This window comes from Caulobacter sp. FG7, assembly GCF_057808875.1.
Window position 1 is genome coordinate 54,129 of sequence record NZ_JBMDIW010000007.1, and the last position, 57,671, is coordinate 111,799.

General features: G+C 68.5%; 43 protein-coding genes (2 of these 43 cut by a window edge). 17 read left to right on the top strand and 26 right to left on the bottom strand.

Annotated features, from left to right (window positions below):
• On the bottom strand, positions 1-842 hold the 5' portion of the coding sequence (gene rfbD / locus ACODR1_RS07575) for a dTDP-4-dehydrorhamnose reductase (protein ID WP_488879903.1). 37 nt of this gene lie to the left of the window's left edge; the window shows 842 of its 879 coding nt (coding positions 1-842); it begins with the start codon at positions 840-842; its stop codon lies beyond the left edge, outside the window.
• Positions 839-1,393, bottom strand: coding sequence for a D-glycero-alpha-D-manno-heptose-1,7-bisphosphate 7-phosphatase (locus tag ACODR1_RS07580; RefSeq protein ID WP_488879904.1), 555 nt, complete (start codon positions 1,391-1,393; stop codon positions 839-841). Before ACODR1_RS07580 ends, rfbD (ACODR1_RS07575) begins: the two co-directional genes overlap by 4 nt.
• 96 nt (positions 1,394-1,489) lie before the next feature.
• On the opposite strand from ACODR1_RS07580, the gene ACODR1_RS07585 reads away from it, so the two are divergent.
• Positions 1,490-2,644 carry an AGE family epimerase/isomerase gene (locus ACODR1_RS07585; RefSeq protein ID WP_488879905.1) on the top strand — a complete coding sequence of 385 codons (1,155 nt, stop codon included), beginning with the start codon at positions 1,490-1,492 and terminating at the stop codon, positions 2,642-2,644.
• Here the strand turns inward: ACODR1_RS07585 and ACODR1_RS07590 are convergent.
• Complete coding sequence (locus ACODR1_RS07590; protein ID WP_488879906.1) at positions 2,628-3,956, bottom strand: mannose-1-phosphate guanylyltransferase/mannose-6-phosphate isomerase; 1,329 nt, start codon at positions 3,954-3,956, stop codon at positions 2,628-2,630. The genes ACODR1_RS07585 and ACODR1_RS07590 overlap by 17 nt on opposite strands.
• Positions 3,957-4,036: 80 nt before the next feature.
• Positions 4,037-6,064, bottom strand: coding sequence for an NAD(+) synthase (locus ACODR1_RS07595; protein ID WP_488879907.1), 2,028 nt, complete (start codon positions 6,062-6,064; stop codon positions 4,037-4,039).
• 199 nt (positions 6,065-6,263) lie between these two features.
• Here ACODR1_RS07595 and tkt point away from each other — a divergent pair, with 199 nt between their 5' ends.
• Both tkt and ACODR1_RS07605 read left to right on the top strand, forming a co-directional pair.
• A complete protein-coding gene (gene tkt / locus ACODR1_RS07600; protein WP_488879908.1) occupies positions 6,264-8,228 on the top strand; it encodes a transketolase in 1,965 nt (654 codons plus the stop codon).
• Between the two features lie 14 nt (positions 8,229-8,242).
• Positions 8,243-10,396, top strand: a complete 2,154-nt coding sequence (locus tag ACODR1_RS07605; protein ID WP_488879909.1) for a glycosyltransferase family 2 protein — start codon at positions 8,243-8,245, stop codon at positions 10,394-10,396.
• Here ACODR1_RS07605 and ACODR1_RS07610 read toward each other — a convergent pair.
• The 4 genes from ACODR1_RS07610 to rfbB all read right to left on the bottom strand — a co-directional run bounded on the left by ACODR1_RS07610 (position 10,393) and on the right by rfbB (position 15,566).
• Entirely contained in the window at positions 10,393-12,783 is a 2,391-nt protein-coding gene (locus ACODR1_RS07610; RefSeq protein WP_488879910.1) for a glycosyltransferase, read from the bottom strand. The two genes, ACODR1_RS07605 and ACODR1_RS07610, sit on opposite strands and share 4 nt — an antisense overlap.
• On the bottom strand, positions 12,780-13,409 hold the full coding sequence (locus ACODR1_RS07615; protein ID WP_488879911.1) for a class I SAM-dependent methyltransferase: 630 nt from the start codon (positions 13,407-13,409) through the stop codon (positions 12,780-12,782). Before ACODR1_RS07615 ends, ACODR1_RS07610 begins: the two co-directional genes overlap by 4 nt.
• A gap of 196 nt (positions 13,410-13,605) precedes the next feature.
• Complete coding sequence (gene rfbA, locus ACODR1_RS07620; protein ID WP_488879912.1) at positions 13,606-14,481, bottom strand: glucose-1-phosphate thymidylyltransferase RfbA; 876 nt, start codon at positions 14,479-14,481, stop codon at positions 13,606-13,608.
• A gap of 32 nt (positions 14,482-14,513) precedes the next feature.
• Positions 14,514-15,566: a dTDP-glucose 4,6-dehydratase gene (rfbB, locus tag ACODR1_RS07625; RefSeq protein ID WP_488879913.1), complete on the bottom strand. Its 1,053-nt coding sequence runs from the start codon at positions 15,564-15,566 to the stop codon at positions 14,514-14,516.
• Positions 15,567-16,112: 546 nt separating this feature from the next.
• Here rfbB and ACODR1_RS07630 point away from each other — a divergent pair.
• The 6 genes from ACODR1_RS07630 (at position 16,113) to ACODR1_RS07655 (ending at position 22,504) form a co-directional block, all read left to right on the top strand.
• Positions 16,113-16,556 (top strand): ABC transporter permease, encoded by a 444-nt coding sequence (locus tag ACODR1_RS07630; RefSeq protein ID WP_488879914.1) that lies wholly within the window; start codon positions 16,113-16,115, stop codon positions 16,554-16,556.
• A gap of 2 nt (positions 16,557-16,558) precedes the next feature.
• Positions 16,559-17,311, top strand: a complete 753-nt coding sequence (locus ACODR1_RS07635; protein WP_488879915.1) for an ABC transporter ATP-binding protein — start codon at positions 16,559-16,561, stop codon at positions 17,309-17,311.
• 60 nt (positions 17,312-17,371) lie between these two features.
• Positions 17,372-18,337, top strand: coding sequence for an NAD-dependent epimerase/dehydratase family protein (locus ACODR1_RS07640; RefSeq protein WP_488879916.1), 966 nt, complete (start codon positions 17,372-17,374; stop codon positions 18,335-18,337).
• A 3-nt stretch (positions 18,338-18,340) separates the two neighbouring features.
• Positions 18,341-20,224: an HAD-IIIA family hydrolase gene (locus tag ACODR1_RS07645; protein ID WP_488879917.1), complete on the top strand. Its 1,884-nt coding sequence runs from the start codon at positions 18,341-18,343 to the stop codon at positions 20,222-20,224.
• Between the two features lie 45 nt (positions 20,225-20,269).
• Positions 20,270-21,241 (top strand): GHMP family kinase ATP-binding protein, encoded by a 972-nt coding sequence (locus ACODR1_RS07650; RefSeq protein ID WP_488879918.1) that lies wholly within the window; start codon positions 20,270-20,272, stop codon positions 21,239-21,241.
• Positions 21,242-21,322: 81 nt separating this feature from the next.
• Entirely contained in the window at positions 21,323-22,504 is a 1,182-nt protein-coding gene (locus ACODR1_RS07655; RefSeq protein ID WP_488879919.1) for a hypothetical protein, read from the top strand.
• Here ACODR1_RS07655 and rfbD (ACODR1_RS07660) read toward each other — a convergent pair.
• The 5 genes from rfbD (ACODR1_RS07660) to ACODR1_RS07680 all read right to left on the bottom strand — a co-directional run bounded on the left by rfbD (ACODR1_RS07660) (position 22,501) and on the right by ACODR1_RS07680 (position 28,161).
• Positions 22,501-23,406: a dTDP-4-dehydrorhamnose reductase gene (rfbD, locus tag ACODR1_RS07660; protein WP_488879920.1), complete on the bottom strand. Its 906-nt coding sequence runs from the start codon at positions 23,404-23,406 to the stop codon at positions 22,501-22,503. The genes ACODR1_RS07655 and rfbD (ACODR1_RS07660) overlap by 4 nt on opposite strands.
• A 226-nt stretch (positions 23,407-23,632) precedes the next feature.
• Complete coding sequence (locus ACODR1_RS07665) at positions 23,633-24,382, bottom strand: CatB-related O-acetyltransferase (RefSeq protein WP_488879921.1); 750 nt, start codon at positions 24,380-24,382, stop codon at positions 23,633-23,635.
• A 124-nt stretch (positions 24,383-24,506) separates the two neighbouring features.
• A complete protein-coding gene (locus tag ACODR1_RS07670) occupies positions 24,507-26,741 on the bottom strand; it encodes a glycosyltransferase family 4 protein (protein ID WP_488879922.1) in 2,235 nt (744 codons plus the stop codon).
• Positions 26,742-26,764: 23 nt separating this feature from the next.
• Complete coding sequence (locus ACODR1_RS07675; RefSeq protein WP_488879923.1) at positions 26,765-27,640, bottom strand: NAD-dependent epimerase/dehydratase family protein; 876 nt, start codon at positions 27,638-27,640, stop codon at positions 26,765-26,767.
• 11 nt (positions 27,641-27,651) lie between these two features.
• Positions 27,652-28,161: a hypothetical protein gene (locus tag ACODR1_RS07680; protein WP_488879924.1), complete on the bottom strand. Its 510-nt coding sequence runs from the start codon at positions 28,159-28,161 to the stop codon at positions 27,652-27,654.
• Positions 28,162-28,578: 417 nt separating this feature from the next.
• On the opposite strand from ACODR1_RS07680, the gene ACODR1_RS07685 reads away from it, so the two are divergent.
• Both ACODR1_RS07685 and ACODR1_RS07690 read left to right on the top strand, forming a co-directional pair.
• Positions 28,579-29,202, top strand: a complete 624-nt coding sequence (locus tag ACODR1_RS07685; RefSeq protein WP_488879925.1) for a D-sedoheptulose-7-phosphate isomerase — start codon at positions 28,579-28,581, stop codon at positions 29,200-29,202.
• A gap of 72 nt (positions 29,203-29,274) precedes the next feature.
• Positions 29,275-30,477 carry a threonine ammonia-lyase gene (locus tag ACODR1_RS07690; RefSeq protein ID WP_488879926.1) on the top strand — a complete coding sequence of 401 codons (1,203 nt, stop codon included), beginning with the start codon at positions 29,275-29,277 and terminating at the stop codon, positions 30,475-30,477.
• Positions 30,478-30,651: 174 nt separating this feature from the next.
• Here ACODR1_RS07690 and galU read toward each other — a convergent pair whose 3' ends face one another.
• Entirely contained in the window at positions 30,652-31,521 is an 870-nt protein-coding gene (gene galU, locus ACODR1_RS07695; RefSeq protein WP_488879927.1) for a UTP--glucose-1-phosphate uridylyltransferase GalU, read from the bottom strand.
• A 172-nt stretch (positions 31,522-31,693) separates the two neighbouring features.
• Here galU and bamJ point away from each other — a divergent pair, with 172 nt between their 5' ends.
• Both bamJ and ACODR1_RS07705 read left to right on the top strand, forming a co-directional pair.
• Positions 31,694-32,215 carry a BamJ family beta-barrel-assembly machinery protein gene (bamJ, locus tag ACODR1_RS07700; protein ID WP_488879928.1) on the top strand — a complete coding sequence of 174 codons (522 nt, stop codon included), beginning with the start codon at positions 31,694-31,696 and terminating at the stop codon, positions 32,213-32,215.
• 144 nt (positions 32,216-32,359) lie between these two features.
• Positions 32,360-34,495: a TonB-dependent receptor domain-containing protein gene (locus tag ACODR1_RS07705; RefSeq protein WP_488879929.1), complete on the top strand. Its 2,136-nt coding sequence runs from the start codon at positions 32,360-32,362 to the stop codon at positions 34,493-34,495.
• 126 nt (positions 34,496-34,621) lie between these two features.
• Here ACODR1_RS07705 and purU read toward each other — a convergent pair whose 3' ends face one another.
• Positions 34,622-35,464 (bottom strand): formyltetrahydrofolate deformylase, encoded by an 843-nt coding sequence (purU, locus tag ACODR1_RS07710; RefSeq protein WP_488879930.1) that lies wholly within the window; start codon positions 35,462-35,464, stop codon positions 34,622-34,624.
• A gap of 158 nt (positions 35,465-35,622) precedes the next feature.
• Between purU and argE the strand changes: the two genes are divergently transcribed.
• Positions 35,623-36,801 (top strand): acetylornithine deacetylase, encoded by a 1,179-nt coding sequence (gene argE, locus ACODR1_RS07715; protein WP_488879931.1) that lies wholly within the window; start codon positions 35,623-35,625, stop codon positions 36,799-36,801.
• On the opposite strand, the gene ACODR1_RS07720 is transcribed toward argE, so the two are convergent.
• On the bottom strand, positions 36,764-37,807 hold the full coding sequence (locus tag ACODR1_RS07720) for a glycosyltransferase family 2 protein (protein ID WP_488879932.1): 1,044 nt from the start codon (positions 37,805-37,807) through the stop codon (positions 36,764-36,766). The two genes, argE and ACODR1_RS07720, sit on opposite strands and share 38 nt — an antisense overlap.
• Before the next feature lie 32 nt (positions 37,808-37,839).
• Between ACODR1_RS07720 and rfbC the strand changes: the two genes are divergently transcribed.
• Positions 37,840-38,406 carry a dTDP-4-dehydrorhamnose 3,5-epimerase gene (rfbC, locus tag ACODR1_RS07725; RefSeq protein WP_488879933.1) on the top strand — a complete coding sequence of 189 codons (567 nt, stop codon included), beginning with the start codon at positions 37,840-37,842 and terminating at the stop codon, positions 38,404-38,406.
• Here the strand turns inward: rfbC and queG are convergent.
• The 6 genes from queG to ACODR1_RS07755 form a co-directional block, all read right to left on the bottom strand.
• Complete coding sequence (gene queG / locus ACODR1_RS07730; protein WP_488879934.1) at positions 38,394-39,464, bottom strand: tRNA epoxyqueuosine(34) reductase QueG; 1,071 nt, start codon at positions 39,462-39,464, stop codon at positions 38,394-38,396. The two genes, rfbC and queG, sit on opposite strands and share 13 nt — an antisense overlap.
• Positions 39,445-40,131: an FtsZ-binding protein FzlA gene (gene fzlA / locus ACODR1_RS07735; protein WP_488879935.1), complete on the bottom strand. Its 687-nt coding sequence runs from the start codon at positions 40,129-40,131 to the stop codon at positions 39,445-39,447. The genes queG and fzlA overlap by 20 nt, the downstream gene beginning before the upstream one ends.
• 217 nt (positions 40,132-40,348) lie before the next feature.
• Positions 40,349-41,800 (bottom strand): D-glycero-beta-D-manno-heptose-7-phosphate kinase, encoded by a 1,452-nt coding sequence (rfaE1, locus tag ACODR1_RS07740; protein ID WP_488879936.1) that lies wholly within the window; start codon positions 41,798-41,800, stop codon positions 40,349-40,351.
• 196 nt (positions 41,801-41,996) lie between these two features.
• Complete coding sequence (locus tag ACODR1_RS07745; RefSeq protein ID WP_488879937.1) at positions 41,997-42,893, bottom strand: cation diffusion facilitator family transporter; 897 nt, start codon at positions 42,891-42,893, stop codon at positions 41,997-41,999.
• 38 nt (positions 42,894-42,931) lie between these two features.
• Positions 42,932-45,793 (bottom strand): TonB-dependent receptor domain-containing protein, encoded by a 2,862-nt coding sequence (locus ACODR1_RS07750; protein ID WP_488879938.1) that lies wholly within the window; start codon positions 45,791-45,793, stop codon positions 42,932-42,934.
• A gap of 171 nt (positions 45,794-45,964) precedes the next feature.
• Complete coding sequence (locus ACODR1_RS07755; RefSeq protein WP_488879939.1) at positions 45,965-47,059, bottom strand: citrate synthase/methylcitrate synthase; 1,095 nt, start codon at positions 47,057-47,059, stop codon at positions 45,965-45,967.
• A gap of 107 nt (positions 47,060-47,166) precedes the next feature.
• On the opposite strand from ACODR1_RS07755, the gene ACODR1_RS07760 reads away from it, so the two are divergent.
• Positions 47,167-48,273 (top strand): citrate synthase, encoded by a 1,107-nt coding sequence (locus ACODR1_RS07760; protein WP_488879940.1) that lies wholly within the window; start codon positions 47,167-47,169, stop codon positions 48,271-48,273.
• A gap of 116 nt (positions 48,274-48,389) precedes the next feature.
• On the opposite strand, the gene ACODR1_RS07765 is transcribed toward ACODR1_RS07760, so the two are convergent.
• From ACODR1_RS07765 to ACODR1_RS07775, 3 genes are all read right to left on the bottom strand, one after another.
• Positions 48,390-49,421 carry a nucleoside hydrolase gene (locus ACODR1_RS07765; protein WP_488879941.1) on the bottom strand — a complete coding sequence of 344 codons (1,032 nt, stop codon included), beginning with the start codon at positions 49,419-49,421 and terminating at the stop codon, positions 48,390-48,392.
• 190 nt (positions 49,422-49,611) lie between these two features.
• Complete coding sequence (gltB, locus tag ACODR1_RS07770; protein WP_488879942.1) at positions 49,612-54,135, bottom strand: glutamate synthase large subunit; 4,524 nt, start codon at positions 54,133-54,135, stop codon at positions 49,612-49,614.
• Positions 54,136-54,154: 19 nt separating this feature from the next.
• A complete protein-coding gene (locus ACODR1_RS07775; RefSeq protein WP_488879943.1) occupies positions 54,155-55,603 on the bottom strand; it encodes an NAD(P)-dependent oxidoreductase in 1,449 nt (482 codons plus the stop codon).
• A gap of 245 nt (positions 55,604-55,848) precedes the next feature.
• Here ACODR1_RS07775 and ACODR1_RS07780 point away from each other — a divergent pair, with 245 nt between their 5' ends.
• Entirely contained in the window at positions 55,849-56,649 is an 801-nt protein-coding gene (locus ACODR1_RS07780) for an undecaprenyl-diphosphate phosphatase (RefSeq protein ID WP_101720585.1), read from the top strand.
• Between the two features lie 186 nt (positions 56,650-56,835).
• Here the strand turns inward: ACODR1_RS07780 and ACODR1_RS07785 are convergent, their stop codons facing one another.
• Positions 56,836-57,671: the 3' portion of a complex I NDUFA9 subunit family protein gene (locus ACODR1_RS07785; protein ID WP_488879944.1), read on the bottom strand. 136 nt of this gene lie beyond the right edge of the window; 836 of the gene's 972 nt are visible here — the last part of the coding sequence; its start codon lies beyond the right edge, outside the window; it ends in the stop codon at positions 56,836-56,838.

The window sequence follows — 57,671 nt, forward strand, 5'->3', positions numbered from 1 at the left end:
GCCACGGCCGGCGCCCAGGGCTCGGACCGCCAGCCGAACACCGCCGTAACCTTGCCGCTGTCCAGCGCGCCGTTCAGGGGGCGCGCCGCCGGTTCGGGGAAATCCGCCTTGGCGACCGGCAGTAAGCGGGCGCGTGTGCGCGGGTCGCGGGCCAGGGCGGCGAGCGCCATGTCGTGGCGGGACGTCGCCTGGCCGTTATTGAAGTGGAAGAGGCCGAAGGCTGGATCCCCGCCCGCGGCGGTTGTCCAGCGGGGCGCGGCGCGCAGGACGAACTCGGCCAGGGCGGTCGCGTCGGTCGGGCAGCCGTACTGGTCGGCGACCAGGCGCAGCTCCTCGCGCGTCCGGCCGAGCTGCAGCATGGTCCGCAGGAAGTTGCGGCCGTAGGCCGAAAACACCCAGGAGACCCTCAGGACCACGCCCTTCTCCCAGGCCAGAACGGCCGTCTCGCCGTCACGCTTGGTGCGGCCGTAGACCGAGAGCGGGTTGGGCGGATCTTCTTCGCGATACGGGCGATCCAGCGTTCCGTCGAACACGCAGTCGGTGGACAGGTGAACCAGGGGCAGGCCGCGGACGGCGCAGGCGCGGGCCATGGAGGCCGGTCCCAGGGCGTTGGCGGCCCTCGCCGCTTCCGGCTCGGCCTCGGCCTTGTCGACCAGGGTGAAGCCGGCGCAGTTGAGGACGAGGTCGCAATCGGTCGCGGCGATCGCCCGCTCGACAACCGCCTGGTCGGCGAGATCGACGTCCTGTCGGGAGAGGGCCTGCAGCGCCGCGCGTCCGTCGGCGGCGGCGATCATCGCCTGGGCCACCTGGCCGGTCGCGCCGAATTGCAGGATGCGGATCACGCCGCCGTCCCGCTCACCTGGGGTTCGGGGAAGCGCGGCCCCAGCCGCTCGCGCAGGAAGGCCAGGAGGTCGCCGCCCGCGAACAGAAAGCCTTCGACGCCGGCGCGACGGGCCGCTTCCATGTCGCTTTTCTTGTCGCCGACCATGACGCAGGCTTCCGGGGGCAGTCCGCTCTCGGCCAGTCCCCGCAGGATCATGCCGGGGTTGGGCTTGCGATCGGGATGGTCGTCGTGGCGATAGGCTTCGACCTCGGCGTTCTCCAGAAACGGGCAGTGGTAGAAGGCGGCGATCTCGCCGCCCAGCACGGCCAGTTCGCGCTGCATGTGGGCGTGCAGCGCGTGGACCGCATCCTCGCCGAAATACCCCCGCGCGACGCCCGACTGGTTGGTGACCACGATCGAGCGCACGCCGGCCGCGGTGAGGGCCGCGACGGCCTCGCGGGCGCCCGTCACCCATTCCAGTTCGGCCGGATCGTGGACATAGCCGTGGTCGACGTTCAGCACGCCGTCGCGGTCGAAGAAGACGGCTTTCAGTGGCGCGATATCGGACATGGTCCATGCCATTAGGGGAAGGGCGGACCTGTCACAAGCCGAGGGTTGCGTGGCGGTCGCCGGCCGCTAGAAACGCTGGAACTCTTGGAGAACCGCATGACCGTCCCCGCCCGCCTCGCCAGCCTCCGCGATCGTCTCAAGGCCTGGGCGCTGCAGGACGCCTTCCCCCTCTGGTGGACGGTCGGGGCGGATCGGGTCAACGGCGGCTTCTTCGAGAAGATCGCGCAGGACGGCTCGCCGGTGGAGGCGCCGCGCCGGGCGCGGGTGCAGCCGCGGCAGATCTACGCCTACGCCGCCGCCGGGCTCCTAGGCTGGGACGGGCCATGGCGCGAGGCCCTAGCCCACGGGCTGGATTTCTACCTCGCCCACTATCGCCGGCCCGACGGCTTCTTCCGCACCCTGGTGGCCTCGGACGGTGCGCCGCTGGACGACAAGGTCGATCTCTACGACCAGGCCTTCGGGCTGTTCGGCCTGGCTCTGGCCAGCCAGGCCCTGCCCGAGCGCGAGGACCTGCCGCGCATCGCGCTGGAACTGCGCGCCGCCCTGCACGCCGTGCTCAAGCACCCGGTCGCGGGGTTCGAGGAAAGCGCGCCTCCGACCACGCCGCTGTTGTCCAATCCGCACATGCACATGTTCGAGGCCAGCTTGGCCTGGGTGGAGGCCGGCGGCGACGCCGGTTGGCGGGCGATGGCCGACGAGATCGCCGAACTGGCGCTGGCCAAGTTCATCGATCCGGCGAGCGGCGGCCTGCGCGAATACTATGACGGCGACTGGAACCCGGCGCCGGGCGTCGCGGGCCGGATCGTCGAGCCGGGCCACCAGTTCGAATGGGCTTGGCTGCTGCTGCGCTGGGGCGCTCTGGCCGGTCGCGAGGACGCCAAGGCCGCCGCGCTGCGGATGATCGAGATCGGCAAGGGGCCGGGTGTCGACCCGGCGCGCGGCGTGGCGATCTTCGCCCTGCTCGACGACATGAGCGTGCACGACGACGTCGCCCGTCTCTGGGCCCAGACCGAATGGATCAAGGCCGGCGTGCTGGCGGCGGACGTGACGGGTGAGGCCGCCTATGCGGAAACGGCCGCCGACGGCGCCGTGGCGCTGCTGAAGTATTTCGACGTGCCCGTGCCCGGTCTCTGGCGCGACAAGCTGCAGGCCGATGGGACGTTCGTCGACGAGGCGGCCCCGGCCAGCTCGTTCTACCACATCGTCTGCGCGATCCTGGAGCTGGACAGGTACGTCACGAAAAGATCGTGACGAGCACGGTCGAGGGTTCGAGGGCCGTCGCGGACTGATCCTCGGCCAGGGCGGCGAAGTCGCCTGGGACGAGGTCGACGCCGTCGGACCGCAGCAGGCCCTGCAGCACCTGGATGCGCGCGCCGGGCAGGTCGACCTCGGCCTTGGGGGCCAGCCGCCACATCTCGACGCTGACACGGGCCGACTTGCTCAGCACCCGGCGCTCGACGCCGGCCGTCTCGGACACCGGGTGGCGCTGTGCCAGGTCGCGGCCGTTGGCCTTCAGGCGATCGACCAGGGTCTTCACGGCCTGGGCGTCGTCGCGGCGGCAGACCAGGACGGCGTCCGGTTCGGCGACGATCATCAGGTCGGAGACGCCGATCGCGCCGACGAAGGGACCGGTGGAGCGGGCCAGCACGCCCCGGGTGTCGACCAGGGTGACGTCGCCCTGAGCGGCGTTGCCGTGACCGTCCTGGGGCGAGGCGCCCCAGATGGCGTCCCAGGCGCCCAGATCCGACCAGCTGAAGGCGGCGGGGACCACGGCCGCGAGGCTCGTGCGTTCCATGACCGCGTAGTCGAGGGATTTCTTGGGCGCGGACGCGAAGCTGGCGGCGTCCAGTCGGAGGCAGGGCTCGTCGGCTCCGGCTCTTTCAGCCTTGGCCACGGCGTCGCGTGCGGCCCGCGCGATGCTGGGTTCGAAGGCCTCCAGCTCGGCCAGCATGGTCGAGGCCTTGAAGGCGAAGTTGCCGCTGTTCCAGAGATAGCCCTGGCTGACATAGGTCTTGGCCAGGTCCAGGTCGGGCTTCTCGACGAAGGCGGCGACCTTGAACACCCCCTCGGCGTCGAGAGCCGCGCCTGGGCGGATGTAACCGAAGCCGGTGGCCGGACCGGTCGGCCGGACCCCGAAGGTGACGATCAGGCCCTTGCCCGCCGCCTGGGCCGCCAGCCGCGCGGCGTCCTTGAACAGCTCGACCTCGCCGACATGATGGTCGGCGGCCAGCATCAGGGCGACGGCGTCCGGGTCCAGCGCCTCGACATAGGCCGCGGCGGCGGCCACGGCGGGGGCGGAGTCGCGCGCCTCGGGCTCGACCAGGATGACCACCGGCGTCTCGATCTCGCGGGCCTGCTCGCGCACGAAGTCGATCATCGCCGCGCCGGTGACGATGATGATCTCCTGACCGTCGGCCAGATCACGCACCCGCAGCAGGGTTTCCTGGAAGCTGGAATGCGGGCCCAGCAGCTTGAGGAACTGCTTGGGGCGGTCGAGCCGCGAGGCTGGCCACAGGCGCGTGCCCGAACCGCCGCACAGGATCACGGGATAGAGCTTCGTCACGAGGGTCCCTTACCGCGGCCGCGATCCGGCGGCGCTTCGCCAGCGCCTTATAGTGGCGACTTGGGCGGCATTGAGAAGCGTCAGCCGGGAATATTGGCCGAAAGCTCGGCCAGCCAGGCGTCGGCGCTGGCGTCCGAGGGCATGCGCCAGTCGCCGCGCGGCGACAGCGCGCCGCCGGACGAGATCTTCGGCCCGTTGGGCACGGCCGAGCGCTTGAACTGGTTGGCGAAGAAGCGCTTGAGGAACAGTTCCAGCCACTTGCGGATTTCGGCCAGGTCGTAGGCGCGACGGCCGCTTTCCGGCAGGCCGGCCGGCCAGGCGCCGGCCTGCGCGTCATGCCAGGCGCTCCAGGCCAGGAAGGCGATCTTCGACGGCGCCATGCCGTAGCGGCTCATATAGAAGAGATTGAAGTCCTGCAGGGCGTAGGGGCCCACGAAGCTCTCGGTGGCCTGGGTCTGCTCGCCTGGCACCAGTTCGGGCGAGATCTCGGTGGCCAGGATGTCGTCGAGCAGGGCGGTGGTCGCCGCATCCACGTCGCCGGAATGGGCCACGAACCGGATCAGGTGCTGGATCAGCGTCTTGGCCGCCCCGCAATTGGGGTTGTAGTGGCTCATGTGATCGCCGACGCCGTAGGTGCACCACCCCAGCGCCAGCTCCGACAGGTCTCCGGTGCCCACCACCAGGGCTCCGTTGTGGTTGGCCAGGCGGAACAGGTAGTCGGTGCGCAGGCCCGCCTGCACGTTCTCGAAGGTGACGTCGTAGACCGGCTCGCCGCGCCCGAAGGGGTGGTCGAGGTCCTTGAGCATCTGGGTCGCGGCCGGGCGGATGTCGAGCTCGGCGGCCGTTGTCCCAATGGCCCGCATCAGCCCCCAGGCGTTGTCCTTGGTGCGGTCGGAGGTCGCAAAGCCCGGCAGGGTGTAGGCCAGGATGTTCGAGCGCGGCAGGGAAAGCTGGTCCATGGCCTTGGCGGCCACCAGCAGGGCCTGGGTGGAATCCAGGCCGCCCGAGATGCCGATCACCAGCCTTTTCAGGCCCGAGGCCTCGAGCCGCCGCGCCAGGCCCTGGACCTGGATGTTGTAGGCTTCGTAGCAGTTCTCGCGCAGCTTGGCGGGATCCGACGGGGTGAACGGGAAGCGTTCGACCGCGCGGGCCAGGGCCAGGTCGCCGGCCGGCGGGGCGAACTCGAACGGAACGATCCTGAACGGGACCGCCGGCGGGGCCAGCATCATCGCGTCGCCGAAGCTGCCCACCCGCATACGCTCCTGGCGCAGGCGCTCGACGTCGACGTCGGCGTAGGTCCAGGTCGGGCCGGTGGAGAAGCGCTCGGTCTCGGCCAGCAGGGCGCCCATCTCGTGGATGTCGAGGTGGCCGTCCCAGGCGACGTCGGTCGAGCTCTCGCCCGCACCCGCCGCCGAATAGACATAGGCGGCGATCGCTCGCGACGACTGGCTGGCGCACAGCAGGCGGCGGGTCTCGGACTTGCCGATGGTGATGTTGCTGGCCGACAGGTTCAGCAGGATTTCGGCTCCGACCAGGGCCTGGGCGGTGCTGGGCGGGTTGGGCGTCCAGACGTCCTCGCAGATCTCGACGCCGACGGTGAAGCCGCTGGCGCGGAACAGGATGTCGGTCCCGAACGGCACGTCCTGGCCGGCCAGGGTCAGGGTCTTGCCGGTGACGCCGGCGCCCGGCGTGAACCAGCGGCGCTCGTAGAACTCGCGGTAGTTGGGCAGGAAGCTCTTGGGCACGACGCCCAGCACGCGGCCGGCGTGGATGGCGACGGCGGTGTTGTAGAGGCGCCCGGCGTCGCGCAGCGGCGCGCCGACCACGAACAGCGGGGAGAGTGTCTTGCTCTCTTCGGCCAGGGTGGCGATCGCCGCCTCGACGGCGTCCAGCAGGACCTCCTGCTGCAGCAGGTCGTCGATCGAGTAGCCGGTCAGGCCCAGTTCCGGGAACGCCATGACCGCCACGCCCTGGTCGTGGCCCAGGCGGACGAGGTCGAGCACGCCCTGCGCATTGGCGGTCGGATCGACCAGCTTCACCTTCGGCACGGCGGCGGCCACGCGCACGAAGCCATGACGGTAGGGGGAGAAGAACGACGGACTACCCACGCGGTCGACCTTTCGAGGTTATGCTGAAAATGAGCATAAGTCTGTGTCCAGCTATATCCGGTCCGTGCGCCGTTGCATAGCGGTCGCACACGGTGACGTTTCGGCCAGCTTGCTTGACCCTGGCGGCCTCGCATGTCACGTGCGGGCCGCGCAGGCGTCCGCGCCGTCCACAGACATAAAAGCCGAAGAGCCAGAGCCCATGCCCGTCTCGCCGATCAAGATGGCCGACGCCATCCGCGTCCTCTCGATGGAGGCCGTGCACAAGGCCAAGTCGGGTCACCAGGGCATGCCGATGGGCATGGCCGACGTGGCCACCGTGCTGTTCAGCAAGTTCCTGAAGTTCGACGCCTCCAAGCCCGACTGGGCCGACCGCGACCGTTTCGTGCTGTCGGCCGGCCACGGCTCGATGCTGCTCTACTCCCTGCTTCACCTGACCGGCTACAAGGCCGTGACGATGAAGGAGATCGAGAACTTCCGTCAGTGGGGCTCGCTGACGCCTGGCCACCCCGAAGTGCACCACACCCCGGGCGTGGAGACCACCACCGGTCCGCTGGGCCAGGGCCTGGCCACCTCGGTCGGCATGGCGATGGCCGAGGCGCACCTCGCCGCCCGTTTCGGCGCCGACCTCGTCGATCACCGCACCTGGGTGATCGCCGGCGACGGCTGCCTGATGGAAGGCGTCAGCCATGAAGCCATCAGCCTGGCCGGCCGCCTGAAGCTGTCGAAGCTCACGGTCCTGTTCGACGACAACAACACCACCATCGACGGCGTGGCCACCATCTCCGAGACCGGCGACCAAGTGGCGCGCTTCAAGGCCGCCGGCTGGGCCGTGAAGGTCGTCGACGGTCACGACCACGGCAAGATCGCCGCCGCCCTGCGCTGGGCGACCAAGCAGGACCGCCCGACCATGATCGCGTGCAAGACGCTGATCTCGAAGGGCGCGGGTCCGAAGGAAGGCGACCCCCACAGCCACGGCTACACCCTGTTCGACAGCGAGATCGTCGCCGCCCGCGCCGCCATGGGCTGGGACGCCGCGCCGTTCACCGTGCCGGACGACATCGCCAAGGCCTGGAAGAGCGTCGGCCGCCGCGGCGCCCGCGTCCGCAAGGGCTGGGAAGCCGCCGTCGCCGCCTCGGACAAGGGCGCGGACTTCACTCGCGCGGTGGTCAAGAACCAGCTGCCGGCCGACGCCTTCGAGAAGCTCGAAGCCCACATCGCCGCCGCTGTTGAAGGAAAGCCGGTCAACGCCACTCGCGTCCACTCGGGCTCGGCGCTCGACCAGCTGATCCCGGCCATCCCCGAGATGATCGGCGGCTCGGCCGACCTGACCGGCTCGAACAACACCCTGGTCAAGGGCATGGGCGCCTACGACACGCCCGACTACGCCGGCCGCTACGTCCACTACGGCGTGCGCGAGTTCGGCATGGCCGCGGCCATGAACGGCATGGCCCTGCACGGCGGCGTGATCCCGTACTCGGGCACCTTCCTGGCCTTCGCCGACTACAGCCGCGCCGCCATTCGTCTCGGGGCGCTGATGCAGGCCAAGGTCATCCACGTGATGACCCACGACTCCATCGGCCTGGGCGAGGACGGCCCGACCCACCAGCCGGTCGAGCACGTGGCCAGCTTGCGCGCCATCCCCAACCTGCTGGTCTTCCGCCCGGCCGACGCCGTCGAGGCCGCCGAGGCCTGGCAGGTGGCCCTGCAGCAGAACACCACCCCGTCGGTGATGTGCCTGTCGCGCCAGAAGACCCCGCACGTCCGCAACTCGGCGAGCGAGAACCTGGTGGCCAAGGGCGCCTACGAACTGCTGGCGGCCGACGGTGAGGCGGCCGTGACGATCTTCGCCACCGGCACCGAGGTCGGCCTGGCCGTGGCCGCCCGCGAAGTGCTGCAGTCGCAAGGCAAGCCGACCCGCGTGGTCTCGGTTCCCTGCTGGGAGCTGTTCGACCAGCAGCCGGCAGCCTACCGCAAGGCGACGATCGGTTCGGCGCCGGTGCGCGTGGCCGTCGAGGCCGGCATCCGCCAGGGCTGGGAACGCTTCATCGGCGAGGACGGCAAGTTCGTCGGCATGACGGGCTTTGGCGCCTCGGCTCCGTTCGAGCGCCTCTACAAGGAGTTCGGCATCACCACCGAGGCGGTGGTCGAAGCCGCGGGCGCCTGACTGCGACATAGGCCATGCGCAGGACGGTGATCGCGGTTTCGGCGGCCGACGACGGCAAGGGCGGCCGGCGTTTCGAAGCGGAACTACCTGCGCCGACACGGTCGGGCTGGCTGGAGATCTCGGTCTCCAGCCCGGTTCCGCTGGTCAGCTGCCAGGTCAGCTGGCGGCGTCTCGACCGGGAGGGCTTCGGCCCTCCTCTTGAACTGGGGCAAGGCCCGGACGATCGCTTGCTCGCGATCGTGCGGGTGACCCAGCCGATGGTTCGGGTCCGCCTGTTTCCCAACCCCGCCGACGGCCATGTGGCCGAGACATTGGACCTGGCCGTACGGACGGTCCCGCTCTGGAGCGTCGGGCTCAAGCTTGCCGCGCGGGGCTGGAAGGTGGCGCGGTCTGAACCGCTGCGGGCCTTGCGCGCCGTTCCCAGGGCCTGGGCCATCCTGACGTCGCGCGGGTCCAGCGCCTTGCCGCGACTGGGCGTGGCCGGTCGCGAGGACTGGCGCGCCGACTATGACCAGTGGCTGGCCCGCGAGGCCTCCGAGCACGCCTCGCTCGAACCGGCTGGGACGCCCGACGGGCCGGTGATCTCCGTGCTGGTGCCGGTTTACCGGCCACCGTTGCCTCTCCTCGAGGCCGCGATCGAGAGCGTCAGGCGGCAGAGCTATCCGCGCTGGACCTTGGTGCTGTCGGATGACGGCTCGGAAGATCCTGAGCTGAAGACCTTCCTGCGGTCCGCCGCGGCCTCGGACGACCGCATCGTCCTGGTCGAGCGGCCGGTCAATGGCGGCATCGCCGCGGCGACCAACGACGCCTTGGCGGCGGCGGAGGGCGACTTCGTCGCGTTCCTCGATCAGGACGACCTGCTGGCGCCCGACGCGCTTCTGCAGGTGGCGGCGGCAGTGACGCGACGCCCCACGGCCGTTCTCGTCTACAGCGACGAGGACAAGATCGACGAGCAGGGCCGGCGCAGCGATCCCTTCTTCAAGCCGGACTGGGATCCCGACCTGATCCTGGGGCAGAACTATCTGAACCACCTGACCGTCATGCGCCGGACGGTCGTGGTCGAGGCCGGCGGCCTGAGCAGCGCCTACGACGGGGCCCAGGACTACGACCTGGTGCTGCGGGTGACCGAGCGCGCCGCTTCGGCCGACATCGTTCATGTCGCCAAGGTCCTGTATCATTGGCGCGCGGTGGTGGGCTCGACGGCCTTGTCGGTCGACGAGAAGCCGACGGTGCTGGAGGCGGCCCGCCGCGCCGTGGCCTCGGCCCTGGCGCGTCGCGGCGTCGAGGCGCAGGTCTCGACCCTCGACAGCGCCCCTTACCAGCTCGTCCGCTATCCCGAACCCTCGCCGCCGGTTCTGGCCTCGATCGTCATCCCGACGCGCGATCGCCACGACTTGCTGAGCATGTGCCTCAGGACACTGGACGCCCGCACCGCCTACGAGCGTCGCGAGGTCGTGATCGTCGACAACGGGACGACCCAGCCCGAGGCGCTGAGCCTGATCCAGGCCTGGTCCACGGCGGGCAAGGCGCGCGTCGTGCGCGACGATGGCGACTTCAACTTTTCGCGGCTGATCAATCGTGGCGTCGCGGCCAGCACGGGCGAGATCGTCGTGCTGCTGAACAACGACATCGAGATCACCCAGCGCGACTGGCTGTCGGAGATGGTGGCCCAGGCCAGTCGTCCGGGCGTCGGATGCGTCGGCGCGAAGCTGCTCTATCCGAACGATCGTGTGCAGCACGCGGGCGTCGTGCTCGGCATGGGCGGGATAGCCGGTCATTGGCAGGCCGGCGCGGAGATGCATGACCTTGGCTATGCCGCCAGGCTGGCCCTGGCCTGGCGCCCCAGCGCCGTGACGGCCGCTTGCCTGGCGACCCCGCGGCGCACCTTCGACGCGGTGGGCGGCTTCGACGAGCGGCTGACCGTCAGCTTCAACGACGTCGACTACTGCCTGCGGGTGCGCGAGGCGGGCGAGGCGATCGTCTGGACGCCGAACGCCGTACTGCGCCACCATGAGTCCGCATCCCGCGGCCGGCACGACGCCGATGTCCCGCACGCGCCGGTCGAGACCGAACTGATGCAGGAGCGATGGGGCGCGCTGATCGCGCGCGATCCGGCGTTCAACCCCAACCTCAGCCTGGCCAGCCAGACGACCCGGTTGCGGGTCTAGGCCAGGGCGCCGACCGCATCGAGGCGCTGCACGATCAGGGCCTCGATGCGGCGCGCCATGGCTTCCTCGGTCGGCATGGCCGCCACCAGGGCCAGACCGTTGGCCGAGCGTTCGGCGCGTTCGGCGGCGTCGTCGAGAAGCGCGTTGATCTGAGCCGCCATGACCTCGGGCCGCGGGTCGCCCAGCAGGGCGATGTCGCGTCGGCCGGCGTAGTTGATCTCACCGTCCCCACGGTCGATGTCCACCACGGGCAGGCCGCAGGCCATCATCTCGTAGGGCGTCAGGCTGGGATTGGTCGGCGAGAAGGTCAGGCCCACGTCCGCCGCGCGATAGGCCTTGGCCAGATCGGCGATCGTCGGCGTCAGGCCCAGGACCTCGCATTCGAACGGCATGGTCATCCGTCGCAGGGCGTTCGAGCCGAACAGCGAGATCCGCACGTTCGGCCGCTGGGCCTTGAGCGTCTGCAGGGTCTCCAGGCCGAGCTCGAAGCAGCGTCGCGGCATGTCAGGCTTGGCGAAGAAGATCACCCGCCCGCCGGCGGCCTCGAAGGTCCGGTCGGTCGCCGCGCTGTAGACCGTCGTGTCGATCGGGAACTCGAAGTAGTCCGCCGCCGCCCGGTAGTCGCGCCTGAGGAGGTTCGAGCACCAGGGGCCTGAGCAGATGGCGTACAGGCCCAGGCGATAGGTGTTCTCGGCCCGGATGTAATCACTGCCCATGGGATAGAAGTACGGCTCGAAGTCCTGCACGAAATAGATCACCTCGCGCGCGACCGCGCGGTGTCGCAGGGCAGTGTCGACCGTTGACCAATGGGTGGCCATCAGGACGTCGGTGCGCTCCAGCGAGCCGTCGAAGCGCTTGATCTGGCCCGCGATGGGATAGAAGTGCGTGTGGATCAGCTCAGCCAGTTCGGCGGATGACTTGTCGGTGTCGAGCACCTCGATCCGCACTTCGTGGCCGAAGCGCGCGAGATGGTGGGCGGCGCGCAGGATGTTGCGATGGCCGCCGCCGCCGATCAGCAGTCCTGGCAGCAGCCAGGTCACGGTCAGCCTTTCCCGGCGCACCGGCGGCGTGGCCGAGCCGGCATCCGGAACCGAGCTGTCGTCAAATCCGAGGGCGGCGAGCGAAGCCTCGGCGAGAACCTTGCTGGACCAGTGCGTCTCGGCGGCGACACGCGCGGCCGCGCCGACGCGGGCCCGCGCGTCGGGCGAGGCGAGCATGTCCAGGGCGCGCCGCCAGTCTTGCGGCGTGCGGGCCAGGAAGCCGTCGACGCCGTCGTTGATCGCCTCCGAGAAGCTGCGGGTGGCCGAGGCGACGGTGGGTACGCCGACGAGGCCCGCCTCGAAGATCTTCAGCTGGCTCTTGCCTTCGCAGAACGGGTTGCCGATCTCCAGCGGCGCGAGGTTCACGTCGATCTCGGCCAGCAGCTTGAGCATCTGCGCATAGGGCATGAAGGCGTGACGTTCGACGCGGTCGGCGAACCGGTCCCAGTCCTTGCCCAGCTCCAGCAGCCCCACGAGCACGAACACGGCGTCGGGATTGTCGGCCATGAAGGCCAGCAGCGCGGGCTCGCATTCCAGAAAGTCGTGCTGGTGGGTGGCCGAGCCGCTGAAATAGCCCAGTCGCAGGGTACGGCGCGGCGGTGGAGGCGCGTCGACGCGCTCAGCGGCCAGGGCCTCGGCGAGGGCTTCCTGCAGGCGGTTGACGGTGTTGGGCACGACCCTGGCCTTCAGTCCGGCCGAGACGATGCGGTCCCGCAGAAAGGAGGTGGTGGTCGTCGTCTCGTCGCACGCCTGCATCGCGCGGCGATATCGCGCCACGTCGGCGGCGTAGAGCGTCTTGTCCTCGGCGGGCCAGTCCTGGATGGTCCGCACCTGGCCGACCGTTTCTGGCTCGAACACCAGGTCGTCGACATCGAAGGTCACGCCGGCGCCGCGGCTGCGGGCGTAGGCGACGAGCGCTTCCAGTCCCGGTTCCCACGGGGCGCGGAAGATGACCAGGCGGCGGAACGCGAGGTTCAACCTGACGGCGGCCTCGAGATCTTCCATCCGCAACGCCGCGGCGCGCAGCCCTCGCCGGCGCAGTTCGTCCATGACGTTGTAGACGCGATAGCGCTTGCTCTCGCCGTCGATGCAGCCGACGACGAAGATCACGTCGAAGGCGCCGCCGGGGGCGATCTCGAACGGCCGGTCTTCGAAGCTGCGGACGGTGGCGTCGCGCGAGCGTCGTGCGGGGCGCAGCAGGGCGCGCAGCCCGCCGTCGCCGAAGCGCTCCTTGAAGGCGCGGATCGGCGCAGTGATCCTCCAGGAGGTCGACTGCCGGAGCGCATCGATCTCGCCGCGCAGCCGCTGGATCTCGGCTTCGGCGTCGCCAGGTCGCTTGGCGCTCATGCCGGTTTCTCCGAGGGGGGGCGCGAGACGATCCGTTCTACGCCGGCTACGGCGTCGACGCCGTCGGACGCCACGGTCCAGCCAAGACGAGCCAGGACCGGGGCCATGCCTTGCGGGCCGGGCAGGAAGACGGTGGCCGGCGTCATCGCCGCGGCGGCGAAGACCGGGATCTCGATGACCAGCAGGGCGCCGGCGGCAAGCTTGTCGCCAAGTCGCGAGAGCGCCGCCCCAAGGTCGCGTTCGTACTGCAGGCAGTTTTCGGCCAGGATCAAATCGCATCCGACCGGGACCGTCGCCAGGGTGCGGTGCAGCGGGATGGCGCAGGTCGCGAGCGCGGCCGAGGCGCGGGCGTTGACCAGCGAGGGTTCCACGGCGTGGGATTCGCCGAACAGCGCCTCGCCGGCGATCGCTGTCAGGGCCGCGCCGGCGCCGTATTGGCAGAACCTGGCCTTGGACGGCGTTCCATGAGCGGCCAGAACAGCTTCCAGCTTCCGGCGGCCATCATCGAGTTCCAGGGCCAGGGTGCGGGCGTCGCCATGGCGCGGGGTGTGGAGGCGGTCGCGTTCCTGGCGGATGGCCTCGTCCGCGGCCGAGGCGCGCATCGACAGGAGGGCAAGGTTGGCCATTGCGCCGCACGCCGCGCATCCGCCGACCAGGACGGCTGCGCCGTCCTGGGCGAGGACCCTGCCGAGAGGCTGCAGCGCGCCGGGCTCGCCACAGCACGGACAGGAGATCACGGCTCGTTCCAAATCGTTCAACATCGATCCCCGCGAGGGGGCCTTGGCCGAAGGCCAGGGCGCGGCCCCCTCGCGATCCATTCTATCAGGCGTGGGGGGCGTACTTGACCAGATTGCGCAAGTAGATCCCGTACTCGTTCTTGAAAGTCTGACCCAGGGCGTCGAGCTGTTCGTCGGAAATCCAGCCCTCGCGCCACGCGATTTCCTCCGGGCAGGCGATCTTGAGACCCTGCCGGTGCTCGATGGTCCGCACGAAGTTGGCGGCGTCCAGCAGGCTCTCGGTCGTGCCGGTGTCCAGCCAGGCGGTGCCGCGCGGCAGGATGTCGACGTTCAGTTCACCGGCCTGAAGGTAGATGTCGTTGACCGCCGTGATCTCCAGCTCGCCACGCGCCGACGGCTTCACCGATTTGGCGATGCCGACCACCTTCTCGTCGTAGAAGTAGAGGCCGGTCACCGCCAGATTGGAGCGCGGCGCGGCCGGCTTTTCCTCGATCGAGATCGCTCGGCCGTTGCCGTCGACCTCGACTACGCCAAAGGCGCGCGCGTCGGCGACCGGATAGGCCATCACCGAAGCGCCGCTGGTGCGCGACGAGGCCTGCTTGAGCAGGCCCGTCATGCCGGCGCCGTAGAAGATGTTGTCGCCGAGCGCGAGCGCGCACGGCGCGCCGTCCACGAAGCGCTCGCCGATGAGAAACGCCTCGGCCAGGCCGCTCGGATTGGGCTGGACGGCGTACTGGATGTTCATGCCCCAGCGCGCGCCGTCCGACAGCAGCGCCTGGTAGGCCGGCGCCGCCGAGGGGGTCGAGATGATCAGCACGTCGCGGATGCCCGCGAGCATGATGGTCGCCAGCGGATAGTAGATCAGCGGCTTGTCGTAGATCGGCAGCAGCTGCTTGGACACGCCGATGGTGGTCGGGTGCAGGCGGGTGCCGTGACCGCCCGCCAGAATGATCGCCTTCATGGGAAGATGCCTCGTGGAGTGCGGGAGCGAGCTCAGGCCTTGAGCAGGCCGCGACGCTGGGCCGGGTCGGCCTTGTCGACCAGGGGCTCCCACCACCAGCGGTTGGCCAGGTACCATTCGACCGTCTTGCGCAGGCCGCTGTCGAAGTTCTCCTCGGCACGCCAGCCAAGCTCGGCGCGAATTTTCGAGGAGTCGATGGCGTAGCGCTGGTCATGCCCGGGCCGGTCGGCCACGTAGGTGATCAGCTCCCGGGCCGGCTTGGAGCCCGGCGCGAGTTCGTCGATCAGGTCGCAGATGGTGCGCACGACCTCGATGTTGCTGCGCTCGTTGTGGCCGCCGACATTGTATTTCTCGCCGGGGCGGCCCGTTTCCCAGATCAGCCGCAGCGCGCGAGCGTGATCGTCGACATAGAGCCAGTCGCGCACGTTCTGGCCGGTGCCGTAGACCGGCAGCGGCTTTTCGGCGAGGGCGTTGAGGATCACGACCGGGATCAGCTTCTCGGGAAACTGGTAGGGGCCGTAATTGTTGGAGCAGTTGGACACCACCACCGGCAGCCCGTACGTGCGCCACCAGGCCAGGGCCAGCAGGTCCGAGGCGGCCTTGCTGGCCGAGTACGGCGAGCTGGGATCGTAGGGGGTGGTTTCCTCGAAGAGACCGTCTTCGCCCAGCGAGCCGTACACCTCGTCGGTGGAAACGTGCAGGAAGCGGAAGGCGGCCTTGCGCGCGTCGTCCAGGCCCGCCCAGTAGTGGCGAGCGGATTCCAGCATGTTGAAGGTGCCGACGACATTGGTCTGGACGAAGACGCCAGCGCCTTCGATCGAACGGTCGACGTGGCTTTCGGCCGCGAGGTGGATCACGCCATCGGGTTGGAACGCGCGGAAGGCAGCGTCGACCGCCTCGCGGTCGCAGATATCGATCTGGAGCAGTTCATGGCGGCCGCTCTCGTCGAGGCCCGACAAGGAGCGCGGGTCGGCGGCGTAGGTGAGCTTGTCGACGTTAAGGACGACGTCATCCGTTCTTTCGATCAGATGTCTGCAAAGCGCGGAGCCGATAAACCCGGCGCCGCCAGTTATTAAAAGCCTCAATTTAAGGCACCCTCTGAGCGTGCGGAAGCGCGCCACTCTCTTAACTGAGCGTCGCCAGTGTGCCTAGGCCGTCCGGCCTGAAAGAAACCCTTCGTCTGTTTTTCGGCCGGCGGAGCGGCGCCAAAAAATTCGGTGGCGCGGCAAGGCTGCGTCGGCTATCTCAGCCCGACTACCCTAGCGGGTGCATGAAGGTTAGAGATAGATTCTCAAGCAATGACGTCCCTTAGAGAAATCGCCAAAGCGCTATTCGCGTGGCGCGTCTGGTGGGCAATCGCCGTTGAGGACGTTGTTGGCAGGTATAGGCGCACTGTAATTGGACCACTGTGGTTGGTTCTTTCCCAGGCGGCTTTCATCGCCGGTGTTTACCTGCTGCACAGGTCCTTGTTTGGTCAAGGCCAGGGAAATTTTCTGCTCTATTTGTCGATTAGTCTCCCGGCGTGGAGTCTGATCAGCAGCCTGCTCTCGGAGGGGGCGAACTCCCTGGTCCGTTCCAAGGGCTATGTTGAGTCCTATCCCCTGCCTCTGGCGATCTACCTGATCCGGACCGTGGCCAGCGCCTTCGTGACCTTCGCTCACCTTATAGTGGTGTTCGTCGTGGTCTCGTTGGCCGTCCGTCACATCCCCACCATCCATGCCCTGGCGGTGATCCCCGCCCTGGCGCTGGTGGCGCTCTACGGGTTCGGCGTGAACCTGATCCTGGCCCCGATCGGCGCGCGTTTCCGCGACATTCAGCCGGCCATCGGGTCGGCCCTCGGCCTGCTGTTCGTGCTGACGCCGATCTTCTGGATCCCCACGCCCGACCAACTGCACAATCCCATCCTGCAGCTCAACCCCTTCTACCACCTGCTTGAGGTGGTCCGGCAGCCGTTGCTCGGTTCCTGGGGCGACCCCCTGCACTGGATCGTCTCGTCCTGCGTGGCGCTGGGTTCGCTGGTGATCGGCGGCGTGGTCTATGCCCGGACCCGTCCTAACGTGGTGTATTGGCTCTAAGCATGGCTAATGTCGATCTCAACGGAGTGACCGTCGCCTATCCGCTGGCGGTCTCCTCGCGCCAGCGGTCGGCCTTCGGCGCCGCGGCCTCGAAGGCCCTGTCCTTCGGCCGTCTTGGCGTGGCCGAGGGCGGCGAAACCCGCGTCCTGGCGCTGAACAACATCAGCCTCTCTATCCCGGACGGCACGCGTCTGGGCATCATCGGCCGCAACGGCTCGGGCAAGAGCACCCTGCTCAAGACGATCGCCGGCATCATCACCCCGATGCGCGGTCAGCGCCATGTCAACGGCTCGGTCGGCTGCGTGCTCAGCCTCGGCGCGGGCCTCGACCAGGAGCGCACCGGCTACGAGAACATGAAGATGATCGCGCTGCTTTACGGCATGCGCGGCGCCGAACTGAAGAACGCGATCGAGGAAGCCGCCGACTTCACCGAGCTGGGCCCGTTCCTGGACCTGCCGGTGCGGACCTATTCCTCGGGCATGGTCGCGCGCCTGTGCTTCGCCATCGCCACGGCGCGTCATTCCGAGATCATGGTCATCGACGAGGTGATCGGCACCGGCGACAGCCACTTCATCAACAAGGCCGTCGACCGTATTCGCGCGCTCTGCAGCGCCTCGGGCGTCGTCATTCTGGCCAGCCATTCGCCCGACATCATGAACAGCTTCTGCGACACCGCGATCTGGATGGATGCGGGCAGGGTGGTCGCGCGCGGTTCGGTGGACGAAGTCTGGGCGAACTATAACTCCGCGGCCTGATCCCGCTTTGGGGCCGGAAGTCTCCGGCGCTGGTCGAAAATCTTGAGGGTGGGTATTCCGATGCGCGCACATTTGATCACTGGTGGCGCGGGCTTCATCGCGGTCGAACTGGTCCGCAGGCTCCTGGAGCGTTCCGAGCCCGTGCTGGCGGTCGACAACCTGTCGCGGGGCTCGGAAGCCTACCTGGCTCAGTTCTCGGACAATCCCCTGTTCCGCTTCGCCGCGGTCGATTGCGCCGATCTCGACGCCTTCATCGCGGCGGTTTCGCCGACCCACGCCGAGACGCCGATCTCGGACGTCTGGCACTTGGCGGCCAATTCGGACATTCCCGCCGGCGTGGCCGATCCGGGGATCGATCTGAAGGATACCTTCATGACGACCTTCAACACCCTGAAGGTCATGAAGAGCCTGGGCATTCCGTCGCTGCACTTCGCGTCCAGCTCGGCCATCTACGGCGACCTGGGCGACGTGGCGATCCACGAGGACATCGGTCCGCTGCAGCCGATCTCGAACTACGGCGCCATGAAGCTGGCGTCCGAGGCTCAGATCCGCGCCGCCGCCGAGGCCTTCCTCGGCCGCGCCGACATCTTCCGCTTCCCGAACGTCATCGGCGTGCCGGCGACGCACGGCGTGATCCTGGACTTCGTGCGCAAGCTGGCCGCGACGCCCGAGCGTCTCGAGGTGCTCGGCGACGGCACGCAGCGCAAGCCGTACCTGCACGCCGCCGACCTGGTGGACGCGATGCTGTTCATCGCCGACACCGCGCCGGGCACGTACAACGTGCTGAATATCGGCCCCCGCGACGAAGGCGTGACCGTGCGGTTCATCGCCGAGACGGTTCGCGACCGGGTGTCGGCTTCGGCGGAGATCGCCTATGGCGACACCAACCGCGGCTGGGTCGGCGATGTTCCCAAGTTCAGCTATTCGATCGGCCGCCTGGAGGCGCTGGGCTGGAGCCCGTCGCTCAGCTCGCGTGACGCCGTCGTCCGGGCCGTGAGCCAGATCGCCGACCAAGAAGGGCTCTAGGCCATGCAGGTGGTCATCCTCGCCGGCGGCAAGGGCACCCGGCTGGCCGAACGCCTGAACGGTCGACCCAAGCCGCTCATCGACGTCGACGGCGTGCCCTTGCTCCAGCGGCAGATCGAGGCGCTGCGCGACCAGGGCGCGACGCGTTTCCTGATCCTCGTCAACCACGCGGCTGACCAGATCGAGACCTTCTGCGCCCAGAACGACAATTTCGGCTGCCAGATCGAGCTGGTCGACGACGGCGATCCTCGCGGAACGGCCGGTGCGGTGCTGGCCTGTCTCGACCGGCTCGAAGACCGCTTCCTGGTCGTCTACGGCGACACGCTGTTCAACATCGACGTCCGCCGGTTCCTCGAGGCGCACGAGTCCTCCGACGCGGACGGCACGCTCTTCCTGCACCCCAACGACCACCCGCACGACTCGGACCTGGTCGAGGTCTCGGACGGCCTGATCACCGCCTTCCATCCCTATCCGCATCCGGAAGGGGCCGAGCTGCCCAATCTGGTCAATGCGGCGTTCTATGTGCTGGAACGGGCGGCCCTCGAGCCCTGGCGCGACATCGAGACGCCGTCCGACTTCGGCAAGAACCTGTTCGCGGCGATGCTGGCCAAGGGCGCTCGCCTGGCCGGCTACCAGAGCTTCGAATACATCAAGGACCTGGGCACGCCCAAGCGCCTGGACAAGGTGGAGCGGCATTTGCGCCAGGGCGTCGTCGCCCGCGCCTCGCTCACCGCGCCGCAGCGCTGTGTGTTCGTTGACCGTGACGGCACCCTCAACGAGCATCGCGGCTATGTCCGCAAGCCCGAGCAGCTGGACCTGATCCCCGGCGCGGCCGAGGCCGTGCGCCGGCTCAACGAGCTGGAGTACCGGACGGTCGTCGTGACCAACCAGCCGATCCTGGCGCGGGGCGACTGCGACGAGGCCGGCCTGCGGGCGATCCACAACCGCCTGGAGACGCAGCTGGGCCAAAGCGGCGGCTTCGTCGACGCCATCTACTATTGTCCCCACCACCCCGACGGCGGCTTCCCCGGCGAGGTGGCGGCGCTGAAGATCGACTGCGACTGCCGCAAGCCCAAGGCCGGCCTGCTCGTCGCTGCGGCCGCCGACCTGAACGCCGACCTGTCGCGGTCGTGGATGATCGGCGACACCACCAGCGACGTGCTGGCCGGCAAGCGCGCCGGGGTGCGCACCATCCGCGTGATGACCGGCGAGGGCGCGTCCGAGCGCAGGTATCCCGTCGCGCCGGACTTCGTCGCTTCCGACGTGCTGGCGGCGGTGACGTTCATCGACACCGGCTATGACGAGGTCGCCCGTCAGGTCCAGGACCTGGTGGCCGCCATCGAGCCTGGCGACCTGGTGCTGATCGGCGGCTTGGCCCGCAGCGGCAAGTCGACCGTGGCCTCGGTCCTGGCCAGTGAGCTGAACCTGTCCGATCGCCCGGCCCAGGCCATTTCGCTTGATCGCTGGATCGTGCCCGCGGCCGCCCGCGGCGCTGGCGACGTAACGGCGCGTTTCGAGACCGATCTGGCGCTCGCCGGCCTGGCCGGCTGGCTGGAAGGCGGGGCGCTGGACAGCCCCGCGCCCTTCTACGAACGCGTCACGCGGGAACGCCGCGAGGGCCTGCCCCTGCAAGCCGATGCGCGCTCGGTGGTGATCCTGGAAGGCGTGCCGGCCCTGCTTCTCGAGCCGAAGACCGAGCGCAAGGTGCATCGGGTCTTCGTGGAGGTCGACGAGGCCCTGCGCAAACAGCGGGTCGTGAGCGACCTGGTGGCGCGCCTGTCGATTTCCGCCGACGAAGCCGAGGCCGTCTATCTGGAACGCCAGTCCAGCGAGACGCCCGTGATCCTCTCCTCCCGGCAAAGCGCCGGCCGTGTCGTCGCCTTCTAATCAGGTCGAGCCTTTCGCATGATCATTAGCCGTACCCCGCTTCGCATGAGCTTCGTTGGAGGCGGTAGCGACCTGCCCGTCTTCTATCGCAAGCATGGCGGCGCCGTCCTGAGTACGGCCGTGGACAAGTACGTCTACGTCAGCATCAACCGGAAGTTCGACCAGGGCATCCGCCTGGCCTACTCGAAGACCGAAGAGGTCGAGAGCGTCAGCCAGATCGAACACAACATCGTCCGCACCACGCTGGACATGATGAAGGTCGACGGCGGGGTGGAGATCGCGTCGATCGCGGACATTCCTTCGCGCGGGACCGGGTTGGGCTCCTCCAGCAGCTTCACCGTGGGCCTGATCAACGCCGTGGCCGCCTATCAGGGCCGCCACGTCTCGGCCGAGGAACTGGGCCACGACAGCAGCCGCATCGAGATCGATCTCTGCGGCGAGCCGATCGGCAAGCAGGACCAGTACGCCGCGGCCTACGGCGGCTTCAATCTCATCGAGTTCAAGCAGGACGACAGCGTCGTGGTGACGCCGATCATCATGCCGCGGACGGTCCGCGACGAGCTCGAGCGCAACATCATCGTCTTCTACACGGGCATCACCCGCAGCGCGTCGCACATCCTCAAGGAGCAGAGCGCGGGCGTGGCCAGCGAGGTCCAGAAGCAGGAAACCCTCTGCCGGATGGTCGACCTGACCTACCAGCTTTCGGCCAATCTGCAGCGCGGCGACATCGCCTCGTTCGGCGAGATCCTCGACGAGAACTGGCAGCTGAAGAAGGCCCTGGCGTCGGGCGTCAGCAGCGGCGATATCGACGAATGGTACGGTCTGGCCAAGGCCGCCGGGGCCGTCGGCGGCAAGATCCTGGGCGCGGGGTCGGGCGGCTTCCTGATGTTCTACGCGCCGGTCGAGCGGCACGCCGAGATCGAACGCGCGCTGCATTTCCTGCGCCGGATCAACTTCGGCTTCGAGCCTTACGGCAGCCGGGTCATCTTCTACAGCCCGACGACCAACGCGGCCTGATCGAAAACTTGGCTTAAGCTTCGGGGGGAGCAACAACGATAAGGCCTGGCCAGGCCTTGAGTAACGTGTCTGGATTACACCATGCTGCCTGCGGAAAACTGCTTCTATCTCGTCCACGTTCCCAAGACGGCGGGAACCACGATGAGGAGCCTGCTGCTCGAGCACTTTCCGATCAACGGCACGGTGGACTCCTGGCGCCGCGAGGACGTCTTCGAGATCGATCCGGTGAAGGTGCGTAGCGCCGACCTGGTCATGTCCCACGCAGGGCGCTCGTTCGCGGAATACATCGATCGGGGCATCGACTACTGCGTGATCCTGCGCGACCCGACCGAGCTGCTGGTGTCCCAGTACCTGCAGATCCTCAAGGATCGTAATCACCCGATGCATGCCCGGGCGGCGCATGTCTCGCCCAAGAAGTTCGTGATCGACGGCGGCTTCGCCCGGGCGTTTGAGAACGTTCAGGCGAGGCACCTCTGCGCCGTTTCGCCGGCGCAATACGACATGCTCGAGGACGACTTCCGTTTCGCCGACCTCAAGGATCGCCGCCGCCGGCTCAGCACCTTCGTCGAAGGGTTCGACGCGCGGTCCATCCGCTATGCCGGCACGGTGGCCGACCTGCCTCAGGTCTACGAGCAGATCTGTGTCGACCGGCGCTTCGTCGCTCGTCCCGTGCCGCGTCTGAACGTCGCCCAGACGGCGCGGCCGGACATGGTGCAGGAACTGATGGCTGACCTCGCCGAGCATGGTCCGTTCGACCGCGCCCTGATCGAGAAGTTCGAGGCCCGGGCTCCCAACGGCGGCGCCAGCGCCAGCGCCTACGGGGCGACCCGCGTGAAGCTCGCCGAGACCGACAGCCTGCCGATAAACTCCGAGCTGTTCGACAGCGCCTGGCACCCGCCCGAGCCGTCGCCGGAAGGCGCCTGGCACCGCTGGTCGCGCGAGCCGACCGTCAGCGTCCTGCTGCCCGTGACCCGGCGCATGCGCGGGATCACGATGAGCTTCTTCGTGCAGGACCCCAAGACGATCGAGAACATGGAGATCTTGCTCGACGGAAAGCCCCTCAAGTTCAAGGCCTTCCGCAACAACGCCGCCCGCTTCACGGAGTATTTCGTCCATGCCGACGTGGGCAAGGCGACCATCGGCGAGCCCTACGCCCGGTTCGAGATCTCGGGCCTGCAGTCGATCCAGCCATGCCAGGTTCCCGGCGAGGGCGACAACCGGCTGCTGGGTATCTATCTGCGTCGCATGAGCATGCTGTTCTAGCCGGCGACGCCTTCGGAGCCGGGCGCGATCAGGCGGTCGAGGCACTGCCCCAGCGACGTCCGCCAAGGCTTGGGCCTTATTCCGTACACGCGCCCGATCTTCTCGCAAAGCAGGCGTGAGTTGGCCGGACGCCGGGCGGGCGTGGGATAGTCTATGGCGGGAATGGGTCGCACGGCGCTGCTGGGGCCGCCGCGGGCGGCCGATTCAGCGAAGATGGCCTCGGCGAACCCGGCCCAGCTGATCTCGCCTTCTCCGACCATGTTGAAGACGCCGCGCAGGGTCGGATCGTCGGGCGCGGCGTGGAGGCGGCGTGCGATCTCGATGACGGCGTGAGCGATGTCGAGCGCGTAGGTCGGGTTGCCTATCTGGTCGGCGACGACCGGCAGGGTCTCGTGGCTGGGCGAAAGGCGCAGCATGGTCCGTACGAAATTGACGCCGAAGGGGCCGAACACCCAGGCCGTGCGGAGGATCACGCGGCGCGGATTGGCGGCCGCCACGGCCAGTTCGCCGGCCAGCTTGCTGCGGCCATAGGCGTTGCACGGCGAGGGGGCGTCCTCCTCGTCGTAAGGGGTCGTCTTGGCTCCGTCGAAGACATAGTCGGTCGACAGGTGGATCATCGCCGCGCCCGCCGCCGCCGCGCCCTGGGCTAGCATGCCGGGGGCTTGGCCGTTGACGACTTGGGCCAGCGCGAGCTCCTGCTCGGCCTGGTCGACGGCGGTGAAGGCCGCGGCGTTGATCACGACGTCAGGGCGCAGTTGGGCGATCTGGCCTGGAACCTCGTCCAGGCGGGTCAGGTCCAGCTCCGGGCGGCCTATGAAGAGGACTTCGCCGCCTGGGGGGGGAGGGACTTCTCTGATGGCGGTCGCGATCTGCCCATGTTGGCCGACAATGACGACGCGCATCAAAAAGCCTTCTGCGGCGCAGGGAAGAGGGCGCGCTCAGGGGCGCGCGAGGACAGGGTCCCGAGGTGAGGCGCTACAGCGGCCCTGTCGTTCATGACCTTCGTCGTGTCTGCGATTGGCGCACGGTTGGGTATATACGAAATCTTGAGCCGCCCAGGCAAAAGGAATGACCCCCGCAGAGGGAGGTAATCGGGTTCGTGCGCCGTGGGAAGTCTTGGAGTGTTCTTCAGGCCGCGCTGGGCTGGGGATTGGCGTCGGCATAGGTCGCGCCTTCCCGAGTGGCGAGAAAACGGCGCGGAGCCAGGGGCGCCAAGCGCCCGGCGGCGACGGCGTCCTCGATCATCGAAACCGCGGCGGCGACGTTCGAATAGTCGATCGAGGCGGTCAGGCTGGACAGATCGTAGTTCCACCATTGCAGAGCCGTCAGGCGCTCGATCATGGCGTCGTCGAAGCGGTTGCGGATGTGGCGGGCCGGTACGCCGCCGATGATCGCGTAGGGCGGCACGTCCGTGGTGACGACTGCTCCGGCGGCGATCACCGCGCCGTCGCTCACGGTGACGCCGCGCAGGATGATCGCCCCGTGGCCGATCCAGACGTCGTTGCCGATCGTCACTGGAGGCTGGCCGCTGACCCGGGCGTGGGACGAACCGAGCCAGGCGCGGTAGGCCGGGAAATTGCCGCCCAGGCCGGCGGCCACGTCGGTCTTGTCGGAGATGAAGGGGTGGGTCGACATCCAGTCCACGGGGTGTTCGCCCGGGCCGATCACGACGTGGGCCGCGATCGAGCAGAAGCGCCCGATGGTGGCGTCGATGACCTGGGTGTCGTCCTGGATGTAGGTGAAGGCGCCGATGCGCGTACGACCGTCGAGTTGGCCGCAGAGCTTGATGGGCGCTTCGATCGTGGCCTGGCCTCTAATTCCGGCGATCGCGCCGCAACAGCCGATCGACGCCAGATCGCGGAAAACACTCTTGGCCATTGACCACCAACGCTTGCACTCGGGCGTGATGGCTTTCCTCGGAGGAGGAACCAATCCGATGCCCGTATCGTAACGCGGCTGCATCGAATTGGTTCCTGCCGAAACGTAGCAGACTGGCCGGGTCTCAGCCCTGCGTAGTGCTGGCCAGTTTCTTCACCCGCGCCGTGCTGGGCAGGGCCTTGGTGCTCTTGCGCTTCGCCGCGGCGAAGGCCTCAAGGATATAGCCCTCGATCAGCCTCACCATCTCGATCTCCGAGGGGAAGTGCTCGGCGAAGGCGATGCCGTTGCTGACCAGCTTGGTGGCGAAGGCTTCATTGTCGAGCACCTTCAGGACCGCGTCGGCGATGGCCTCCGGGTTGGGACGGGCCAGCACGCAGTTGTCCGGCGAGCCGTAGTTGATGCTGTTGCCGTTGACGTCCAGGTCGACCACCGGGCAGCCGCAGGCCATCATCTCGAACGGGACGAGCGACGGGTTGGTGGTCGAGAAGCACAGGCCCACGTCGCCGCTGCGATAGAGATCGCCCAGTTCCTCGATGGTGTCGGTCATGCCGACGTTCGTGAACTGGAACGGCACGTTCTTGAACTTCTCGCTCCGGTCTCCGTAGAACACGATCTCGACGTCCGGGCGCTTGGCCTTGACGATGGCGAGGGCCGCGACCCCGAGCGGATAGCAGCGGCGCGGCATGTCCGGACGGGCGAAGAACACGACCCGCTTGGTTTCCTGCTGCCGGTAGCGCGACGGGAAGTAGATGTTCCGGTCGATCGGGAAGCGGAAGAAGCTGCCCTCGGTGATGCCGAACTGCTGATTGAGCATCTGCAGCGGCCACGGGCCGGACGTGATCGGGTAGAAGCCGAACGAATAGGTCTCCATGGCGCGGACGTAGTCGGTGCCCATGGGGAAGAACATCGGCTCGAAGTCCTGCAGGAAGTAGACCTGCAGGCGCGACTTGTGCTTCTGGGCCTGAACCACGTAGGCGGTCGTCCAGTAGGTGCAGATCAGGACGTCGCAGTCGTCGATGTTGTCGGTGCCCAGCACGACTTCGTCGGCCAGGACATCGAAGAACTCACGGGCGATGAAGTCGCCGATCTCCGCTCCGTTGGCGAAACGGTGATTGTCCGGCAGGACGTAGATCGAGCAGCTGTGGCCGAACTCGGCCAGGTAGCGGATGGCCCGGAAGATGTTCCGGTGGCCGCCCGAGCCCTCGAAGGGCTGGGGGATGACCCAGGTGATGCGCAGGCCCGACTTGCGGGTCGCGGGCAGGCTGGCCGCCGGCTTGGCCTGGCCGTCGTCGCCGCCGCCATGGTGGCGGTCGATGATCTGGGCGTAGGTCCGCACCAGGCTCTGGCCGATCCGCTTGGGCATGTAGTAGCGCGAGCAGGTGAGGAAGGCTTCCTCGCCCACCTGGTCGCGCAGGGCCGGATTGTCGAGCAGGGCGCGGAAGGCCGCGTACCACTCGTCGGTCGTGCTGGCGGTGAAGCCGTTCACGCCGTTCTCGATGGCGTCCGAGAACGACGGCATCGGGGAGGCGATGGTGGGCACGCCGCACAGGGCGGTCTCGACGAACTTCAGGTTGCTCTTGGCGTGGCAGAACAGGCTGGCCTGCTCGAAGGGCGCGATGTTCATATACAGCGAGCCTGACTCGATGATCAGGTCCTGCCAGTCCATGAAGTCCAGGTGCACGATCTTGTGCGCCAGGCCCGGAAGATGCTTCTCGATGTCGAGATAGCCGATCAGCTTCAAGTAGACGTCGTCGTACTCGGCGAGGATGCGGCGCAGGGCGGGGGCGGCTTCCTCGAAGTCGCGCTGGTGGGTGTTCGTGCCGCTCAGATAGCCGATGAAGCGCGGCCCGCCGGACCAGCCGTCGTTGCCCTTGGCGATCTGCACCTGGCGGTTGTTGACGCCGAACGGGATCTCGTAGACCGGCTTGCGCGAGAAGTCCTTGATGTAGTCGAGCAGGAAGCTGGTCGAGGTCGTGACGTACTGGCACGCCATCATGGCCCTGGAGATGCTCTTGATGCCGTCCAGATACTCTTTCTGGGCCGGGGGCTGCATCTTCCGATAGGCGTCGATCTGATTGACCACGCCCGGATCGAACACGAGGTCGTCGATGTCGAAGACCAGCGGGATGTTCAGCTTCTTCACGAGGTCGAAGAAGCGCTCGACGCGGTCGTTGTAGCCGCTGCGGAACGCGACCACGATCGAGAATGTGCGGAGGTAGGCTTCGTCGTGGATTTCGGGATGGATGTCCCAGACCCATTCGGCGGCGATGCCTTGTTCGTTCAGCGACTCGATATGGTTGAACACACGATAGCGCTTGCTGGGCCCTTCATTGCAGCCCAGCAGGTATAGGACTTTCATCGGATGCCTCACGTTCAGTCTCTTCACTGGGAGGTGGAAAACTTGTCCACTCCCGCGGCGGCTGCTCGAGCCGCGAGTATTTCGTCAATCTTCTGGACGTCGCCCCACACCGCGGGGGAGTCGTAAGCCCGGTCGGGAAACGCCCCATATTCGGGGCGAATGGCGAGGTTTTGCTCTTGCAGGAACCGTTCGACCCGGTCCTTCAGGGCCAGGGGGGTTCCGCTGCAGCAATTGATGATCCCGTCCACCCGCGTTTGCAGGGCCGTGGCGGCGATCTGGTCGGCCAGCTCGTCGACGGGAATGAAGTCGTACTTGTTGAGGCCCGAGGTGAAGGGGAAGGTCTCGCGGCCCTCGCGCGCCCACTGCAGAATTTTCGAGAAGATCGACTTCCCGCGCTCGAAGTCGCCCTCGATGTAGTAGGCCCGGATCCACTGGAAGGTGACGTCCTTGCCGCTGAGGTAGATGGCCATCGCCTGGCGCAGGGTGTTCTTGGCCACGCCATAGAGGGAGCGCGGCTTCGTTGGCGTATGCTCGTCGATCGCGCCTTCCCAATAGCCGACCTCGTGCATGGTCCCCAGCACGGTCAATTGTTTGACCCCGAGTGCGACCATGTTGGTCAGGAAGCCATAATGGGCAGAAAGGTTCTGCATGTGGCTGGGCGCGTTGTGGTCGAAGCCGTCGGTCCAGGCCAGGTGCAGGCAGACGTCCGGGACCTGGCCGTCGGCGAAAGTCTGAGGCCCGATCTCCGAGAGATCGGCGCGCAGCACGGTGGCCCGGGGGTCGAGGTCGCTGCTATTCCGGTCGACGGCGACGACCACGGCGCCTGCGTCCAGCAGTCGGCGAACGACGTGCCGGCCGATGTAGCCGGCCGCGCCTGTGACGAGTACGGTTCGCGACATGGCGCCCGCCTTTAGCCCTTGGCCTGCTTGTTCGAAGCCCGCATCTTCAACGATCGATAGACCAGATAGGGGCCGACGACCGGCATGGCGACGAGGCGGATGAGGAAGCGGTAGGGCGCGGCGAGGCGCTGATACTTCCACGCCACGCGAAACGACGTGGCGTGCATCATGGCGTCACGGCGCGCCAGTTCGGCGTTCAGGGCGCCGATGGTGGTGTCGCGATCGGCGAGCAGCGCCCGCAGGGTCGAGGCCTGGGTCTGGAGTTCCGCAGCCTGGGTCTCACGCTCCTCGTGGGCGTGGATGTGGGTAAGTGGAGGCAGTTCCACCTGCGGCGGCGGGGGCGGCGAGATCGGGGTGGCGGCGGCTCCCGCAGCCGCGGCGGCGATCGCCTGGTTCGCCCGGGTCTGCAGAGCGGCGATGTCTTGCTTGGCCTGCGCCTGGGTGGCCGCGAGGTCCTGCTCAAGCAGCCGCACCTTGTTGCGGTAGAAATACAGCTGGGATTGACCCGCGGCGTCCGTCAACTTCTCAGAAGCATCCGACGGTGGAGCGTTCTTGGCCACGGCGAGCGAATTTCTCGGGGTACTGGCGAGGCTCTTGCTCTTTGCCGGCGCTCTTCTCTTGTTTGACGCTTCGCTCGGCATTACAGAAAACCTCTACCCCCGGAACGCCCCGCATAGTCGCGCTTTCGAGTGGAAAGCTGCTGGCGTCGTCAATGCTATTGAACCAGTATTTCATAGTGGCGGTTGCCGCCCTAAGCAAGTGCCCGCTGGCGTCGAGCCGCCCATCCCCACTCGCAACGAGCGTATCCGCCGTTACAGGTCGTTCCAAGCCTTGTTCCGCCTTGGCGGCGGTCACGAAGGTCTGGCCAAGCTTGGCGAGCGGCTTGACGCTATGGGCCAAACGACCTAGGAGCGCTGGGCGCTTCTTGGGGGTTGTCTATGTTCTTTCCTAGCTCTTCGTATGAGAATGCCGGACACTATGCCTCGGACTATTTTTCTCAGCTTTCTCAAGCCTATTCGACGCTAGATCTCGGCGCCATGAGCGCCGCCGGGCAGCTTCTGCTCGAAGCTTCGCTGAACCGGACCACCACGTTTTCGTGCGGTAACGGCGGTTCGGCCGCGATCGCCAACCACCTGGCCTGCGACTGCATGAAGGGCGTCCAAGCCGGAACTGCCCTGCTGCCGCGCGTTCACAGCCTTTCGGCCAACGTCGAGCTGATGTCGGCGATCGTCAACGACATGAGCGTCGAGGAGATGTTCGCCTTCCAGCTGCGTTCGCTGGGTTCGAAGGACGACCTCCTGATCGCCATCAGCTCGTCGGGCAACTCCCCGAACATCATCAAGACGCTGAACGACGCCAAGGCCCTGGGCATGCGCACCATCGCGCTGACCGGCTTCGACGGCGGCGGCGCGGCCAAGGTCGCCGACGTGAGCCTGTTCGTGAACGCCCAGAACTACGGCGTGGTCGAGGACGCTCACCAGTCGATCATGCACATTCTGGCTCAGTTCGTCCGCCAGAGCCAATTGACCGACCAAGCCACGCTCGGCTCGGTGAAGTTCTAAGCGGCCCATCGGCGACGCCCTCCCTCGTGGAGGGCGCCGCGGTATTGGTCGGAATGCTGGAGTAGAACGGGCTTGACCCTCGACATCACCGCCATCCGCGCCGCCGCCGATCGTCTCGCCGGCCACATCGAGCGCACGCCGTGCCGCTACTCGCGGACGCTGTCGAAGATTACCGGCGCGGAAGTGTGGGTGAAGTTCGAGAACCTGCAGTTCACGGCCGCCTACAAGGAGCGCGGGGCGCTCAACAAGCTGCTGCTGCTGTCGGACGCCGAGAAGCAGCGCGGCGTCATCGCCGCCAGCGCCGGCAACCACGCCCAGGGCCTGGCCTATCACGCCGCCCGCCTCGGCGTGCCGGCGACCATCGTCATGCCCAAGACCACGCCCTTCGTGAAGGTGCAGCACACCCGCGACTTTGGCGCGACCGTGGTCATCGAGGGCGAGACCTATGACGACGCCAACGCCCATGCCCGCAAGCTGCGCGAAGAGCAGGGCCTGACCTTCGTCCATCCGTTCGACGACTACGACATCATGGCCGGCCAGGGCACGATCGCCCTGGAGATGCTGGAGGACGCGCCGGACCTGGAGGTCCTGCCCGTGCCGATCGGCGGCGGCGGCCTGATCAGCGGCGTGGCCACCGCGGCCAAGGCCGTGAAGCCCGACATCCGCATCGTCGGCTGCGAGCCGGCCATGTATCCCTCGTTCACCGCCAAGATGCGCGGCGTGCAGGCCCACTGCGGCGGCCAGACCATCGCCGAAGGGGTCGCGGTCAAGCAGGTCGGCGAGCTGACTTACGGCGTCGCCCGGCCGCTGATCGACGACGTGCTGCTGCTGGAAGAGCCGCACCTGGAACAGGCCGTCTCGCTGTATTGCAACGTCGAGAAGACCATCGCCGAGGGCGCCGGTGCGGCCTCGCTGGCCGCCCTGCTGGCCTATCCCGAGCGCTTCCGCGGCAAGAAGTGCGGCCTGATCCTGTGCGGCGGCAACATCGACACCCGCCTCCTGGCCTCGGTGCTGACCCGCGAACTGGTGCGCGCCCAGCGCCTGGTGTCCCTGCGCATCGTCGGCGACGACCGCCCGGGCCTGCTGTCGACCGTTTCGCACGTGATCGGCACGATGGGCGCCAACATCATCGAGGTGAACCACAACCGCCTGGCGCTGGACGTGCCGGCCAAGGGCGCGGAGTTCGACATCACCATCGAGACCCGCGACGCCCAGCACACCCAGGAAGTCATCGACGCCCTGCGCGAGCACGGCTACCCGCCGCGCACGGTGTGAGGTCTTTCGGTTTCTGAAGAAAAAGGGCCCCGCTCCAGCTGGAGCGGGGCCCTTTCTGTTTTCGGTGCGTGGTCCTCGTCCTTCGACGAGCTCAGGATGAGGACCAGATCGCAATCCGTGCAGTCGAGAACCTCACCCTGAGCCTGTCGAGGGGCGGGGTTCTCGCACCGCCGTCTACAGCAGCGACGAGATCGCCGCGCGGGCCGCCTCGCCCAGGTCCGGGCGCTTGAGGGCCAGGGCGACATTGGCCTTCAGGAGGCCGATCTTGTCGCCGCAGTCGTGGGTGTCGCCTTCGTAGACATAGGCGTGGAAGGCCTGGTCCTGCATCAGCTTGGCCATGGAGTCGGTCAGCTGGATCTCGTTGCCGGCGCCCTTCTCCTGGCTGGCCAGCAGATCGAAGATCTCGGGCTGCAGGATGTAGCGGCCGGCGATGGCCCAGTTGGACGGCGCCGTGCCCTTGGGCGGCTTCTCGACCATGCCGCTCATGGTGGCCAGGCGTCCCTCGACCTTGCTGGGGGCGACGACGCCGTACTTGTGGGTCTCGCTCTCGGGCACTTCCTCGACGCCGATGATGTTGCCGCCGCCGACCTGGTCGTAGACCTCGATCAGCTGGCTGAGCGCCGACTTGGGGGCGTCGACGATGACGTCGGGCAGCAGCACGGCGAAGGGCTCGTCGCCGATGATGTCGCGGGCGCACCACACGGCGTGGCCCAGGCCCAGCGGGGCCATCTGGCGCACGAAGCTCATCTCGCCCGGCTTGGGCAACTCGTCGCGCAGCTGCTTGAGGATCTCGAGCTTGCCCTTGGCCTCGAGCTGCATCTCCAGTTCGATCTGGTGATCGAAATAGTCCTCGATCGCGCCCTTGCTCCGCCCCGTGACGAAGACGAAGTGCTCGATGCCGGCGGCTCGGCCTTCCTCGACGATGTAGGACAGGATCGGCCGGTCCACGACGTTGAGGAGCTCCTTCGGCGTCGACTTCGTCCCGGGCAGCACGCGGGTGCCCAAGCCGGCGACGGGAAGGACGGCCTTGCGGACGGGTTTCATGAGCACCTCGTGTCTGTGTCTCGGATGGACAGAGTTCTAGAGCGCGCCCCCTGAGCGCGCCACCACCGTTGCGTGACAACGGTGTCTGGAATGCGTTCCATCAACGGAATGATTGATGTTCGCGCCAAGCCTGCTAGCTCAGGACGCGGATTTGGCCATCGGAAACACTTTCATGCGCGCTCGGTTCCTGCTTCTCGCCGCCCTGGCCAGTGTTTCGCTGGCGGCGTGCGGTCCTTCCAAGGAAGACCTGGCCGCGCGGCAGGCGGCGGTGACCGCCTCCAAGACCGCCGGCGCCGAGTTTCTGGCCAAGAACGCCAAGGAGCCGGGCGTCGTCACCCTGCCCAGCGGCCTGCAATACAAGGTGATCCGGTCGGGCCCGGAAACCGGCCTGCACCCGCGTCCGATCGACGAGGTCAAGGTCCACTACGAGGGCAAGCGTCTCGACGGTTTCGTGTTCGACAGCTCGTACGAACGCGGCGTGCCGGCCTCGTTCCCGCTGCGCGGCCTGATCCCGGGCTGGATCGAGGCCATGCAGCTGATGCGCCCGGGCGACGAGTGGATGCTCTATGTGCCCGCGGATCTCGCCTATGGCGACAATCAGGCCGGGGCCGACATCCCGCCGGGCAGCACCCTGGTCTTCAAGATCGAGCTGATCGACGTGCTGCGCAGCAAACTGCAGGCTCCCAAGAGCTGATCCGCACACTGAGCATGGGCGCAATCCTTGCGCCCATGTTGCTGGCCGGTTTCAAATCGTTGCGGCGCGGTCAAAGCGCTTGGTTCTCCAAACCTCCTGGCTGATAGCGACAATCACTCGCAAGAAGCTTGGCTGGAGTTGGGGATGTCGCGCGTTTCGTTTGCTTCCGTTCTGATGGGGTCCGCCGCGGCCATGGCCCTGTCGGGCGCGGCCCTGGCCGCAGAACCCGCGCCGGACGCGGCCGATCTGGACGGCGTGGTCGTCACCGCCGCCGGCTTCGAGCAGAAGCTGGTCAACGCCCCCGCCAGCGTCACCGTGGTGCCCCGCGAGGAGCTGCAGGAGATGCGCGCGGCGAGCCTGGCCGAAGTGCTGACCAATGTCGAAGGCGTCGACGTCGGCTCGGCCGTCGGCAAGACCGGCGGCCTCAACATCAACATCCGCGGCATGGGCAGCGACTACACGCTGATCCTGATCGACGGCCGGCGCCAGAACACCGCCGGCAGCGTCACGCCCAACGGCTTCGGCGAAACCTCGACCAGCTTCCTGCCGCCGGTGGCGGCCATCGAGCGCATCGAGGTGGTGCGCGGCCCGGTGTCGACCCTCTACGGCTCGGACGCCATGGGCGGGGTGGTCAACATCATCACCCGCAAGGTCGGGACCAAGTGGAGCGGCACGGCCAGCCTCGACGGCACGCTGCAAGGCGACGACGAGTTCGGCAACCTCTATGGCGGCAACGTCTACGCCAACGGTCCGATCGTCCGCGACCTGCTGGGCCTTGCCGTGCGCGGCAGCTTCCTCAACCGCGAAGCCTCCAAGCTGACCTTCGAGAATGTCGGCGGCGTCGACGCGCCGATCACCGGCTTTGGCCGCAGCGCCACCAAGAGCGAATTGCGCACCATCGGCGCGCGCCTGACCCTGACGCCGCATGCCGACCACGACCTGTGGCTCGACATCGACGAGTCCACCCAGTGGTACGACAACTCACAAGGGCAGATGGGCACCAACACCACGGCAGGCGGCTACGCCAACGCCCTGGAGTTCAACCGCCGCCAGATCGCCCTGGCCCACAACTGGCGCCTGCCCTTCGGCCAGATCGAGAGCAACCTCTCGCAGGCCAAGACCGAGACCATCGGCCGGATCATCCCCAACGGGGTGGCCGGGGCCGGCGGCGCGCGCGACCTTGAGTCCACCAACACCATCTTCGACACCAAGCTCTATTCGCGCTGGAAGAACCACACCTTCACGATCGGCGGCCAGTATTGGGACGCCGAGATGAAGGACGGCGTCGCGCCGCAGCCGTTCGTGCACGAGCAATGGGCCGTGTTCGCCGAGGACGAGTGGCGCTTCACCGAGGGCCTGGCCCTGACCCTGGGCGCCCGCCACGACGACCACAGCGTGTTCGGCGGCCACTTCAGCCCGCGCGCCTATCTCGTCTGGAACGCCAACCAGAACTGGACCTTCAAGGGCGGCGTGAGCCAGGGCTTCAAGACCCCGCGCCTGGAGCAGCTGGCCCCAGGCATCAACGGCTTCGGCCAGCAGGGCCGCCTGCCGCTGCTGGGCTCGCCGGGCCTGCAGCCGGAAACCAGCACCAGCACCGAGGCCGGCGCCTATTTCGACAACAAGGCCGGCTTCACCGCCAACGTCACGGTCTTCCACAACAAGTTCGAGGACAAGATCGCCTCGGGCCCGCCGGTGACCAACTGCGCCTTCGGCCTGACCCAGGCGCAATACAACGCAGGCACGGGCCGTCCGGCCGGCTGCGTCGACGTGGGCTTCTTCCCCAACGCCGCCACCTTCGGCCAGAGCATCAACATCGACGAGGCGGTGACGCAGGGCGTCGAGGCGGCCGCCCGCTGGCGCTTCGCCGACGACTGGACGCTGGGCCTGAACTACACCTTCACCGACAGCGAGCAGAAGAGCGGGGCCGAGGCCGGCCGCAAGCTGACCGACACCCCCGAGCACATGGTCAACGGCAATCTGCGCTGGCGGGTGACCGATCGGGTGAACGCCTGGGTGCGCGGCGAGTACCGCAGCGAGCGCTATCGCGGCGAGGGCCCGGCCCGGGTCGCCCTGGGCGACTACAAGGCCTACAGCCTGTTCCACCTGGGCGGCTCGTTCAAGGCGACGGAAGCCGTCACCCTGAACGCCACGGTCTACAACCTGTTCAACAAGGACTTCGTGCGCCAGCTGCCCTATGGCACGCCTGTGGCCTACGCGCCGGAATACACCAACAACCAGGAACCCCGCCGCCTGTGGGTTTCGGTGCAGGTGGACTTCTAGGGTCAAGTCTCGTGCGTGGTCCTCGCCCTTCGACACGCTCAGGGTAAGGACCAGATACGGCGTCAGCGTTGGAAAACCTCATCCTGAGCTTGTCGAAGGACGAGGTTTTCCATCCCGCATGCCGCGTCAGTCGGTGAACACCACCGTCTTGCGGCCGTTCAGCAGCACCCGGTCTTCCAGGCGCCAGCGCAGGGCGCGGGCCAGCACGCGGCGCTCGATGTCGCGGCCCTTGCGGACCAGGTCTTCCGGCGTGTCGCGGTGGCTGATGCGCTCGACGTCCTGCTCGATGATCGGACCCTCGTCGAGGTCGCCGGTCACGTAGTGGGCCGAGGCGCCGATCACCTTCACGCCGCGCGCATGGGCCTGGTGGTAGGGCTTGGCGCCCTTGAAGCCCGGCAGGAACGAGTGGTGGATGTTGATGCAGCGGCCTTTCAGCTTGGCCGCCAGGCCGTCGGACAGCACCTGCATGTAGCGGGCGAGCACGACGATGTCGGTCTGCGTCTCCTGGATCAGCTTCCAGAGCGCGGCCTCCTGCTCGAACTTGGTCTCCTTGGTCACCGGCAGGTGATGGAAGGGCAGGCCCGTCAGGTCGACGTGGGTGTAGGTCTGCGCCGGATGGTTGGCGACGATGGCGGTGACGTCCATCGGGAGCTCGCCGATGCGCCAGCGATAGACTAGGTCGGCCAGGCAGTGGTCGAACTTGCTGGCCAGGATCATCACGCGATAGCGCTGCGCCGGGTCGCGCAGGGTCCAGCGCATCGAGAAGCCCTTGGCCAGGGCCTCGAACTCGCTGCGCAACGCGTCGCGGTCGGCGCCGTCCGGATCGAAGACGACGCGCATGAAGAAGTCGCCCGTCTCCTGGTCGTCGAACTGCTGGGCGTCGAGGATGTTGCAGCCGCGCTCGAACAGGAAGGTCGAGACCTTGGCGACGATGCCGGGCTGGTCGGGGCAGGAGAGGGTCAGGATCATGGTCCGTCTCCTCTAAAGCTTGGCTCGAATGAAGAAAAGCCGTGGGTCAGCACGTTTCTTGCGCTCGGGATGAGCTTTTCTCAGGTCGCGGCACGATCCTGCCCGGCGGGCGCCGGACGGGCTTGGCGGGCCGGGGCGGCGCGGCCTAGGCTTGATCCATGGTTTCCTCTCCCGAAGCGCTTTCCGTCCGCGCGGTCGACATCCTGGCCCGGCTGGTCTCGTTCGACACCACCTCGCGCGGCTCCAACCTGGCCCTGATCGAGTGGGTTGAGGCCTATCTGTCCGACCTCGGCGTCGCCTCGCGGCGTGTGCCCAACGCCGACGGGACCAAGAGCAACCTGATGGCCAGCATCGGCCCGGCCGTCGAGGGCGGGGTCGTGCTGTCGGGCCATACCGACGTGGTGCCGGTCGACGGCCAGCCCTGGTCGAGCGATCCCTGGACCCTGACCGAGCGCGACGGCCGTCTCTATGGCCGTGGGACCTGCGACATGAAGGGGTTCCTGGCCCTGGCCCTGGCGGCCGCGCCGGACCTCGTGGCCAGCGACCTCAAGCGTCCCGTGCACCTGGCCTTCTCCTATGACGAGGAAGTCGGCTGCCTGGGGGCGCCCGACATGATCGAGGTCATCGCCCGCGACGTGCCGAAGCCCGCCCTCGTCGTGGTCGGCGAGCCCACCGACATGGTCGCCGTCCAGGCCCACAAGGGCATCGCCAGCTACTGGGTGACGGTGACCGGCCGCGAGGCCCATTCCAGCCTCACCCACCTGGGCGTCTCGGCCAACATGGTCGCGGTGAAGCTGATGAGCCATCTGGTGGAACTGTCCGAGCGGCTGGAGCGCCAGGCCGACCCGGCCTCGCCATTCCTGCCCAAGGGCGCGACCCTGACCATCGGCCAGGTCAACGGCGGCACGGCGGTGAACATCCTGGCCCGCCAGTGCCTGTTCGTCTTCGACCTGCGCACGCCGCCGGGCCTGGATCCGGAAGGGATCCTCGCCGACTTCTTCGCCCTGGCCGCGACGCTGGACGCCGAGGTCAAGGCCAGGGCGCCGGAAGGCGGGGTCAAGGTCGAGGTGCGCTCGCTCACCCCGTCCTTCGCGCCCGAACCGAACGGCGTGGCCGAGGCCTTCGCCCGCCGCATGGCCGGCGACAACGGTCCGGCCCGCGTGGCGCCCTACGCCGCCGAGGCCGGGCAGTTCCAGGGCGCGGGCTTCTCCACGGTCATCTGCGGTCCCGGCTCGATCGACCAGGCCCACCAGCCCGACGAATATGTCGAGATCGCCCAGATGGAGCGCGGCGCCCAGTTCATGCGGCGCCTGATCGACGACCTCGCCACTGCCTGATGACGATCCGGCGGCCGAAGAAGGCCACCGGGTCCAGCGCCATGGCCCGCAGGATGTCGATCGCCGGGGCCTTGCGGGCGGCCTGGATCTCGCGCCGCGAAGCCAGGATCGGATCCAGGTCGGCCTTCACGAAGGCGGCCTTGAAGCCCTTCCACACAGGACCGGCGTCGCGCCGGCGCAGGTGCAGCAGGAAGAGGCCTGCGGTGACGGCGAAGTGCAGCGGCGCGCTCCACCACAGCATCGGCGAGGGCGTGTTCTTCAGGAAGGTCCACACCCTGTTCCGTGTGCCGTGGAACAGGGCGAAGTCCGAGCGCACGCCCAGCGTCGCCGAGCCGACGTGCTCGACCCGGGCGTCGGGCACCAGCAGGGTGGGTTCGCCGTCGAGCCGCAGCCGGTAGCCCAGGTCGACATCCTCGCAGTAGCAGAAGAACCGCTCGTCGAAGCCGCCCAGACGCAGGAACAGGTCGCGGTCCAGCATCATCGCCGCGCCGCAGCCTGAGAACACCTCGCCCTCGAAGACCTTGGCCGACGCCTTGCGGCGATAGCCGCCGCGGAACGGAATGCCGGCCGAGGTCATGACGTCGCCGGCGCCGTCCATCAGGTCTGGCTCGTCGGCCACCAGCTGCAGCGAGGCGAAGCTGTTGACGTCCGGATGGCGCTCGGCGGCCGCGGCCAGCTTCTCCAGCCAGTCGGGATGCGGATAGGCGTCGGGGTTCAGGAGCACCAGCCAGCGCCCCTTGGCCTGACGGGCGGCCAGGTTGTTGCCGGCTGCGAAGCCGGTGTTGGCGCCGGGCTCGATCAGCCGGATCGACGGATCGGCCTTGGCGGCCGCCTGCGGCGCGCCGTCGGTAGAGGCGTTGTCGACCAGCAGAACCTCGAAGTCGCCGAAGCTCTGGGCGGCCAGGCCCGTCAGGCAGCGGGCCAGGGTGGGGCCGCTCTGGTAGGCCACGACGATGACGCTGAAGATTGGCGCCGTGGCCTTGTCAGAGGCCTTGGATCGGGCCATGCGTGCCAGCTCACTCTCTAGGGGTTGTTCCAATGAAGATCACGCCGACGGCGATTCCCGAGGTCCTGCTTATCACGCCCGCGCGCCATGGCGACGAGCGCGGCTGGTTCTCCGAGACCTTCCGCCAGTCAGCGCTGGAGGAGGCGGGTTTCAACGGCGGCGCGTTCGTGCAGGACAATCACGTGCGCTCGACCACGCGCGGCATCGTGCGGGGCCTGCACTTCCAGAAGCCGCCGCAAGGCCAGGCCAAGCTGCTGCGTTGCGCGCGCGGCGCGATCTTCGACGTGGCGGTCGACATCCGCGTGGGATCGCCCACCTACGGCCAGTGGGTCGGCGCCGAGCTGTCGGCCGACAACGCCCAGCAGCTGCTGGTGCCCGAGGGCTTCGCCCACGGCTACTGCACCCTGACCGACGAGTGCGAGGTGCTCTACAAGGTCACCGGCTACTACGCGCCCCAGGCCGAAGGCACGCTGCGCTTCAACGATCCCGCCATCGGCATCGACTGGACCATCCCCTACGCCGACATGTCGGCCAACGCCCGCGACGCCGCGGCGCCGCTGCTGGCCGACCTGGTCAGCCCCTACGCCTACGAAGGCTGAACCTGAACCAGCCGCGACGCCGCCCAGTCGGCCGCGTCGCGGACGGTCTCGTCCGGATCGCTCCGCAGGGGCTCCACCACGGCCATCAGGCCCGGCTCGCCGCTGTTGCCGATAGCGTAGAGCACGTTGCGCACGAAGCGGTCGCGGCCGATGCGCTTGATCGGGCTCTTTGAGAACAGCGCCCGGAACGACGGATCGTCCAGCACGGCCAGTTCCGCCAGGGGCGGGGCCTTCAGCGTCTCACGGGCGTGGAACTTGGCCTCGGCCGACAGGCTGGCGAACTTGTTCCACGGGCAGGCCGCCAGGCAGTCGTCGCAGCCATAGATGCGGTTGCCGAGCATGGGCCGGAACTCGTCCGGGATCGGCCCGGCCAGCTCGATGGTCAGGTACGAGATGCAGCGCCGCGCATCCAGTCGGTGCGGCGCGGGAAACGCCCCCGTCGGGCAGATGTCCAGGCAGGCCCGGCACGAGCCGCACCGGTCGAACTCGGCCTCGTCCGGCGGCAGGTCCAGCGTCGTCAGCACGCTGCCCAGGAACAGCCACGAGCCGAACTGGCGCGAGACCAGGTTGGTGTGCTTGCCCTGCCAGCCCAGGCCCGCGCGCTGGGCCAGCGGCTTTTCCATCAGCGGGGCGGTGTCGACGAAGACCTTGACCTCATTGCCCCATCGCCGATGCATCCAGCCGGCCAGCTGCTTGAGGCGCTTCTTGACCACGTCGTGATAGTCGTCGCCCCGGGCGTAGACGCTGATGGCGGCGCGATCGCGGTGCTCCAGCTGGGTCAGCGGATCGATGTCGGGGCCGTAGTTGATGCCCAGCACCACCGCGCTCTTCGCATCGGTCCACATGGCGGTGGGGTGGCTGCGTCGCTCGAGCGTCTCCTCCATCCAGCCCATGGCCCCGTGCAGGCCCTCGGCCACGAACTGGCGCAGCCACTCGCCGTTGGGCCAGGCGTCGGCCGCCGAGGCGAAGCCGCAGGCGTCGAAGCCCAGCGCGAGGGCTTCGCGGCGGATCTCGTCTCGAACGGCTTGAAGCGTCAGATCAGAAGTCGAGGTCGTCATAGTGCGCGGCCGGCGCGAGGCCGGGCCAGCGATCGGCCAGGATGGGCCTGAAGCACGGCCTCGATTTCAGCTTCATGTACCAGGTGCGGACCGCGGGGAAGTCCTTCCACGGCACGTCGCCGAAATAGTCGATGACGGAAAGATGCGCCGCGCCGGCGAAGTCGCCGAGACTCATGCGGCGGCCGGCCAGCCAGTCGCGCTGCTGCAGCAGGCTTTCCATGTAGCCCATGTGATTGCGCAGGGCGTCGCGGCCCTGGCGCAGGGCGCCGAGATCGGGCGCGCCCATCCGCAGCAGGCGCTTCTCCATCTTCTCGTGCAGCAGGAAGCCGTTGACCTCGTTGTCGAACTTGCGGTCGAACCATTGCATCAGGCGCCGCGCCTCGGCGCGTTCGCCGGCCTCGCGGCCCAGCAGGGCCGGCTCGGGCTCCTGTTCCTCGATGTGCTCGAGGATCGCCCGGCTTTCGCAGATCACGGCGGTGCGCTGATGGCGGGTCTCGACCAGCACCGGCGTCAGGCCCGACGGGTTCAGCGTCGTGAACTCCGGAGGCGACTCCCAATAGCGCACCTGGACCTCGGAGAACGCCACCCGCTTTTCGCCCAGCGCGAGGCGCACCTGGCGCGAGGCCGGGTCCAACGGGAAATGGTGAAGAGTGCGTTCGACGCTCATGCCCACATGCGTTCAGGCTGCATCGTCTGATCGATGCGCCGCTTTGCTTAACAAGATATTGCCGAGCAAGGACTATTCAGAGGAATGGGCGTTTTTGCCCCCTCAGTCGCTCCGCGACAGCTCCCCCAGAGGGGGAGCATCTTTCGGCGCGGCGCTTTCGAAATCCTTCCCCTCTGGGGGAGGTGGCCCGGAGGGCCGGAGGGGGTCTTCGCGGCGCTTAACTGTTCGCCCGCGCGATCAGCGCCGTCGTGCTCTGGCCCGCCTTCAGGTCGGCCAGCACCACGCGGCCGCCGCCCGCCAGCACCACGTCCGAGCCGACCACGGTCTCGACCGTGTAGTCGGCGCCCTTGACCAGCACGTCGGGCTTGATGGCGGTGATCAGCTCCAGCGGGGTGTCCTCGTCGAACAGGGTGACCAGGTCGACGGCCGAGAGCGAGGCCAGCACGGCGGCGCGGGCGTCTTCCTTCTGCACCGGCCGGGTCGGGCCCTTCAGGCGCTGGACCGAGGCGTCGGTGTTGAGGCCCAGCACCAGGCGGTCGCAGGCGGCCTTCGCCTGGGCCAGAAGCGAGACGTGGCCGGGGTGCAGAAGGTCGAAGCAGCCATTGGTGAAGCCCACCTTCAGGCCCCGTGCGCGCCAGCCGGCGACGATCTCCAGCATCCGCTCTCGGGCGGCGATCTTTTCCTGCCCCGGATCGCCGTGGGCGCCGGCCAGAACGGCCTTCAGCTCGCCGGCGGTGACCACGTCGGTGCCCAGCTTGGCCACGACCAGGCCGGCGGCGGCGTTGGCCAGGCGCGCAGCCGCCGCCAGGTCGGCCCCGGCGGCCAGCGAGAGGGCGAGCGTGGCGGCCACGGTGTCGCCGGCGCCCGAGACGTCGAACACCTCCAGCGCGCTGGCCGGCAGGTGGACGTGGGCCGCGCCGCGCTGCGACAGGGTCATGCCGGCCGCGCCGCGGGTGACCAGGGCGGCGGAAAGGTTGGGGGCGGCGGCCAGGATCGCCTCGCCGGCGGCCTCTGCGGCCTCGTCGCCGGCGCCGGCCACGCCTGTGGCCTCTGCGGCCTCGCGGCGATTGGGCTTGATCACCGTCGCGCCGTCATAGCGCGAGAGGTCGCGGCTCTTGGGGTCGACGATCACCGGCTTGCTGGCGGCGCGGGCGGCGGCGATGGCGGCGGCCAGGACTTCCGGGGTCAGCACGCCCTTGGCGTAGTCGGACAGCACCACGACGTCTGCGGTGGGCAGGGCCTTCTCGAAGGCGGCCAGCACCAGGCCGGCGTCGGCCGGATGGCGGTCCTCGCGGTCGGCGCGCAGCATCTGGTGCGAGGCGGCGACATAGCGGGTCTTCTCGGTGGTGCGGCGGCTGGCATCGAGCGCCAGGGCGCTGTCCAGGCCCGGCTCGCGCTCGACCAGGGCGGCCACGGCGCGGCCGGCGTCGTCGTCGCCGATCAGCCCGGCCAGCACCGCACGCCCGCCCAGGGCGGCGACGTTGCGGGCCACGTTGCCGGCCCCGCCCAGCATGGTGGTCTCGCGCTCGATGGCGATCACCGCCACCGGCGCTTCGGGCGAGATGCGGTCGACCGCGCCATAGACGAACCGGTCGAGCATGACGTCGCCCAGCACCAGCACGGTCTTGCCGGAAAAGGCGTCGGGCAGGCGGGCCAGGGTGTCGTCCATGGAGAAGGGGCTCGTCATTGGGAGAAGGCCGCTAATTGGGCGCATCGCGGCCGGAGAGCAAGACCCTCCCCCTGAAGGGGGAGGTGTCGGCGAAGCCGACGGAGGGGGATGTGGTTGCTGAAATCAGAGCCGCTGGAACGCTGAAGTCTCTTCCCCCTCCGGCCCTTCGGGCCACCTCCCCCTTCAGGGGGAGGATCTATTCGGCGAAGCGCCTCGGATCGGGGTGCAGCAGCACGTCGGCCGTGGGGAAGGCCGTCTTCACCCGATCCTCGGCGGCGTTCATGATCGCGTGGGCCTCCGCCAGGCTCTGGCCGGCGGCGAGGTCCATGTGGCCCTGGACGTGGATGTGCGGGCCGGCCGCGCGGGTGCGCAGCTGGTGCACGCCGCCGATGCGCGGATCGTCGGTCAGCAGGGCGAGGATCTGCTCGCGCTCCTCGACGGGCAGTTCGTGGTCCATCAGCTGGTCGGCGGCCTGGCGGAACACTCCCACCGCGCCCCACAGCAGCCAGGCGGCGACCACGAGGCCGGCGGCGGCGTCCACCCACGTCCAGCCCAGCAGGGCGACGGCGGCCAGGCCAAGCAAGGTCACGGCGTTGGACGCCAGGTCGGCGGCGTAGTGGGCGTGATCGCCGGCCACGGCCACCGAGCGGGTCTTGGCCATCACGGCCGCCTGGGCGCGGATCAGGGCCAGGGTCAGGGCGATCGAGACGACCATCACCCCGACGCCCCAGACGCTGTTCTCGACCGGCTTGGGGTGCAGCAGGCCGTCGATCGCCTCGCGTCCGATCAGCGCCGCCGAGGCGAAGACCAGGCCCGCCTGGATCAGGCTGGAGAAGGCCTCGGCCTTGCCGTGGCCGAAGCGGTGCTCGGCGTCCGGCGGCTCGGCCGCGTAGCGCACGGCGAAGAAGGTGATCAGCGAGGCCACCAGGTCGAGCCCTGAGTCCGCCAGCGAGGCCAGCATGGCCAGCGAGCCGCTGGCGATCCACGCCGCCCCCTTGATGACGATCAGGATGGCGGCCGTCCCCACCGCCAGGGTGGTGATCCGGCGGGTGAGGGCCTGGTGCTCGGCGGCGGAGGCGGCGGGCGCGGTCATGCTCCAAGCAGTAGCACGACCGCGCCCAAGTTCAGCCCCTACTGGCGATAGGTCAGGCGGAAGTAGAAGTAGCGCCCCGGCGCGTCATAGGCGTTGGGGTCGAAGTTGTTGAGGCCGCAGCTGATGCAGCCCGGCGGGTCCTTGTCGAACAGGTTGTTGACCCCGAAGGCCACCGCGGTGGTCTCGCCCAGGAAATCCGGCTTCCAGCGCAACTGGGCGTCGACATAGGTGCGCGAGGCCAGCTTGGCGTCGGCGGCCTGGGTCTCCTTGATCGACGACAGGTAGCGGGCCGAGGCGCTGGCGCCCCAGTTCTTCCAGTCCCAGTCGACGGTGAAGGTCGACTTGGTTTTCGGATAGGCCTGGTCGGGACTGCCGCGCTCGGTGCCCTCGCGCGGGATCTCGGTGAAGCCGGTGGCCGTCGGCACGATCTCGGTGAACTCCAGTAGGAAGGTCGAGTACGACCGCACCGCCAGGCGTCCGAAGCTGTAGTCGGGCGAGGTCCACAGCAGGTTCAGGTCGATGGCACGGGTCTGGATGCCGCCGATGTTGATCAGCGGGTTGGTGATCGCCGCCACCTGGCCCGAGGCGGTGCGGGTGATGGTCGAACAGGCCAGGGAGTCCGCCAGTTCGGCGCAGCGCGACAGCAGGCTTTCCCCCGACAGCGCCTGGATCGCCGAGTCCAGCTCGATGTCGGAATAGGCCAGCTCGATCGAGCCGCCGCTGGCCCAGCTGGCGTCCTTCAGCGCCTTTGGCTCCCAGACGATGCTGAAGTTCTTGCTCTCGCTGGTCTCGGGCTTCAGCGTGTCGTTGCCGCTGGTGATCACCGACAGCTGCGGATTGAGCTGCACGTAGGCGCCGCTGGCCGGCACGCCGGCGGCGATGCAGTTGGCGCGGACGGTGGCTGAAGCGGGCGTTCCGCCCGACAGGCCCAGCATGTCCGAGCAGGGATCGGTGATCTCCTGGTCGAAGCGCGAGGCCGCGCCGTAGAGCTCGCCGATCGACGGGGCCCGGAAGCCCTGGCCCCAGGAGGCGCGCACCAGTACGTCTTCGGTCGGCCGCCAGTTGAGGCCGGCCTTGTAGATCGAGTCCGAGCCCGAGGTGGAATAGTCGAACCAGCGGCCGGCGCCCGAGATTTCCAGCCGGTGGATCAGCGGCAGGTCGGCCAGCAGCGGGGCGCGCAGTTCCAGATAGGCCTCGTCGACCTTGATCTCCCCCCTGGCCGGCTGGGCGGGGATGTCCGAGGACAGGCCGGCGGCGACGATGGCGTCGGGCTGGAAGTAGCCCTTGGTCTGCCGGTGTTCGTAGCCGGCGGCGAAGGCCAGAGGGCCGGCCGGCAGCTCGAAGAGGTCGCCGGTCAGGTTGGCGGTGAAGTCGTGCAGTTCCTGCTGCGAGACGTCCTGCTGGGTGAAGCCGATGTAGTCCAGCATCTGCGGCGTGATCGAGCCGACACCGCCGAAGATGTTGAGCGGCACGCACGAGCCGGTGCAGCCCGAGATCGGCCCCAGGGCCTGTTGCACGCGCTGGGCGTTGATGTTGCCGGTGAAGCTCTGTTCGGCGTGGTTGCGCGAGGCGGTGTAGCCGACGTCCCAGTACCAGCGGCGCGAGCCCACGGCCCAGTCGCCCGACAGGGTGGCGTTGACGTTCCAGGTGTCGACGGTCTGGGCGTAGTGGCGCGGCCCGGCCTCGATCATCCGCCGGCCGACGAAGGCGTAGGTGCCGCTGGTCAGGGTGAAGCCGAACGGGTTGTAGGGGTTGGTGGCGTCGATCGAGATGGTGTCGAGCAGGTTGCCGTTGCCGGCGTCGGGGCCGACGAACAGCGGGATCGGCGCGGCCTGGTTGGCCGATTTGCGCTGCACGTAGCTGCCGCGCACCTTCAGCTTGATGCTGTCGGTGAAGTCGTGGGTCACCGCCCCGAACAGGCTGACGCGCTCGGACGGGGTGACGATGTAGTTGTAGGGCTGGAAGTTGAAGCGGTCGGCGTCGCCGGCGAAGTTGCGGAAGCTGCTGCCCGCGCCGGTGGGGTCCAGCGGCGTGTAGGTGGGCCGCACTCCGGCGGCCAGGGCCGCCTTCAGGGTCAGGTCCATGTCGCGGCCGGTATTGGGGTCGCTGACGATGAACCGGCCCAGCGGCGTGCCCGACGAACAGCCGCCGGAGAGGCACGAGGCGCCATAGGGGCTGGGATAGAGCGAGATGTCGCGATCGGCCGACAGCACGCTCTTCTGCTTGAAGTAGCCGCCGCCGACCACGATGCTGGTCTTGCCCTCCGAGGCCCCCCACGAGACGTTGTAGTCCTGCGAGAAGCCGTCGCCCTCGCCGTAGCCGCCCACCTGGGCCGACAGTTCCAGGCCCTGCTGGCGCTCGCGGGTGATGATGTTGATGACCCCGGCGATGGCGTCGGAGCCGTAGATCGGCGAGGCGCCCTCCTGCAGGATCTCGACGTTGCGGATCATGGCGCTGGGGATGGTGTTGAGGTCGACCGCCCCCGGCACGCCCGAGGCCGATGCCCCGCTGACCCAGCGCTGGCCGTCGACCAGCACCAGGGCCCGGCGCGAGCCCAGGTAGCGCAGGTCGATCTCGGCCGAGCCGGCGCCCACGCCGCCGCCGTCGGGCGGATTGCCGAAGTTGCCGGAGTTGTTGAACTTGGAATTGAGGCCGCCGCCGGCGGCGGGCACGCGCTGCAGCACGTCGACGATCGAGGTCAGGCCGGTCTTGGCGATCGCCTCCTGGTCGATCTGGAAGACGGTCTGGGTCTTGTCGAGCGGGCTGACGCGGATGCGCGAGCCGGTGACCACGACGCCTTCGACGTCGGTATCGGGCGGCGTCTGGGCGTGGGCCGCCAGCGGCGCGGCCGCGACGGTGGTCAGAAATAGCGAAAGGAGTCCTTGGCCGATGCGGTTCATGCCGTCCCTCTTGCTGCGATATCCGTATGGTCAAGGTTGAACTACGGATTCGCTCGCGCTGAAGGTGAATCGGCGGTCAAAAATGTGTCAAGTTCAGCGAACTTCGATATGTGCTTTCACCCTCATGTGTGTCTTTCGCAACAATCTTGCGCAAGGGGGAAGCAGCGGCCGTCAGGCCGCCGCCCTGGGCCGGGGCCCCACATAGACCGACTGCGGACGAATGAGCTTGCCGCTGGCCTGCTGCTCGCGGGCGTGGGCGATCCAGCCGACTGTGCGGCCGGCGGCGAACACGCAGGTGAAGGCCTCGGGCGGCAGGCCCAGGGCTTCGAGCAGGAGCGCGGTGTAGAACTCGACATTGGTCTCCAGCGGCCGGTCGGGCTTGCGCCGACGCAGGATGTCGAGGGCCGCACGCTCTACGGCCTCGGCGAGAGCCAGGCGGCCGGGCAGGGCGCCGGCGCTCTTCGACAGCCGGGAGAGAGCCGCCTTCAGGGCGTCGGCGCGCGGGTCGCGGACGCGATAGATGCGATGGCCAAAGCCCATCAGCCGCTCACCGGCGTCGAGCGCGGCCTCCAGCCAGAGGGCGGCGTTGCCGGCCGTTCCGATGGCGTCGAGCATGTCGATCACCGGCCCAGGCGCGCCGCCGTGCAGCGGGCCCTTCAGCGTCGACAGCCCCGCCAGGACCGCCGAGCCGAGCCCCGCCCGCGTCGAGGCCGCCACCCTGGCCGCGAAGGTCGAGGCGTTGAGGCCGTGGTCGCAGACCGTGACCAGATAGGCGTCCAGCGCCCGCGCCTCGCCCTCGGTGGCCGGGACGCCCCTGACCATTCGCAGGAAATCGGCGGCGTGGGGCAGGGCGGGATCGGGGGCGATCGCCGACAGTCCCTGCCGGCGGCGCAGGACCGCGGCGGTGAACACGGCCGGCGCGGCGATCAGCGCCAGGGCGTCGCGCACGGTGTCGCCGTCGGGCAGGCGGGCCAGGAGGGCGCGCATGGCGTCGTAGGGCTCGCGGGCGGCCAGGGCGTCGTCCAGCGCGGCGACCTCGGCGAAGGCCCGCACGCGCGCCGCGCCCAGGGCCGGGGCCAGATCGGCCGGGAGGTCGTCGAAGAAGCCGTCCAGCAGCAGATGGACGGCGTCCTCGAAGCGGGCGCGGCCGGCCAGGTCTTCCACCGCCCATCCACGGATGGTCAGGCGACCGGCCTGGCCGTCGACGTCGGAGAGCACGGTGGCGGCGGCGATCACGCCTTCGAGGCCGGCGGAAACTTGGACCATGGGGGGTCTCCTTTCGCCCTCGATCTTGGCTCCGGCCGGTTGATCGTCAATCTTGATCAATGTAATCAATATATATGGCGGACGATTGGCTTGATGCGGACCAGGCGATGGCGCGGCTCGGCGTGCGGGCCCAGACGCTGTACGCCTATGTCAGTCGGGGCCGGATCGAGGCCCACGCCCATCCCGATGATCCGCGCCGCAGCCTCTATCGCGCCTCCGACGTGGCGGCCTTGGCCGGCAGAAAGGCCCGGGGGCGCAAGGCGGCCGACGTCGCCGCCGCGGCCATCGCCTGGGGCGAGCCGGTGCTGGCCTCGGCCATCACCACCGTGCGCGGTGGTCGCCTGTGGTATCGCGGCCGCGACGCGGTGGCGCTGGCGGGCGCCGAAAGCTTCGAGGCCGTCGGCCGCTTGCTGCGCGACGATGCGGCGGAGGCCGCGGTCGCCATACATGCGGCCAGCACCGCCCCGACCATCCGCGCCCGGCTGTTCGCCGATCTGGCCGCCCGAGCGGGCGAGGGCCGTCCGGCTCGGGGCCGCGCGCCGCTGATGCTGGCCCAGGAGGCGGCCGGCCTGCTCGATCTGGTCGCCGACGCCGTGGCCGGACGGCCGGGCGAGGGGCTGGTCCACCAGCGGCTGGCCGCCGCCTGGGGCCTGGACGCGGCCGGCGGCGACCTGGTGCGGCGGGCCCTGGTCCTGCTGGCCGATCACGAGCTCAACGCCTCGACCTTCGCCGCCCGGGTGGCGGCCTCGACCGGGGCGTCGCTGGCGGCTTCCGCCCTGGCCGGTCTGTCGGCCCTGTCGGGGCCGCTGCACGGCGGCATGGCCGCCCGGGTCGAAGCCCTGGCGCGCGAAGCCAGGCGGGAAGGGGCCGAGGCGGCCGTCGCCGTTCGCCTGGACCAGGGCGCGCCGCTGCCGGGCTTTGGCCACCCGCTCTATCCCGACGGCGATCCGCGCGCGGCGGCGCTGCTGGCGGCGTTCGAGCCTGCGCCCGACATGGCCGCGCTGCAAGCGGCGGTGGTCGCCGCCACCGGCCAGGCGGCCAATATCGATTTCGCCCTCGTCGCCCTGGCGCGGACCCTGAAGCTGCCCGAGGACGCCCCCTTCGCCCTGTTCGCCGTCGGCCGCACGGCGGGCTGGCTGGCCCACGCGCTGGAGCAGGGCAAGACGGGCCGGCTTATCCGCCCCCGGGCGCGCTATGTGGGGCCAAAGGAGTAGGGGCGAAAACCTCGTCCTTCGACAAGCTCAGGATGAGGTCTTTCTGCTGCCTGGCCTGTCCATGGTCCTCACCCTGAGCCTGTCGAAGGGCGGGGACCACACACGGAGCTGGAGCCCTACCACCCAGCCGCGGCGAACTTGGCGAACATGTCGGCGAAGGTCAGGCGGGTGTCGATGCTGGTGTAGATCCGCATCGGCCGGCCGTTCGGGTTGGCCTCGTACTGGGCCCGGGCGATCACGCGGGGCGTAGGGCGTACCACATAGGCGCTCGACGCGCTGTCGGGTTCGAATGACGACTGCAAAGCCGTCAGCGTCACCAGCGGGCTGTCGCCGAGGATGTAGGTTTCGCCCAGGCTGACCTTGGGCGTGGAGACCACGCGCTCCAGCTGTTCGAGCAGATAGGTCCCAAGACCGCCGGCCGGCTTCAGGCCGGCCTCGAGCTCGGCGTGGCTGATCATCAGCTGGCGGTAGACGTTGCGCGGGATCTGCCAGATCTCGATGGCGGAATCGTTGAACACCGTCTGCACGGCGGCCAGGTCGATCGTGGCGTTGTATTCGGCGTCCTTGCGGCGCGGCACGCCGGGCAGCAGGTCGTCGTGCTCATGGCCGCCGATCCAGACCAGCTTCATGCGGCCGGCGATCTTCGGCTCCAGACGCAGCGCTTCGGCCAGGTCCGTCAGGCCCGCGCCCGCGCAGTAGAACAGCGGCAGCTTGGTGTCGTCCCGCATGGCCTCGGCGATGATCGCCTTGGCGGCCGGCGTCGCCTCGGCCTTGGCGCCGGTCGGCGGAGCGACGTTGCGGCCGGCGATCACCGGCGGCTGCCGGACCAGCTTGATCCGCGAGCAGATCGCCTTGACCTGGGCGACGGCGTTGTCGGCCTGGGTGGTCGAACCGTCGAGGAAGTCGTTCACATGGATGTGCGAACCGACGATCAGCGGAATCTCCACCGACGGCGAGGCCAGGTGGTGGGCCAGCTGGAACAGGCCGTCGGGATCGCCCGAGAAGTCGTTGTCGAGGATCACCCGCAGGCGCGGGCGGGCCGTCAGGGCCAGCGCCTCGCCTGAGGTCGCCGCCAGGCCAAGCAACGCTGCGCCGCCTGCCAGCATTCGGCGCCGCGACAGGGCGGCAGTCTTGGTCTCGAAGCTCACTGGAACATCCCCGACGCTGGGAATCGACGGCGGAAGATCAGCATTTCCGTGACGGATCGGGCAAGCGTCCAGAAACAACAAAGGGGAGCGCTCGGGCCGGAGCGCTCCCCTCGTCGTGCGGCGGGCTGGGAGGCGCGCCGCGCGGCCGTCGCCCCGGAAGAAGGCGACGGATCTCGTTGCGGACGGGCCGTCAGGCCCGCTCGTGAACTGCTTCCTCGGCCGCCAGCGGCTGGGGCAGGCGGCTGACCATCTCCTTCGGGCAGACCTGCCAGAAGAGGTCGCGGGCGCGGTCCCAGTCGCGCAGCAGGCTCTCGGCGAAGGCCGAGTCCGTCTCGCGGGCGTGCTCGGCGATCAGCGAGCGCAGCACGCCTTCCCAGTAGGGCGAGGCCAGGCGCTGCACGATGATGCTCTCGGGATTGTAGTTGGCCGAGAAGCGGTCGTGCTGGTCGAGCACGAAGGCCATGCCGCCGGTCATGCCGGCCCCGAAGTTGCCGCCCGTCGGGCCCAGGATCACCACCTGGCCGCCGGTCATGTATTCGCAGCCGTTGGTCCCGCAGCCCTCGACCACCGTGGTGGCGCCCGAGTTGCGGACGGCGAAGCGCTCGCCGGCCTGGCCGGCCGCGAACAGGCGGCCCGAGGTGGCCCCGAACAGCACGGTGTTGCCGATCAGGGTGTTGGTCTCGGGGGCCGCGAGGCCGCGGGGCGGCTTGATGGTGATCGTCGCGCCCGACAGGCCCTTGCCGACATAGTCGTTGGCCTCGCCGGTCAGCTCGATGCGCAGGCCCTGCACCGCGAAGGCGCCCAGGCTCTGGCCGGCCGAGCCCTTGAGCTGGACGGTCAGGTGACCGGCCGGCAGGCCCTTCATGCCGAACTTGCGGACGATGTGGCTCGAGGTGCGGGTGCCGATGGTGCGCGCCGTGCTGCGGACCGTGTAGGTCAGCTGCATCTTCTCGCCGCGCTCCAGCAGCGGGGCGGCGTCGCGGACGATCTGGGCGTCCAGGGTGTCAGGCACCGTGTTGCGGCCCTCGACCGTGTTGTACGGCTTGTTCGAGCCCGGATCGGCGCGAACCAGCAGCGGGTTCAGGTCGAGGTCGTCGAGGTGCTCGCCGCCGCGCGAAACCTGCGCCAGCAGGTCGGTGCGGCCGACGATTTCCTGCAGGCTCTTGAAGCCCAGGCCCGCCAGGATCTCGCGCACTTCCTCGGCCACGAAGGTGAAGAGGTTCACGACCTTGTCCGGCGTGCCGGTGAACTTGGCGCGCAGGGCCTCGTCCTGGGTGCAGACGCCGACGGGGCAGGTGTTGGAGTGGCACTGGCGCACCATGATGCAGCCCATCGCCACCAGCGAGGCGGTGCCGATGCCGAACTCCTCGGCGCCCATCATCGCGGCGATGACCACGTCGCGGCCCGTGCGCATGCCGCCGTCGGCCCGCAGGACCACCGAGTGGCGCAGGTTGTTCAGCGTCAGCACCTGGTTGGCTTCCGACAGGCCCATCTCCCACGGACCGCCGGCGTACTTCACCGAGGTCTGGGGCGAGGCGCCCGTGCCGCCGACGCCGCCGGCGACCAGGATCACGTCGGCCTTCGCCTTCGCAACGCCGGCGGCGATGGCGCCGATGCCGGTGGCGGCGACCAGCTTCACCGTGACGCGGGCGATCGGGTTGATCTGCTTCAGGTCGTAGATGAGCTGGGCCAGATCTTCGATCGAGTAGATGTCGTGGTGCGGCGGCGGGCTGATCAGCATCACGCCAGGCGTCGAGTGACGCAGACGGGCGATCATTTCCGTGACCTTGAAGCCGGGCAGCTGCCCGCCTTCACCGGGCTTGGCGCCCTGGGCGACCTTGATCTCCAGCTCGACGCACTGGTTCAGGTACTCGGCGGTGACGCCGAAGCGGCCCGAGGCGACCTGCTTGATGGCGCTGTTGGGGTTGTCGCCGTTGGGCAGCGGCTTGTAGCGCGCGCTGTCCTCGCCGCCCTCGCCCGAGACCGAGCGGGCGCCGATGCGGTTCATGGCGATGTTCAGCGCGCCGTGCGCCTCGGGGGAGAGGGCGCCCAGGCTCATGCCCGGCGTGACGAAGCGCTTGCGGATCTCGTTGACGCTCTCGACGTCGTCGGTCGAGATCGGGTTGCGGTCCGAGCGCCAGTCCAGGAGGTCGCGCAGCTGGATCGGCTTTTGCGTGCGCAGGCCCGAGGACCAGCGGCGGTAGAGCTCGTAGTCGCCGGTGTCGCAGGCGCTCTGCAGGGTGTGCATCAGGCGCGCCTCGAAGGCGTGGGCCTCGCCCGAGCGACGCGACTTGTAGAGGCCGCCGACCGGCAGGGTCACCGCCGACAGTTCCCAGGCCTTGCGGTGCAGTTCGACGGTCTTGGTCTCGATGCCGGCCAGGCCGATGCCCGAGATGCGCGAGGGCATGCCGGGGAAGAACTCGGCGGCCAGGGCGCGCGACAGGCCGACGGCTTCGAAGTTGTAGCCGCCGCGGTACGAGCTGATGACGCTGATGCCCATCTTGGAGATGATCTTCAGCAAGCCGCCCTCGATGGCGCCCTTGAAGTTCAGGCACACGTCGCGCAGCGACTTGTCGCCAGCCAGGCCGCGCTCGAGGCGGTCCTGGAAGCTTTCCTGCGCCAGGTAGGCGTTGACCGCCGTGGCGCCGACGCCGACCAGCACCGCGAAATAGTGCGTGTCCAGGCACTCGGCCGAACGGACGACCAGCGAGACGTAGGAGCGCAGGCCCTTGGCCACGAGGTGGGCGTGCACGCCGCCGGTGGCCAGGATCATCGGCAGGCCGACGCGGCCCTCGTCGCTGGCCTCGTCGGTCAGGACGATGGCGCCGCAGCCGCGCAGCACGGCGTCTTCGGCCTCGGCGCGGATGCGGTCGAGGTTGGCGCGCAGGGCGTCGCCGGCCCGGGCCTCGGCGGCCGGCAGCGGCATGGTGCAGTCGATGACTGCGACGTTCTTCTCGCCCAGCAGTTCGCGGATGCGGATATACATGCCGGTGGTCAGCACGGGGCTTTCCAGCACGTAGACGTCCGCCTGAGCCGCGTCCTGGGCCAGGATGTTGCCCAGGTTCTTGAAGCGGGTCTTCAGGCTCATCACGCCGGTCTCCCGCAGGGGGTCGATCGGCGGGTTGGTCACCTGGCTGAAGTTCTGGCGGAAATAGTGCGACAGCGGACGGTACTTCTCCGACAGCACCGCCAACGGCGTGTCGTCGCCCATCGAGCCGACGGCTTCCTTGCCGTCCTCGACCATCGGGGCGAGGATCATTTCCAGGTCTTCGAGGCTGTAGCCGGCGGCGGCCTGGCGGCGGGTCAGTTCCTCGCGGCCATAGCTGCGGGGCTCGGGACCGGGCGCGATCTCCTTTTCGAGATCGACCATGTTGCCCAGCCACTCGGTATAGGGGTGGCGGCCGGCCAGTTCGTCGACGATCTCGTCTTCGCCGTAGAGCTTGCCCTCGCCCAGGTCGATGGCGATCATCCGGCCCGGCGCGATGGCCAGCTTGCGGGTGATGCGGCTTTCCTCGACGCCGCACATGCCGGCTTCCGAGCCCATGATGACCAGGCCGTCGTCAGTATAGGCCACGCGCAGCGGGCGCAGGCCCGAGCGGTCCTTGCCGGCCACGACCCAGCGGCCGTCGGTGGCGCACAGGGCGGCCGGACCGTCCCACGGCTCCATCACGGCGTTGCAGTAGGAATAGAGCGCCTTGTGCTCGTCGCTCATGTTGGGGTTGCTGGCTTCCGGCACGAGGAGGGCCTTGGCCATCGGCGCGTCGCGGCCGGCGCGGACCAGCACCTCGAAGGTGTTGTCCAGGCTGGCGCTGTCCGAACCGCCCGGCTGGATCACCGGCTTCACGTCGTCCCCGAACTCACCGAAGGCGTCGGCCGCCATCTTGATCTCGTGGGACTTCATCCAGTTGATGTTGCCCTTGATCGTGTTGATCTCGCCGTTGTGGGCGAGCATCCGGAAGGGCTGGGCCAGGCGCCACTGCGGGAAGGTGTTGGTCGAGTAGCGCTGGTGGAAGATCGCCACGGCGGCGGCGAAGCGCTCGTCCTTCAGGTCCGGATAGAACTCGTCGATCGACTCGGCCAGGAACATGCCCTTGTAGATCAGCGAGCGGGCCGAGAACGAGCAGATGTAGAAGTCGCTGATGTTCTGGGCGTGCACGCGCTTTTCGATGCGCTTGCGGCACAGGAACAGGGCGCGTTCCAGCGCCTCGCCCTCCAGGCCGGCCGGACCGGCCAGCATGATCTGCTCGATTTCCGGACGCGTGGCGTTGGCCTTCTCGCCGATCACCGAGGTGTCGACGGGCACCTGGCGCCAGCCGTAGATGTAGAAGCCGAAGCGCAGGGCTTCGGCCTCGACGATCGTGCGGCAGGTCTCCTGGGCGCCCAGGTCGGTGCGCGGCAGGAAGATCTGGCCGACGGCGATCGGGCCCTGGCGCAGGGCGTGGCCGGTGCGGCGCACCTGGTCGATGAAGAAGTCCTGCGGGACGGAAACCAGCACGCCGGCGCCGTCGCCGGTCTTGCCGTCGGCGTCCACCGCGCCGCGGTGCCATAGGGCCTTCAGGGCCTTGATCGCCAGTTCGACGACTTCGCGGCGCGGCTGGCCGTCGATGGCGCAGACCAGGCCGACGCCGCAGGCGTCGCGCTCGGTGGTCGGATCGTAGGCGTGGCCGTCGATCAGGGCCTGGCGGTTCTTCAGATAGAGGTCGATCTGGCTCATGGGTCTGATCTCTCTTCTCTTATTCCGCCGCGATCAGCGCGGGAGCGCCGGCCTTGGCCTTCAGGTAGCGGTGCATGGCGTCGGCGGCGTCGCGGCCGTCCTTGATCGCCCACACCACCAGCGAGGCGCCGCGAACGATGTCGCCGGCGGCGAACACGCCGTCGAGATTGGTCATCTGGTTGCGGACGTCGGCCTTGACCGTGCCCCAGCGGGTGGTCTTGAGGTCCGGGGCCGACCAGGCCTGCGGCAGGTTCTCGGGCTCGAAGCCCAGCGCCTTGACCACCAGCTGGGCCGGACGGTCGAAGTCGCCGCCGGGGATCTCCTCGGGGCTGCGGCGGCCCGAGGCGTCCGGAGCGCCCAGGCGCATGCGGATGGCCTTCACGCCGGTGACGGCGTTGGCGTCGCCCGACAGGGCGCGCGGGGCGGCCAGCCATTCGAAGGTGACGCCTTCTTCCTCGGCGTTGGCCACTTCGCGCAGCGAGCCGGGCATGTTGGCCTTGTCGCGGCGATAGAGGCAGGTGACCGAGGTCGCGCCCTGGCGGATGGCCGTGCGCACGCAGTCCATGGCGGTGTCGCCGCCGCCGACCACGACCACGTCCTTGCCCTGCGCGTTCAGCTCGCCGCTGTCGTAGGCCGGCACGTCGTCGCCCAGGGTCTTCTTGTTGCTGGCGATCAGGTAGTCGAGCGCGGGCACCACGCCCTTGTCGCCGCCGCCGGGCACGGTCAGGTCGCGTGCGGCGTAGACGCCGACGGCGATCAGCACCGCGTCGTGCTGGGCGCGCAGGTCTTCGAGGGTGGCGTCCTTGCCGACCTCGAAGCCGAGCTTGAAGGTGACGCCGCCGTCGGCCAGGCGCTGGGTGCGGCGCTCGACGACGTCCTTTTCCAGCTTGAAGCCGGGGATGCCGTAAATCAGCAGGCCGCCGGCGCGGTCGTGGCGGTCATAGACGGTGACGGCGTAGCCCTGCTCGCGCAGCTTCTCGGCGGCGGCGAGGCCCGCGGGGCCAGCGCCGACGATACCCACCGACTGGCCGCGATCGGCGGCGGCGACGAGCGGCTTTACCCAGCCCATCTCCCAGGCCTTGTCGGTCAGGTAGCGTTCGACCGAGCCGATCGTCACGGTGCCGTGACCCGACTGCTCTATGACGCAGTTGCCTTCGCAGAGACGGTCCTGCGGGCAGATGCGGCCGCAGACTTCCGGCATCGAGTTGGTGGCTTGCGACAGGGCGTAGGCTTCCTCCAGTCGGCCTTCGGCGGTCATCCGCAGCCAGTCGGGGATGTTGTTGTGCAGCGGGCAGTGGGTTTGGCAGTAGGGCACGCCGCACTGCGAGCAGCGCGAGGCCTGCTCGTTGGCTTTCGCGTCGATGAAGTCGGCGTAGATCTCGTGAAAGTCGCCGTTACGCTCTTCGGCCGCCCGCTTTTCAGGCGTGCGACGCGCGACGGTCGTGAATTTCAACATGCGCTCGGCCATGCGCCTTCCCTCGCCCCCGTTACCGGGGAAAAATTTGCTTGCGAGGGCCTCATACGGACTCTTCAGGGCAATAAGAATGCGGTGGTAAAATTATTGGACGAATATATCCGTGATGTCGCCATGGTCATTGCGAGCGACTCGCAGTTATGCCCTAAATTGGTCCACTTTTTGGATAAACCCTTTCTTTACCGTGTCGGGCGCACGCCCGTTTCCGCTCGTAAGGGCCTGTTACACAAGGGAATGACATGCCGGATTGGCTGATCGCGATCGTGCTGGGCCTGATCGAGGGCCTGACCGAGTTCATTCCCGTCTCGTCGACCGGGCACCTGCTGCTGGTCGGCCACTTCCTGGGCTTCCACAGCCCGGGCAACACTTTCCAGGTGCTGATCCAGCTGGGCGCGATCCTGGCGATCGTCAGCGTCTATTTCGGGCGGCTGTGGGGCCTGCTGACGACGCTGCCGACCAATCCGGGCTCGCGCCGGTTCGTGATCGGCATCCTGCTGGCGTTCCTGCCGGCGGTGTTCGTCGGCGTGCTGGCCCACGATTTCATCAAGACCGTGCTCTACGAGAGCCCGACCCTGGTCTGCACCACCCTGATCGTCGGCGGCTTCATCCTGCTGGGTCTGGACCGCATGAAGTTCGAGCCCAAGCACACCGACGTGGCCGACTATCCGCTGAAGACGGCCTTCATCATCGGTCTCTTCCAGTGCCTGGCCCTCGTGCCCGGCGTCTCGCGCTCGGGGGCGACCATCGCCGGCGCCCTGCTGCTGAAGTGCGACAAGCGCTCGGCCGCCGAGTTCAGCTTCTTTCTGGCCATGCCGACCATGGCCGGCGCCTTCGCCTACGACCTCTACAAGAACATCGACCAGCTCAGCACCAAGGACATGGGCATGATCGGCCTGGGCTTCGTCGCGGCGCTGATCTCGGGGGTGTTCGTGGTCAAGACGGTGCTGAACTTCATCACCCGCCACGGTTTCGCGCCGTTCGCCTACTGGCGGATCGCCGTCGGCGTCGTCGGCCTGGCGCTGCTCTACATCCCGCGCTGATCGATTTGTTCCCTCTCCCCCTGCGGGAGAGGGTGGCCTCGCGGAGCGAGGTCGGGTGAGGGGGGCTCTCAAACGGAAGCGCCGCGACCAGCCGAAAGGCCAGTCGCGGCGTTTTGCGTCTTTCGACCCCTCATCCGTCGCCTGGCGGCGACACCTTCTCCCGCAAGGGGGGAAGGCCTTTTCGTCTTAGAACGCGCCGGCCGGGGTCGGGGCGTACTGGCCGCCCTTGCGGTAGCGGTAGAGGTAGGACGGCACGACGGCCTCGACGGCGGTCGGGACGATCCCGAGGTCGGCCAGGCCCTTGGCGCCCGGCGCGACGACGTTGTCGCCGGCCTTCAGCAGGGCGACCTGGTCGGTGGTCAGCGGCGGGGCCAGCGGCAGGATCGAGGCCTGGATGTCGCCCAGCTTGCCCACCAGGCCGGCGATCGGCCAGGGCAGGGGCGCCAGGACGCGGGCGCGGCCGGTCTCGGTCAGGACGAGCTCGAGCAGTTCCTTGAAGCTGTAGACGGTCGGGCCGCCCAGCTCGAAGGTCTGGCCCTGCGCGGCCGGCGTGGCCAGGATCTTGGCGATGGCCGCGGCGACGTCGCCGACGAACACCGGCTGGAACTTGGTGGCGCCGCCGCCGACCAGCGGCAGGGCCGGGGCGCTGGCGGCCAGTTGGCCGAACTTGTTGAAGAACTTGTCGTCCTGGCCGAACACCACCGACGGGCGCACGATGGTGGCGGTCGGGAAGGCGGCGCGGACGGCGGCTTCGCCCTCGGCCTTGGTGCGGGCGTACTTGGCGGCCGACTCGGCGTTCGCGCCGATGGCCGAGACCTGCACCAGGCGCTTGACGCCGGCGGCGGCGGCCTGTTCGGCCACGGTCTTGGCGCCCATGGCGTGCAGGCTCTGGAACTGCTGGCGGCCGCTTTCCCACAGCACGCCCACCAGGTTGACGGCGGCTTCCGCGCCTTCGAGCGCGCGGGCCACCGACGGCGCGTTGCGGACATTGGCCTGGATCACCTCGATCTGGCCGACATCGC

Excerpts from the sequence above, each read along its gene's own strand:
- ACODR1_RS07745 (WP_488879937.1), bottom strand. The coding sequence starts at position 42,893 with ATGACCGCGCCCGCCGCCTCCGCCGCCGAGCACCAGGCCCTCACCCGC.
- ACODR1_RS07780 (WP_101720585.1), top strand. The coding sequence starts at position 55,849 with ATGCCGGATTGGCTGATCGCGATCGTGCTGGGCCTGATCGAGGGCCTG.
- ACODR1_RS07720 (WP_488879932.1), bottom strand. The coding sequence starts at position 37,807 with ATGGCCCGATCCAAGGCCTCTGACAAGGCCACGGCGCCAATCTTCAGC.
- galU (WP_488879927.1), bottom strand. The coding sequence starts at position 31,521 with ATGAAACCCGTCCGCAAGGCCGTCCTTCCCGTCGCCGGCTTGGGCACC.
- gltB (WP_488879942.1), bottom strand. The coding sequence starts at position 54,135 with ATGAGCCAGATCGACCTCTATCTGAAGAACCGCCAGGCCCTGATCGAC.
- ACODR1_RS07615 (WP_488879911.1), bottom strand. The coding sequence starts at position 13,409 with ATGGCCAACCTTGCCCTCCTGTCGATGCGCGCCTCGGCCGCGGACGAG.
- rfaE1 (WP_488879936.1), bottom strand. The coding sequence starts at position 41,800 with ATGGACGACACCCTGGCCCGCCTGCCCGACGCCTTTTCCGGCAAGACC.
- ACODR1_RS07685 (WP_488879925.1), top strand. The coding sequence starts at position 28,579 with ATGTTCTTTCCTAGCTCTTCGTATGAGAATGCCGGACACTATGCCTCG.
- rfbC (WP_488879933.1), top strand. The coding sequence starts at position 37,840 with ATGAAGATCACGCCGACGGCGATTCCCGAGGTCCTGCTTATCACGCCC.
- bamJ (WP_488879928.1), top strand. The coding sequence starts at position 31,694 with ATGCGCGCTCGGTTCCTGCTTCTCGCCGCCCTGGCCAGTGTTTCGCTG.
- queG (WP_488879934.1), bottom strand. The coding sequence starts at position 39,464 with ATGACGACCTCGACTTCTGATCTGACGCTTCAAGCCGTTCGAGACGAG.
- ACODR1_RS07755 (WP_488879939.1), bottom strand. The coding sequence starts at position 47,059 with ATGGTCCAAGTTTCCGCCGGCCTCGAAGGCGTGATCGCCGCCGCCACC.
- ACODR1_RS07645 (WP_488879917.1), top strand. The coding sequence starts at position 18,341 with ATGCAGGTGGTCATCCTCGCCGGCGGCAAGGGCACCCGGCTGGCCGAA.
- argE (WP_488879931.1), top strand. The coding sequence starts at position 35,623 with ATGGTTTCCTCTCCCGAAGCGCTTTCCGTCCGCGCGGTCGACATCCTG.
- ACODR1_RS07705 (WP_488879929.1), top strand. The coding sequence starts at position 32,360 with ATGTCGCGCGTTTCGTTTGCTTCCGTTCTGATGGGGTCCGCCGCGGCC.
- ACODR1_RS07750 (WP_488879938.1), bottom strand. The coding sequence starts at position 45,793 with ATGAACCGCATCGGCCAAGGACTCCTTTCGCTATTTCTGACCACCGTC.
- ACODR1_RS07635 (WP_488879915.1), top strand. The coding sequence starts at position 16,559 with ATGGCTAATGTCGATCTCAACGGAGTGACCGTCGCCTATCCGCTGGCG.
- ACODR1_RS07775 (WP_488879943.1), bottom strand. The coding sequence starts at position 55,603 with ATGGCCGAGCGCATGTTGAAATTCACGACCGTCGCGCGTCGCACGCCT.
- ACODR1_RS07650 (WP_488879918.1), top strand. The coding sequence starts at position 20,270 with ATGAGCTTCGTTGGAGGCGGTAGCGACCTGCCCGTCTTCTATCGCAAG.
- ACODR1_RS07675 (WP_488879923.1), bottom strand. The coding sequence starts at position 27,640 with ATGTCGCGAACCGTACTCGTCACAGGCGCGGCCGGCTACATCGGCCGG.
- ACODR1_RS07760 (WP_488879940.1), top strand. The coding sequence starts at position 47,167 with ATGGCGCGGCTCGGCGTGCGGGCCCAGACGCTGTACGCCTATGTCAGT.
- ACODR1_RS07670 (WP_488879922.1), bottom strand. The coding sequence starts at position 26,741 with ATGAAAGTCCTATACCTGCTGGGCTGCAATGAAGGGCCCAGCAAGCGC.
- rfbD (WP_488879920.1), bottom strand. The coding sequence starts at position 23,406 with ATGCGCGTCGTCATTGTCGGCCAACATGGGCAGATCGCGACCGCCATC.
- tkt (WP_488879908.1), top strand. The coding sequence starts at position 6,264 with ATGCCCGTCTCGCCGATCAAGATGGCCGACGCCATCCGCGTCCTCTCG.
- rfbA (WP_488879912.1), bottom strand. The coding sequence starts at position 14,481 with ATGAAGGCGATCATTCTGGCGGGCGGTCACGGCACCCGCCTGCACCCG.
- ACODR1_RS07655 (WP_488879919.1), top strand. The coding sequence starts at position 21,323 with ATGCTGCCTGCGGAAAACTGCTTCTATCTCGTCCACGTTCCCAAGACG.
- ACODR1_RS07610 (WP_488879910.1), bottom strand. The coding sequence starts at position 12,783 with ATGAGCGCCAAGCGACCTGGCGACGCCGAAGCCGAGATCCAGCGGCTG.
- ACODR1_RS07605 (WP_488879909.1), top strand. The coding sequence starts at position 8,243 with ATGCGCAGGACGGTGATCGCGGTTTCGGCGGCCGACGACGGCAAGGGC.
- ACODR1_RS07580 (WP_488879904.1), bottom strand. The coding sequence starts at position 1,393 with ATGTCCGATATCGCGCCACTGAAAGCCGTCTTCTTCGACCGCGACGGC.
- ACODR1_RS07640 (WP_488879916.1), top strand. The coding sequence starts at position 17,372 with ATGCGCGCACATTTGATCACTGGTGGCGCGGGCTTCATCGCGGTCGAA.
- fzlA (WP_488879935.1), bottom strand. The coding sequence starts at position 40,131 with ATGAGCGTCGAACGCACTCTTCACCATTTCCCGTTGGACCCGGCCTCG.
- purU (WP_488879930.1), bottom strand. The coding sequence starts at position 35,464 with ATGATCCTGACCCTCTCCTGCCCCGACCAGCCCGGCATCGTCGCCAAG.
- ACODR1_RS07585 (WP_488879905.1), top strand. The coding sequence starts at position 1,490 with ATGACCGTCCCCGCCCGCCTCGCCAGCCTCCGCGATCGTCTCAAGGCC.
- ACODR1_RS07665 (WP_488879921.1), bottom strand. The coding sequence starts at position 24,382 with ATGGCCAAGAGTGTTTTCCGCGATCTGGCGTCGATCGGCTGTTGCGGC.